This is a genomic window from Ramlibacter cellulosilyticus (genome assembly GCF_014297465.1).
Lineage (GTDB): Bacteria > Pseudomonadota > Gammaproteobacteria > Burkholderiales > Burkholderiaceae_C > Ramlibacter > Ramlibacter cellulosilyticus.
In genome coordinates this window covers 1-56,574 of record NZ_JACORT010000012.1, presented here as the reverse complement: position 1 = coordinate 56,574, position 56,574 = coordinate 1, and the positions used below count along the sequence as shown (strand labels likewise).

Annotated in this window: 49 protein-coding genes and 1 pseudogene; 24 read left to right on the top strand and 26 right to left on the bottom strand. The window is 69.4% G+C overall.

Annotation, left to right across the window (positions count from 1 at the left end; translation table 11 throughout):
• Positions 1-19: 19 nt before the first annotated feature.
• The 3 genes from H8N03_RS22435 (at position 20) to H8N03_RS22425 (ending at position 3,297) form a co-directional block, all read left to right on the top strand.
• Positions 20-1,132: a 5-methyltetrahydropteroyltriglutamate--homocysteine S-methyltransferase gene (locus H8N03_RS22435; protein ID WP_187078464.1), complete on the top strand. Its 1,113-nt coding sequence runs from the start codon at positions 20-22 to the stop codon at positions 1,130-1,132.
• Positions 1,133-1,193: 61 nt separating this feature from the next.
• Positions 1,194-2,246 (top strand): response regulator transcription factor, encoded by a 1,053-nt coding sequence (locus tag H8N03_RS22430; RefSeq protein ID WP_187078463.1) that lies wholly within the window; start codon positions 1,194-1,196, stop codon positions 2,244-2,246.
• Positions 2,247-2,301: 55 nt separating this feature from the next.
• A complete protein-coding gene (locus H8N03_RS22425) occupies positions 2,302-3,297 on the top strand; it encodes a Vgb family protein (protein ID WP_222623106.1) in 996 nt (331 codons plus the stop codon).
• Here the strand turns inward: H8N03_RS22425 and H8N03_RS22420 are convergent.
• The 13 genes from H8N03_RS22420 to H8N03_RS22360 all read right to left on the bottom strand — a co-directional run bounded on the left by H8N03_RS22420 (position 3,294) and on the right by H8N03_RS22360 (position 13,558).
• Positions 3,294-4,106, bottom strand: a complete 813-nt coding sequence (locus H8N03_RS22420) for a class I SAM-dependent methyltransferase (protein WP_187078462.1) — start codon at positions 4,104-4,106, stop codon at positions 3,294-3,296. The genes H8N03_RS22425 and H8N03_RS22420 overlap by 4 nt on opposite strands.
• A gap of 53 nt (positions 4,107-4,159) precedes the next feature.
• On the bottom strand, positions 4,160-4,423 hold the full coding sequence (locus H8N03_RS22415) for a hypothetical protein (RefSeq protein WP_187078461.1): 264 nt from the start codon (positions 4,421-4,423) through the stop codon (positions 4,160-4,162).
• Between the two features lie 20 nt (positions 4,424-4,443).
• Positions 4,444-4,932 (bottom strand): GFA family protein, encoded by a 489-nt coding sequence (locus H8N03_RS22410; protein ID WP_435531680.1) that lies wholly within the window; start codon positions 4,930-4,932, stop codon positions 4,444-4,446.
• A 106-nt stretch (positions 4,933-5,038) separates the two neighbouring features.
• A complete protein-coding gene (locus H8N03_RS22405) occupies positions 5,039-5,230 on the bottom strand; it encodes a hypothetical protein (protein WP_187078460.1) in 192 nt (63 codons plus the stop codon).
• Positions 5,227-5,628, bottom strand: coding sequence for a DUF1801 domain-containing protein (locus H8N03_RS22400; RefSeq protein WP_187078459.1), 402 nt, complete (start codon positions 5,626-5,628; stop codon positions 5,227-5,229). The genes H8N03_RS22405 and H8N03_RS22400 overlap by 4 nt, the downstream gene beginning before the upstream one ends.
• 6 nt (positions 5,629-5,634) lie before the next feature.
• Entirely contained in the window at positions 5,635-6,036 is a 402-nt protein-coding gene (locus tag H8N03_RS22395) for a cupin domain-containing protein (RefSeq protein ID WP_222623105.1), read from the bottom strand.
• Positions 6,033-6,935 carry an SDR family oxidoreductase gene (locus H8N03_RS22390; protein WP_187078458.1) on the bottom strand — a complete coding sequence of 301 codons (903 nt, stop codon included), beginning with the start codon at positions 6,933-6,935 and terminating at the stop codon, positions 6,033-6,035. Before H8N03_RS22390 ends, H8N03_RS22395 begins: the two co-directional genes overlap by 4 nt.
• Positions 6,936-6,996: 61 nt before the next feature.
• Positions 6,997-8,022 carry a hypothetical protein gene (locus H8N03_RS22385; RefSeq protein ID WP_187078457.1) on the bottom strand — a complete coding sequence of 342 codons (1,026 nt, stop codon included), beginning with the start codon at positions 8,020-8,022 and terminating at the stop codon, positions 6,997-6,999.
• 1 nt (position 8,023) lies between these two features.
• Complete coding sequence (locus H8N03_RS22380) at positions 8,024-8,260, bottom strand: RNA recognition motif domain-containing protein (protein ID WP_187078456.1); 237 nt, start codon at positions 8,258-8,260, stop codon at positions 8,024-8,026.
• Positions 8,261-8,273: 13 nt separating this feature from the next.
• Positions 8,274-9,053, bottom strand: a complete 780-nt coding sequence (gene fabI, locus H8N03_RS22375; protein ID WP_187078455.1) for an enoyl-ACP reductase FabI — start codon at positions 9,051-9,053, stop codon at positions 8,274-8,276.
• Positions 9,050-10,249, bottom strand: a complete 1,200-nt coding sequence (locus H8N03_RS22370) for an acetate/propionate family kinase (RefSeq protein ID WP_187078454.1) — start codon at positions 10,247-10,249, stop codon at positions 9,050-9,052. The genes fabI and H8N03_RS22370 overlap by 4 nt, the downstream gene beginning before the upstream one ends.
• Positions 10,250-10,259: 10 nt before the next feature.
• Positions 10,260-11,198: a phosphate acetyltransferase gene (locus H8N03_RS22365; protein ID WP_187078453.1), complete on the bottom strand. Its 939-nt coding sequence runs from the start codon at positions 11,196-11,198 to the stop codon at positions 10,260-10,262.
• Positions 11,195-13,558 (bottom strand): DUF3141 domain-containing protein, encoded by a 2,364-nt coding sequence (locus tag H8N03_RS22360; protein WP_187078452.1) that lies wholly within the window; start codon positions 13,556-13,558, stop codon positions 11,195-11,197. The genes H8N03_RS22365 and H8N03_RS22360 overlap by 4 nt, the downstream gene beginning before the upstream one ends.
• 303 nt (positions 13,559-13,861) lie before the next feature.
• On the opposite strand from H8N03_RS22360, the gene H8N03_RS22355 reads away from it, so the two are divergent.
• Positions 13,862-15,232 (top strand): coiled-coil domain-containing protein, encoded by a 1,371-nt coding sequence (locus H8N03_RS22355; protein WP_187078451.1) that lies wholly within the window; start codon positions 13,862-13,864, stop codon positions 15,230-15,232.
• Here the strand turns inward: H8N03_RS22355 and H8N03_RS22350 are convergent.
• Positions 15,168-17,846 (bottom strand): glycosyltransferase, encoded by a 2,679-nt coding sequence (locus H8N03_RS22350; protein ID WP_187078450.1) that lies wholly within the window; start codon positions 17,844-17,846, stop codon positions 15,168-15,170. The genes H8N03_RS22355 and H8N03_RS22350 overlap by 65 nt on opposite strands.
• Complete coding sequence (locus tag H8N03_RS22345; protein WP_187078449.1) at positions 17,843-19,240, bottom strand: PilZ domain-containing protein; 1,398 nt, start codon at positions 19,238-19,240, stop codon at positions 17,843-17,845. Before H8N03_RS22345 ends, H8N03_RS22350 begins: the two co-directional genes overlap by 4 nt.
• A 190-nt stretch (positions 19,241-19,430) precedes the next feature.
• On the opposite strand from H8N03_RS22345, the pseudogene H8N03_RS22340 reads away from it, so the two are divergent.
• Positions 19,431-20,783: pseudogene (locus H8N03_RS22340) on the top strand (UDP-glucose dehydrogenase family protein); the annotation flags it as partial.
• Positions 20,784-21,104: 321 nt separating this feature from the next.
• On the top strand, positions 21,105-21,575 hold the full coding sequence (locus H8N03_RS22335) for a FecR family protein (RefSeq protein ID WP_187078448.1): 471 nt from the start codon (positions 21,105-21,107) through the stop codon (positions 21,573-21,575).
• Here the strand turns inward: H8N03_RS22335 and H8N03_RS22330 are convergent.
• The 8 genes from H8N03_RS22330 to H8N03_RS22295 form a co-directional block, all read right to left on the bottom strand.
• On the bottom strand, positions 21,562-22,461 hold the full coding sequence (locus tag H8N03_RS22330; protein ID WP_187078447.1) for a DMT family transporter: 900 nt from the start codon (positions 22,459-22,461) through the stop codon (positions 21,562-21,564). The two genes, H8N03_RS22335 and H8N03_RS22330, sit on opposite strands and share 14 nt — an antisense overlap.
• 16 nt (positions 22,462-22,477) lie before the next feature.
• Positions 22,478-24,028, bottom strand: a complete 1,551-nt coding sequence (locus tag H8N03_RS22325) for a SpoVR family protein (protein ID WP_187078446.1) — start codon at positions 24,026-24,028, stop codon at positions 22,478-22,480.
• Positions 24,025-25,305, bottom strand: a complete 1,281-nt coding sequence (locus H8N03_RS22320; protein ID WP_187078445.1) for a YeaH/YhbH family protein — start codon at positions 25,303-25,305, stop codon at positions 24,025-24,027. The genes H8N03_RS22325 and H8N03_RS22320 overlap by 4 nt, the downstream gene beginning before the upstream one ends.
• Positions 25,306-25,388: 83 nt before the next feature.
• Positions 25,389-27,311 carry a PrkA family serine protein kinase gene (locus H8N03_RS22315; protein ID WP_187078444.1) on the bottom strand — a complete coding sequence of 641 codons (1,923 nt, stop codon included), beginning with the start codon at positions 27,309-27,311 and terminating at the stop codon, positions 25,389-25,391.
• A gap of 199 nt (positions 27,312-27,510) precedes the next feature.
• Positions 27,511-28,521 (bottom strand): SIS domain-containing protein, encoded by a 1,011-nt coding sequence (locus H8N03_RS22310; protein ID WP_187078592.1) that lies wholly within the window; start codon positions 28,519-28,521, stop codon positions 27,511-27,513.
• Positions 28,511-29,644, bottom strand: a complete 1,134-nt coding sequence (nagA, locus tag H8N03_RS22305) for an N-acetylglucosamine-6-phosphate deacetylase (RefSeq protein ID WP_187078443.1) — start codon at positions 29,642-29,644, stop codon at positions 28,511-28,513. The genes H8N03_RS22310 and nagA overlap by 11 nt, the downstream gene beginning before the upstream one ends.
• Positions 29,641-30,525: a glucosamine kinase nucleotide-binding domain-containing protein gene (locus H8N03_RS22300; protein WP_187078442.1), complete on the bottom strand. Its 885-nt coding sequence runs from the start codon at positions 30,523-30,525 to the stop codon at positions 29,641-29,643. Before H8N03_RS22300 ends, nagA begins: the two co-directional genes overlap by 4 nt.
• 491 nt (positions 30,526-31,016) lie before the next feature.
• Positions 31,017-31,892: an amidohydrolase family protein gene (locus H8N03_RS22295; RefSeq protein WP_187078441.1), complete on the bottom strand. Its 876-nt coding sequence runs from the start codon at positions 31,890-31,892 to the stop codon at positions 31,017-31,019.
• 105 nt (positions 31,893-31,997) lie between these two features.
• On the opposite strand from H8N03_RS22295, the gene H8N03_RS22290 reads away from it, so the two are divergent.
• The 18 genes from H8N03_RS22290 (at position 31,998) to H8N03_RS22205 (ending at position 52,479) form a co-directional block, all read left to right on the top strand.
• On the top strand, positions 31,998-32,774 hold the full coding sequence (locus H8N03_RS22290; protein WP_187078440.1) for a crotonase/enoyl-CoA hydratase family protein: 777 nt from the start codon (positions 31,998-32,000) through the stop codon (positions 32,772-32,774).
• A 24-nt stretch (positions 32,775-32,798) separates the two neighbouring features.
• On the top strand, positions 32,799-34,673 hold the full coding sequence (locus H8N03_RS22285) for a feruloyl-CoA synthase (protein WP_187078439.1): 1,875 nt from the start codon (positions 32,799-32,801) through the stop codon (positions 34,671-34,673).
• Positions 34,670-35,434, top strand: a complete 765-nt coding sequence (locus H8N03_RS22280) for an SDR family NAD(P)-dependent oxidoreductase (RefSeq protein WP_187078438.1) — start codon at positions 34,670-34,672, stop codon at positions 35,432-35,434. Before H8N03_RS22285 ends, H8N03_RS22280 begins: the two co-directional genes overlap by 4 nt.
• 45 nt (positions 35,435-35,479) lie before the next feature.
• Entirely contained in the window at positions 35,480-36,616 is a 1,137-nt protein-coding gene (locus H8N03_RS22275; protein ID WP_187078437.1) for an ABC transporter substrate-binding protein, read from the top strand.
• Between the two features lie 134 nt (positions 36,617-36,750).
• Positions 36,751-37,815, top strand: a complete 1,065-nt coding sequence (locus tag H8N03_RS22270; RefSeq protein WP_187078436.1) for a branched-chain amino acid ABC transporter permease — start codon at positions 36,751-36,753, stop codon at positions 37,813-37,815.
• Positions 37,815-39,575 carry a branched-chain amino acid ABC transporter ATP-binding protein/permease gene (locus tag H8N03_RS22265; protein ID WP_187078435.1) on the top strand — a complete coding sequence of 587 codons (1,761 nt, stop codon included), beginning with the start codon at positions 37,815-37,817 and terminating at the stop codon, positions 39,573-39,575. The genes H8N03_RS22270 and H8N03_RS22265 overlap by 1 nt, the downstream gene beginning before the upstream one ends.
• A gap of 2 nt (positions 39,576-39,577) precedes the next feature.
• A complete protein-coding gene (locus H8N03_RS22260) occupies positions 39,578-40,321 on the top strand; it encodes an ABC transporter ATP-binding protein (protein WP_187078434.1) in 744 nt (247 codons plus the stop codon).
• A 10-nt stretch (positions 40,322-40,331) separates the two neighbouring features.
• Entirely contained in the window at positions 40,332-41,957 is a 1,626-nt protein-coding gene (locus H8N03_RS22255; RefSeq protein WP_187078433.1) for a tannase/feruloyl esterase family alpha/beta hydrolase, read from the top strand.
• Positions 41,954-43,672: an acyl-CoA dehydrogenase family protein gene (locus tag H8N03_RS22250; protein WP_187078432.1), complete on the top strand. Its 1,719-nt coding sequence runs from the start codon at positions 41,954-41,956 to the stop codon at positions 43,670-43,672. Before H8N03_RS22255 ends, H8N03_RS22250 begins: the two co-directional genes overlap by 4 nt.
• Positions 43,673-43,676: 4 nt before the next feature.
• Positions 43,677-44,156 carry a MarR family winged helix-turn-helix transcriptional regulator gene (locus H8N03_RS22245; protein WP_187078431.1) on the top strand — a complete coding sequence of 160 codons (480 nt, stop codon included), beginning with the start codon at positions 43,677-43,679 and terminating at the stop codon, positions 44,154-44,156.
• A 112-nt stretch (positions 44,157-44,268) separates the two neighbouring features.
• Positions 44,269-44,592, top strand: coding sequence for a winged helix-turn-helix transcriptional regulator (locus tag H8N03_RS22240; protein WP_187078430.1), 324 nt, complete (start codon positions 44,269-44,271; stop codon positions 44,590-44,592).
• Positions 44,592-45,758, top strand: coding sequence for a fumarylacetoacetate hydrolase family protein (locus H8N03_RS22235; protein ID WP_187078429.1), 1,167 nt, complete (start codon positions 44,592-44,594; stop codon positions 45,756-45,758). Before H8N03_RS22240 ends, H8N03_RS22235 begins: the two co-directional genes overlap by 1 nt.
• Positions 45,759-45,781: 23 nt before the next feature.
• On the top strand, positions 45,782-46,132 hold the full coding sequence (locus H8N03_RS22230) for an FKBP-type peptidyl-prolyl cis-trans isomerase (RefSeq protein ID WP_187078428.1): 351 nt from the start codon (positions 45,782-45,784) through the stop codon (positions 46,130-46,132).
• 169 nt (positions 46,133-46,301) lie between these two features.
• Positions 46,302-46,853: a nucleotide exchange factor GrpE gene (gene grpE, locus H8N03_RS22225; RefSeq protein ID WP_187078427.1), complete on the top strand. Its 552-nt coding sequence runs from the start codon at positions 46,302-46,304 to the stop codon at positions 46,851-46,853.
• A gap of 169 nt (positions 46,854-47,022) precedes the next feature.
• Positions 47,023-48,966 carry a molecular chaperone DnaK gene (gene dnaK, locus H8N03_RS22220; RefSeq protein WP_187078426.1) on the top strand — a complete coding sequence of 648 codons (1,944 nt, stop codon included), beginning with the start codon at positions 47,023-47,025 and terminating at the stop codon, positions 48,964-48,966.
• A gap of 74 nt (positions 48,967-49,040) precedes the next feature.
• Positions 49,041-50,186, top strand: a complete 1,146-nt coding sequence (dnaJ, locus tag H8N03_RS22215) for a molecular chaperone DnaJ (protein WP_187078425.1) — start codon at positions 49,041-49,043, stop codon at positions 50,184-50,186.
• A gap of 457 nt (positions 50,187-50,643) precedes the next feature.
• Positions 50,644-51,192 (top strand): hypothetical protein, encoded by a 549-nt coding sequence (locus H8N03_RS22210; RefSeq protein ID WP_187078424.1) that lies wholly within the window; start codon positions 50,644-50,646, stop codon positions 51,190-51,192.
• Positions 51,193-51,312: 120 nt separating this feature from the next.
• Complete coding sequence (locus H8N03_RS22205; protein WP_187078423.1) at positions 51,313-52,479, top strand: filamentous hemagglutinin N-terminal domain-containing protein; 1,167 nt, start codon at positions 51,313-51,315, stop codon at positions 52,477-52,479.
• Between the two features lie 10 nt (positions 52,480-52,489).
• Here H8N03_RS22205 and H8N03_RS22200 read toward each other — a convergent pair whose 3' ends face one another.
• The 3 genes from H8N03_RS22200 to H8N03_RS22190 form a co-directional block, all read right to left on the bottom strand.
• Positions 52,490-53,599 (bottom strand): PA0069 family radical SAM protein, encoded by a 1,110-nt coding sequence (locus H8N03_RS22200; RefSeq protein WP_187078422.1) that lies wholly within the window; start codon positions 53,597-53,599, stop codon positions 52,490-52,492.
• Between the two features lie 38 nt (positions 53,600-53,637).
• Positions 53,638-54,615 (bottom strand): NAD(P)H-dependent flavin oxidoreductase, encoded by a 978-nt coding sequence (locus H8N03_RS22195; RefSeq protein WP_187078421.1) that lies wholly within the window; start codon positions 54,613-54,615, stop codon positions 53,638-53,640.
• Positions 54,616-54,713: 98 nt separating this feature from the next.
• The gene (locus H8N03_RS22190; RefSeq protein WP_187078420.1) at positions 54,714-56,504 is read right to left on the bottom strand and encodes an acyl-CoA dehydrogenase; all 1,791 of its coding nucleotides are present in this window, start codon (positions 56,502-56,504) and stop codon (positions 54,714-54,716) included.
• Positions 56,505-56,574 lie beyond the last annotated feature (70 nt).

Sequence of the window (56,574 nt, the reverse complement as noted above, 5' to 3'; positions counted from 1 at the left end):
TCCCGAGAGAGACACCACCATGATGAAACTCCCCGCCCGCTACGACCACGTCGGCAGCTTCCTGCGCCCGAAGTACCTGCTCGAGGCCCGCGCCCAGAAGGCCCGCGGCGACATCACGCCCGAGCAGCTGCGCAAGGTGGAAGACCAGGCCATCACCGAGATCGTGAAGTTCCAGGAGGACGTGGGCCTCCAGAGCATCACGGACGGCGAGTTCCGCCGCACCTACTTCCACATCGACTTCCTGGAGCAGCTGGGCGGCGTCAAGACGGACATCCCGGTCACGATCAAGAAGCCGGACGGCACCGAGGAACTGGCCCCGCCGGTGATCCGCGTCGTCGACAAGGTGCGCCACGCCAAGGACATCCAGAAAGCCGACTTCGAGTACCTGAAGTCGCAGGTCTCCGCCGGCCGCACGCCCAAGGTGACCATCCCCTCGCCCACCATGCTGCACTTCCGCGGCGGCCGCGCGGGCATCAGCAAGGATGCCTATCCCGAGCTGGACCCGGCCTTCTACGACGACGTGGCCAAGGCCTACGGCGACGAGCTGCGCTCGCTGTACGACGCGGGCTGCCGCTACGTGCAGATGGACGACACCAACCTCGCCTACCTGTGCGACGAGAAGATGCGCGAGGCCGCCCGCCAGCGCGGCGACGACCCCAACGAGCTGCCGCACCGCTACGCGAAGTTCATCAACAAGGTCGTGGCGCAGAAGCCCGAAGGCATGCTGCTGGCCATGCACCTGTGCCGCGGCAACTTCAAGAGCACGCACGCCGCCGCCGGCAACTACGAGCCGGTCGCCGAGGCGCTGCTGACCGAGATGAACATCGACGCGTTCTTCCTGGAGTACGACGACGAGCGTTCCGGCGACTTCCGCCCCCTGCGCTACCTCAAGCCCGGCAAGACCGTCGTGCTGGGCCTGGTCACCACCAAGTTCGACCAGCTGGAAAACAAGGACGCGCTCAAGCGCCGCATCGACGAGGCCGCCAAGTACGCGCCGATGGAGCAGCTGGCCCTGTCGCCCCAGTGCGGCTTCTCCAGCACCGTGCACGGCAACAACATCCACGTGGAGGCGCAGCGCAACAAGCTGCGCCTGGTGATCGACACCGCCCGCGAGGTCTGGGGCGACAAGTAAACGTCGCCGCTGCCGGGAAAGCGCCGCCTCCGCGGCGCTTTTTTTCGTCGAGAATCGCCGCATGGCAGCTGTGTTGTTGATCGAGGACGACGAAGCGCAACGCTTCGTCGCCCGGTTCGCCCTGAAGAAGGCCGGGCACGAGGTGCGCGAGGCGGGCGACGGCGTGGAAGGCCTGCGCGTCGCCCGCGAGGAACGGCCGGACGTGATCGTCTGCGACGTGATGATGCCGGCGGTCACCGGCTACGACGTGCTCGCGCAGCTGCGCGCGGACCCCGTCCTCGCCTCCGTTCCCGTAATCCTGCTGACCGCCATGTCCGACCGCAAGCACATGCGGCAGGGCATGACGGCGGGCGCCGACGACTACCTGACCAAGCCCTACCGCCCGGACGAGCTGTGCGAGGCCGTGCTGGCCGTGCTGGCGCGCCGGCAGGTGCAGGAGGAGGCGTTCCGCAGCTCGGTGTCGGGCATCGTCGAGAGCGCGCTCGAGCGGCAGAAGGAAACCCTCGGCCGCCACTACGAGAGCCAGCTGCAGCGCGAGATCAACAAGCGCTGGACGCAGGCGCACGGCGCCACCGACCTGCACTACGCGCGCGCCTTCCTGCTGCTGGCCGACCTGATCGGCGACACGCCCGCGGAAGGCGAGACGGCGCTCGCCGAACGCGTGAAGCAGGTGCAGCAGGCCGCGCGCGACACGCTGTACCTGTTCGGGGCCACGCAGGTGCTGCCCTACGGTCCCAAGCTGATGGCGGTGTTCGCGGGCGACGCCGAGACCATGACCACGCCGGTGGAAGTGCGGGTGCTGCGCGCCGCGGTGGCCCTGGCCAAGAGCGTCCCGCGCGAACGCAAGGTGCAGGTCGCGCTGCACGCCGGGCCGGTGGCCCTGGTAGCGATGACCGACGGCCTGCACGGCGACCAGGGTCACGCCCTGGTGCCGGGCGAGGCGGTGCACGCCGTCGGCGCGCTGGAGGAAGCGGCCGCGGAGCAAGGCTGGCGCATCGCCGCCAGCGCGAGCCTGGCGAAGGCGCTCGCCGACCAGGCCATGCTCGGCCGGCACGCGCGCACGCGCCGCGGCGACGACGGCGTCGAGGTCCTGGGCATCGCACCGGCCTCTTGAGCCCGCCCCGGGGCGGCGCGCACAATGGCGCGGCGCACGCGCGAGGAGGCTTGCCATGTCCCGGTTCCCGCTGTCCCGCCGTCCGGTGCTGGCCTGGCTCGCATCGGGCGCCCTGCTCCCTTCCGTTTCGCACGCGCAGGCGAGCGGGCCCATGCAGTCGTGGAAGCTCGCCACCTCGCGGCGCACCGGCATCCACGACGTCGCGCCGGCGCCCGACGGCGGCGTCTTCTTCTCGGCGCAGGCGAGCGGGCACCTGGGCTGGTTCGAGCCGTCCACCGGCCGGACGGAATTGATCCCCCTCGGCTCCGGTTCGTCGCCGCACGGCGTGATCCAGGGGCCGGACCATGCCGCGTGGCTGACCGATGGCGGACAGAACGCGATCGTCCGCGTCGGCTGGCCCGACCGCAAGGTGAGCGTGCATCGCCTGCCGGCGGGCACGCCCTGGGCCAACCTCAACACCTGTGCCTTCGACGGCGACGGTGACCTCTGGTTCACCGGCCAGGCCGGCTACGTCGGCAAGCTGGCGGTGAAGACCAGCCAGGTCAGCGTGAAGGAGGCGCCGCGCGGCCGCGGCCCCTACGGCATCTGCACCACGCCCGCGGGCGAGGTCTGGTGGTGTTCGCTGGCCGGCTCGTTCATCGCGCACATCGACCGCAAGACGGGCGACTCGCGCATCGTGGAGCCGCCGACGCGCGGCCAGGGCGCGCGCCGCGTTTGGAGCGACAGCCGCGGCCGCATCTGGGTGAGCGAGTGGAACAGCGGCCAAGTGTCGGTGCATGACCCCGCCGCGAACAGCTGGCGGGCATGGAAGGTCCCGGGCAGCAACCCGATGATCTACGCCGTGTACGTCGACGAGCGCGACCGCGTGTGGGTGAGCGACTTCGGCGGCAACGCGGTCTGGTCGTTCGACGCGGGCGGCGAGAAGTTCGAGCGCTTCCCGCTGCCGCGCGACAGCGGCAACGTCCGGCAGATCCTGGGCCGCAAGGGCGAGGTGTGGCTGCCGGAAAGCGGGACGGAGCACATCACCGTGATCCGCACCGCTGCGGCTTAACGCCGAACACTCACCACCAGCGCCTGGATCTTTCCATCGACTTCGCCGATGCCGAAGCGCGCGGCGATCGCCTGCGTGGCCGCCTGCGTCGCCGCCAGCAGCCCCGGCCCGCCGCGCGCCTCGATCTCGTTGCGCAGCGGCGTGCCCTGGCAGTAGGCCATCGCCGGCACCTCTGGCCCGCTCGCGCAGCTGCGCTCCGTGAGCGTGACGATGTCCGGCGCCGTCGTGAAGCCGCCCTCGCCCAGGTCGCGCGCGATCGCGTGCGGGTCGTGGTAGCCGTGCGGCGTGCGCGCCATGAAGCGCGGCGGATCCTGCGGGTACAGCGGCACGAGCGCCTCCGTCACCACGTCGGCGAATTCGTTGTGCGCGATGGCGTCCCAGGCGTTGAAGAGGAGCACGCCGCCGGGACGCAGCACACGCCGCATCTCGGCGAAGGCGCGACCGCGGTCCGGGAAGAACATCACGCCGAACTGGCAGGCGACCGCGTCGAAGCTGTCGTCGTCGAACGGCAGCTGCATCGCGTCGGCCACCTGCCACTCCACCGGACGCGCCGTGCCGCGCCGCTGCGCCTCCTGCAGCATGGGCGCGTTGAGGTCGGTGGCGACGATGCGCGTCGTGGACGGCAGCGACTCGGCGAGCCGGCGCGTGACGACGCCGGTGCCGGCCGCGACCTCCAGCACATCGGCCGGCCCGAGGGGCGCGAGCCGCTGCGCGAGGTCGCGCGCGTAGGGTTCGAAGATCAGCGGCACCAGCAGCTGCTCGTACAGCTGCGGGATGGAACCGGCGAACAGGCGATCGGACTCGGCCATGGCGGCCTCCCGGGAGTGCGTCCCGGCGCGATGATACGACCGCTGCCGCGGACCTACTGCATCACGAAGACCATGCCGAAGGCGCCGACGGACAGCGTCTTGTCGCCGGCCTGCGTATACGACGCGACGCCCAGCGAGTGGTAGTTCGACGCGAACGCCTTCAGCGCGCCGACCCCGAAGACGCGTGCGACCGGGCTGCGCTCGCCCACGGCCTCCTTGATGCGCTCGCGGTGGCGCTCCGGAGAGGGGTTGAGCGCCACGGCAAGCAGCAGCGCGGCAGCGAGGGTGGCGACGGTGATCAGGGGCGTGTTGCGCATTCGGTCTCCGGTGGGCTGCTTCACGCGCGTCCGAGCAGGACGTCGCGGCGCTGCAGGCTTTCCGCCGGCCAGTACTGCCGGCGGTCGTAATACTCGGGCACCGCCGGCACGCCGGCGGGCAGTTGCACCCAGGGCTGCTTCGAGGCGGTGAAGATGTGGATGTCGGGCGGCAGCGCGTCGGGGTCGTCCAGCGTGCCCACGCGCACGAAGTGCACGCGCGGGCCGGCGCCGGCATAGTTGCTCCACACGGCGATGTGGCAACGCGGGCAGCGCGCGATGCGCTGGCCCTTGCCGCTCTCGGAAGGCGTGTCGACGACGAGGGGCTCGCCGCCGAGCACGTCGACGCGGTCCGCCTCGATCATCGCGTTCAGCGCGAAGGACGCGCCCGACTCGCGCTGGCACCACCGGCAATGGCAGCAGTGCACGAACAGCGGCGCCGTGCGCATGCGGTAGCGCACGTGGCGGCAGTCGCAGCCGCCTTCGAGGGGGAAGCGCGCAGTGTCGGTCACGGCTCGACGGTTGGGTTGCAGCGATCATCCGGCAGATCGCGGGCAGGGACAAGCCGGACGCGGCGTCGGCGCCACGGACGATGTCTCGCGGACGCCAGGCGGCTCGCTAGCCGCCGGCGAGGTTGCGGAACACGTAGCGCAGCAGCGCCGGCCAGAAGTCGCCGCTGCCGTTCTCGCGCGTGAGCGCGCTCACGTCGGCGTAGCCCTTGTGCAGGATCATGCCGACCATGCCCGCGAGCAGCAGGATGGCGATCACCTGCAGCACGGTCTTGAAGCGTTCCTCGCCGCGCTGGTTCACCGCTTCTTCGCCCTGGTGCCGGCAACGTTCAGCGTCACCGCCGCCCGGACCAGGGCCTGGAAAGCCGCAGCGTCCACCTCTTCGCCTTCGCGGATGTCGATCGCGCGCCGCGTGTTTCCCTCCAGGCTGGCGTTGAACAAGTTCGCGGGGTCGGGCAGCGACGCGCCCTTGGCGAACGTGAGCTTCACCACCGCCTTGTACGTCTCGCCGGTGCAGAGGATCCCCTCGTGCGACCACACGGGCGTGCCGCGCCACTTCACTTCTTCCACGACGTCCGGGTCGGCAGCGCGGATCAGCTGGCGCATGCGGCGCAGGGTGTCGCCACGCCAGTCGGCGAGGTCCGCGATGCGCTGGTCGATGAAGGCGGAGCCCTCCAGGGTTTCGGTTGCTTGTTTCATCTGGGATCAGGAAGCCGGGAAGGATGCCGGCCAGGGACCTTCCACGAACACCGCTTCGCCCGGGCCTGGCCACGGCGGCATCGTCACCGCCACGGCGGCCACGCCTTCGGACGGCGACGCCCGGAACTGGAAATGCGTGCCGAGGGGAATCGTGACGCAGACGCCCGGCTCGAGCACCACCGTTTCCTCGCGCGCGCCCTGCCTGCGCCACATCTCGCCGCGGCCGGAGAGGACGAACCACACCTCCTCCACCGTCCGGTGCACGACAGCCCGTGCGACCTGGCCCGCGGCCAGCTCGAAATGCGCCATGCCGCCGCCCGCGAGGCCGAGGAGCACGCGCACGTCCGAGCCATCGGGCGCGACCCCCGTGCGCTCCGCCGGAAGCTGCTGCGTGGCGAACTCGCTCACCGCTGCGCCTTGTCCTTGGCGTTCTGCGCCTCGATGCGCTCGCGCGCGGCCTGCCAGTCGGCATCGCTCCAGTCGCGCAGCTCGTAGAAGTTGCCGCCGGTGGCGAGTGCGTTGCCGCCGTCCATCATGATGCTCTGGCCCGTGAGCCAGTCGCACTGCCCCGGCGCCATCAGGAAGGCCGCGAGGTTCTGCAACTCGTCCATCTTCCCCGCGCGCGCCATCGGGTTGCGCGCCTTGCTGCGCGCGCCGGGCTCCTCGCCGGGATTGAGCCGCTTGCTCATGCCCTCGGTGGGGATCTCGCCCGGGCCCACGGCATTCAGGCGGATCCCGTGCCGGGCCCACTCCACGGCGAGCGACTTCGTCATGACGTCGATACCCGCCTTGCTCATGGCCGAAGGCACCACGTACGGACTGCCGTTGTCGACCCAGGTCGTGATGATGCTCATCACGCTGCGGCAAGGCTGCTCCGGCTTCCACTGCCCGCTGCGCGCCTCCTCGATCCAGCGCTTGCCCACTGCCTGCGTCACGTAGAAGGTGCCGTGGAAGACGATGTTCGCGATCGCGTCGAAGGCGCGCGGCGAGAGGCTCTCGGTGGGCGCGATGAAGTTGCCTGCCGCGTTGTTCACCAGGCCAGTGAGCCCGCCGCTGTCCCACAGCGCCTGGACCATCTCCTCGACCGCCTGCGCGACGCGGATGTCGACGCCGAACGTGTCGACGCGCCGGCCCGGGAAGCGCTCGCGCCACTGGGCGGCCGTCTCGTCGCACACCTGCTTCCGGCGGCCGCAGATCGCGACGTCGCCGCCCAGGGCGAGGAAATGTTCGGCCATGGCCCGGCCGAGGCCGGTACCGCCGCCGGTGACCAGGATGCGCTGGCCCGCGAACAATTGCGCTGCGTACATGGCTGCTCCCGCGGGCTGCGCCCGGTGTCGTCGGCAATGTAGCAGCGGTGCGGGCAGCCCGCTACAGGAACCGCTCCGCCCGCGCCAGCAGGTCCTGCTCCGCGGGCATCTCCGCGCGCGGGCAGCGCACGAAGGCGATCACGGCCGCGGGCCGGTCGCCGATGCGCAGCTCGGCGAGCGTCAGCGCCTCGGGCGCGTCCGCCTGCCCGGGGTCGGCCTTCACGTTCATGCGGTTCATCCGCAGCTCGGTGCGCGTGAGCGCCACGTGGCGCTCCGGATGCGCGAAGACCTCCTCGATCTGCGCGATGTAGCCGTCGAGGGTCACCAGGCTGGACTTCACCTCGATGTAGTCCTTCACGGCCGCGTCCAGCTCCCGCTTCACGTCGGCGACCTGCTGCGCGATGGTGGCGGGATCGTCGACGATGCCCTGCATGCCGTCCTGCGCCAGCTTGAGGAAGCGCAGGCGGGTCGAGAGGTACGCCTTGTGCTGTTCCTTCTTCAGGCCCTGGCGGTCGATCTCGAGGATGCGCCCGAGGGCCACCTGCGCCAGGCGCAGCACCATGCGCTTGCCGACCTCCAGCCGGGCCTGCGCCTCGTCCGCGGCCAGCCCCACGAGGCGATGGCCGGTGAAGTCGACCGTGGTCTGCGCCACGTCTTCCATCAGCATGCCGCCCTGCAGCCGCGGCGCGAACACCGTCTTCTCCTCGCGCCGCATGCCCAGGAGCGCGAACGCCTCGTGCACGCCGGGCTGCGCCGCGAAGAAGCTGCGCAACTCCTTGCTGCGGCCGAGGAACGCGGGGACGTCCTCCGCCGTGGCGAAGAACGCGTTCAGGCGGCGGTCCTCGCCCCACCGCGCGCGGGCCAGCAGCAGCGGCTCCAGCGGCGCGCGGCCCACCTCGCGCAGGCAGGCGATGGTCGTGCGGATGCAGGGCTCCAGCTTCTCGCGATAGCGCCGCTGCGCCCGCACCCGGGGCTCCACGGTGTCGACCACCAGGTCGGTCATCTCCGCGACCAGCGCCTGGTCGGGCGCTGCATCCTCGCGGCCGAAGAGCGCCGCGACCAGGCGGTCGATCAGCGCGCCGGCCACGTCACCAGTCCATCGTGGGCACCCACGCGTTGAGCGGCTTGCCCTGGTACAGGCGGCCGCGGATGCGGTTGGCCAGCTGCTCCGCGTGCGAGCGCGTGGTCTCCAGCTCGATCACCGCCGTGGGGGCGCCGCTGTCGTGCACGAGCTGGATGGCCTCCACGGGGGCGAAGGGGGAGAGGGCATCGCGGATCCCCTCCTCGTCCACGTCGTCGGGCAGGTTGCCGATCACGATGCGCATGGCATTCCCCTCCTCAGCCCATGATGTTCACGCCGCCGTCGACGTACACGGTGCCGCCGGTGATGCGGCGCGCGTATGGCGTGGCGAGGTAGGCGCAGGCGAAGCCCACGTCCATGATGTCCACCAGCTCGCCCATGGGCGAGCGGCGCTGCGCCTCGTTGAGCAGCAGGTCGAAGTCCTTGAGGCCGGACGCCGCGCGCGTCTTCAGCGGCCCCGGCGACACGGGGTGGACGCGGATGCCCTTGGCCCCGAGCTCGTAGGCCAGGTAGCGGCACGACGCTTCCAGTGCCGCCTTCACCGGCCCCATCAGGTTGTAGTTGCTCACCACCTTCTGCGCGCCGTGGTAGCTCATGGCGATCATCGTGCCACCGTCGGCCATCAGCGGTGCCGCGAGCCGCGCCATCCGCACGAAGGAGTGGCAGGAGATGTCCATGGCCTTGCAGAACCCTTCGGAGCTGCTCTCCAGCAGCCCGCCCTGCAGGTCCTCCTTGGGCGCCCACGCGAGCGAGTGCACCAGGATGTCGAGCCTGCCCCACGCCTGCGTGACGCGCTCGAACACCGCCTCGAGCTCCCCGGGCTTCGCCAGGTCGAGCGGCAGCAGCAGCGGGGCCTCGAGCTGGCGCGCCAGCGGCTCCACGTAGGTCTTCGCCTTCTCGTTGAGGTAGGTGAGCGCCACGTCGGCGCCGAGCTGCCGGAACGCGGAGGCGCAGCCCCAGGCGATGGAATGCTCGTTGGCGACGCCGGCGACCAGCGCCTTCATGCCCTTCAACGGTGGGGTGGGGATGGGTTTCATCGAACGCTCCTGCCGGATCCGGCGACCAGCGCGCGCGCGTGCCGGGCGATCATCAGTTCCTCGTTGGTGGGGACGACCCAGGCCGACGCGCGGCTGCCGGCGACGCTGATGCGCGGGCCGCCCTTCGCGTTGGCGGCGGGGTCGAGCTCCACGCCCAGCCAGGCCGCATCCGCGCAGACGCGCTCGCGGATGAAGGCCGCGTGCTCGCCGATGCCGGCGGTGAACACGATCGCGTCCAGGCCGCCCAGCGCCGCGGCCAGCGAGCCGAGCTCGCGCCGGATGCGGTAGACGTACAGGTCGATCGCGGTGCGCGCCCGCGCGTCGTCGCTCGCGAGCAGCGCGCGCATGTCGCTGGAAATGCCGGACACGCCCAGCAGCCCCGACTGCTGGTACACCAGCTTCTCGATGGCGCGCACGTCCATGCCGCGCTGGTCCATCAGGTAGAGGATGACGCCCGGGTCCACCGCGCCGCAGCGCGTGCCCATGGGCAACCCGTCGACGGCCGTGAAGCCCATGGTGCTGGCGACGCTCCTGCCGCCCTGCAGCGCGCACATGCTGGCGCCGTTGCCCAGGTGCAGCACCACGGTGCGCCCCTGCGCCGCGCGCTCGTCCACGTCGGGCAGCACGCTCGCGAGGTATTCGTAGGACAGGCCGTGGAAGCCGTAGCGCCGCACGCCCTCTGCATGGAACTGCGCCGGCAGCGCGAACATCTGCGCGACCTCCGGGTTGCCGCGGTGGAAGGAGGTGTCGAAGCACGCCACCTGCGGCAGGTCGGGCAGGCGCTGCAGCACGATGTCGATGGCCGCCAGGTTGTGCGGCTGGTGCAGCGGCGCGAGCGGCACGAAGCGGCGCAGCTGCTGCACGACGGCGGGCGTCACGCGCACGGGGGCGTCGAAGTCCATGCCGCCGTGCACCACCCGGTGGCCGATGGCCGCCAGGTTGTCCCTGCCCAGGTGCCTGCGCACGTACGGCACCAGGTGGTCCAGGGCGCCGGCGTGGCCCATCTCCACGCCTTCCGCCCAGGTGGTTTCTTCCAGCAACTCGCCGTCCTTGTCCTTCGCGATGAAGCGCGGGCGGGTGTAGAGGCCTTCGACCTGGCCGCGCAAGGTCAGTTCGAGCGCGTCGCCGCGCAGCAGGAACAGCGAGTACTTGATGCTGGACGAGCCGGCGTTGAGGACCGCAATCGCGTCTGCCATGGCCCGCTCCTTACTGCACGGCCCTGGACAGCGCCTCGCGCCGCGCATGCGCGACCAGCGAAGCGACCGCGCAGGACGCGAGCCGCGTCATCACCGAATCGGCCCGGCTGGTCAAAATGATGGGCACCTTGGCCCCGAGCACGATGCCGGCGGCATCGGCATCCGCCAGGAAGCTGAGGCTCTTGGCGAGCATGTTGCCGGCCTCGAGGTCGGGGACGATCAGCACGTTGGCGCGCCCGGCCACGGGCGAATCGATCTTCTTGATCTTCGCCGCCTTGAGGTCGATGGCGTTGTCCAGGGCCAGCGGGCCGTCGAGGATGCCGCCGGTGATCTGGCCGCGGTCGGCCATCTTGCACAGCGCCGCCGCCTCGATGGTGGACTGCACCTTCGGGTTCACCGTCTCCATTGCGGAGAGGATCGCCACGCGCGCCTCCTCGCCGCCGAGGGCGTGGATCAGGTCGATCGCGTTCTGCACGATGTGCACCTTGTCTTCCAGGGTGGGCGCGATGTTGACGGCGGCGTCGGAGATGACGAGGGGCGTGTCGTGGTTCGGCACGTCCATCACGAAGCAGTGGCTGATGCGCCGTGACGTGCGCAGCCCGCCTTCGCGGGAGACGACCGCGGCCATGAGTTCGTCGGTGTGGAGGCTGCCTTTCATCAGGCATTCGGCACGGCCTTCGCGCACGAGGCGAACGGCTTCGTCGGCCGCCGCGTGGCTGTGGGGCGCGTCGACGATCTCGTACTTCGCGATGTCGAGGTCGCCCTGCTGCGCCGCGGCGCGGATCTTGCCGGCGGGACCCACGAGGATGGGCGCGATCAGGCCCATCTTCGCGGCGTCGACGGCACCCGTGAGGGACGCGACGTCGCAGGGGTGGGCCACGGCGGTCGCCACGGCCGGGAGCGTCCTGGCCCGCGCCAGCAGGCGCTCGTAGTTCAGGTGCGAGCTCATCGCGCGGCTCCCTGCCCATGGCGGCGCCCGGGCGGGCGGCGCCCGGGCGGGGCGCGGCGCGCGCCGCCGTTGCCGCCGACGGTGGTGCGGATGCGCTCCAGCATGGCGACCTGCTCCGGCAGCGGCTTGACGCCCTGCACGCGCTTGTCGGCGAGCAGCCGCTCCAGCAGCGACAGGAAGCGGTCGCGGTCCGACTTCTCGGGCAGCAGCTGCGGCAGCGTCTCGATGGCTTTCTCGGGCTCGTAGCGCACGATCAGCTCCTGCTCGCCGCGCACCCGGCGCGCCTCGTCCAGGGACATCGCCGGAAGCAGGCCCTTGTACTCGGTCATGAGCTCCTTCTTCAGCTCCAGGCGCTCCAGCGGCAGCGGCTCGCCCTTGCGCGCCAGCAGGTAGGCTGCGCGCGCGGTGGCTTCGGCGTAGCCGCCGTGGTCGATGGACGCCAGCGCCTCCTTCACCACGGGCAGCTGCCGCGGGTCCTGCGTCGCCTCGCGCGCTCCGACGCGCGCTTCGGGACGGTCCGCGAGGTAGATCGAGAACAGGTTGCCGTACAGCTGGAAGAACTGCGCCTCGCTGAACGCATCGCGCACGGCGCGCGTGTATTCGAGCGATGCGCTGGTCAGCTGCGACATCAGCTTCTCCGCCTGCCGCGAAGGATGCTCGGCGGGCAGCGCCTTGCGCTGCTGGCGCACCATGTCCGCCGCGGGCTTGAGCCACCACGCGGCGGGGTTCAGGTCCGAGACGGCCCAGCGCTGGAAGCGCAGGGGATGGAAGTTGCGCGCCAGCTTCGCCCCGAGCTCGCTGGAGACGGCCTGCACCAGGGGACGGGCGAACAGCTCGTAGGCGCGCTGGTTGAACTCCGAGAAGGCGGCCACGGCCTCGAAGGGCTTCTCGTCGGCGCGACGGAAGCGGTTGAGGTGGGGCGTCAGGTCCTCCAGCCGCCTTTCCTCGAAGTGCACCTCGTACGCGGGCTTGCCGTCGGCGCCCTTGCGCTCGGTGATGTGCATGCCGTACAGGCCGGGCGCGAGCGCCTCGATGGATTCCATCACCTCGACGATCTGCGCATGCTCCTTCTTCGCGACCTTGCCGGACACGAAGATGCCCAGGTGTCCGATGTCCTGGTGCAGCAGGCCGACGATCACCTGCCCGCGCGCCTTGATCTCCTCGGTGCTGCCGTACACGTCGGCCACCCAGTTGAAGGCCTGTTCCGGCGGCGTGATGTTGTCGCCCATCGAGGCGAACAGGATGACCGGCACCTTCATGCCGCGCAGGTCGAAGACGCCGCCGTCGCCCGACTGCACGCCGCCCTTCCACAGCTTGTTGCCGACGAACAGGTTGCGGGTGATCCACTCGATCTCCTCGCGGTTCATCAGGTAGAAGCCGCCCCACCACCGTTCGAACTCCAGGAAGCGCGGCGGCTCGGTGTCGACGTTGGCGAAGACGTGGTAGTACTTGTCCCAGTAGGTGTTGGCGAGGTTCAGGTTCTCGAAGTTCTGCACCAGCCAGGCGCCGTCGAACTTGCCCGCGCCGAGGTCGGACGTGAGCGACGCGAGCCAGGTACCGCCCAGCATCCCGCCCGCATAGCGCATCGGGTTGTCGCCCTCGCCCTCCTCCCAGGCACCGCCCCAGTACGACATGGGCGCGCCGTTGATGACGACCGGGCCGGTGTCGTCGGGGTTGGCGCTGGCCAGCATCATCGCGGCCCAGCCGCCCTGGCAGTTGCCCACGATGGCCGGCTTGGGCGAATCCGGGTGCAGCTCGCGCACGCGCCGCACGAAGAGCTTCTCGGCGTTGCAGACGTCCAGCAGGGTCTGGCCGGGTTCCGGATCGGGGAAGAAGATGACGAAGTAGACCGGGTGGCCTTCGCGCAAGGCGACGCCGACCTGCGAGTCGTCCTTGAAGCCGCCGATGCCGGGCCCGTGGCCGGCGCGCGGATCGATGATGACGTAGGGGCGCAGCTGGTCGTCCACTTCCACGCCCTTGGGCGGCACGATGCGCACCAGCGCGTAGTTGACCGGCTGCGGCAGCCCGCGGCCGTCCATCACCATCTCGTACTGGAAGTGCAGCACCGGCGGCAGGCCGGCGCGCGTCTGCTCGACGAAGTTGTTGCCGCGCTCGCGCAGCGTGTCCCAGAACAGGACGGAGCGCTGCGCGAAATCGACGGCGTACTGGGTGGCGCCGGCGACCGCATCCCAGGGAGAAGGCGGGGCGCCGGACGCAGCGGCCGTGCCGTAGGCGTCGATCGCCTTGCGCGCGCTCTCGTGGAAGTGCTCGTGGGCGACGGCCAGGCGCTTCTGCAGCAGCTGGCCCACCTTGGCGGACAGTTCGCCGCTGCGCGACAGGTGTTGGGTGGGGTCGTTCATGGTGCTCCCGGTGCGACGCGATGCCCGGCGGCGGTCCATCCTCCGCGGGCTGGAGGCATGTTCGGGATTTGTGGCCGGGCGGGCCATCGGACCAAGGTCCCATGACGGCAGCCGGGCGCGCGAAACGCGCCGTGCTCGGCCGGAACACGTCACGCCCGCGCCCTCCCGACGGGCGAAACGGCCCCGCGCGGCAGCGCACTCGCCTAGAATTTTGCGCAGAGGAGCCGAGAGGGCAGGAGGTGCGCCGCACCCTTGCCCCTCGGCTCTTTCTTTGCGCCAGCACAAGGACAGGAAGGACCGGAATTGAAGCAAGGATCAGGGCCCACGGCCGTCGCGCGCGCGGCGTTCGCATTGGCGTGTGCGGCGGCACTCGCCGCGCACGCGCAGCAAAGGCCTGCACCCGCGACACCGCAGGCGCAGGCGCAGGCGCCGCAGGCCGCGCCGCCGGTGCGGCTGCGCCTCGCGGGCAGCCTGTGCAACAGCATGACGAGCCAGGCGCTCACCAGCCAGCTGGTGCCGCCGCTCTCGTCCACCGCTTCACCGGGGAACTCCGTCAACGGCGCCATGCTGGAGCGCATGGAGCAGCAGCGCGATGGCTATTTCGGCCGGCTGGACACGCTGGTCCCCTTCAACGGGCTCTACGCGGTGGGGCAGGCGGACCAGTCCTTCGCCACCGACTACGGGTCCCGCTACACCTACGGCCTGGAGTGGGAGCTTTACAAGGACGGCCGCTTCGAGAGCAAGCGGCAGCTCGAACGGCTGCGGCTGGAAGGCAAGACGCAGTACCTGCAGCTGCTGCGCGACACGAGCCAGCGCCAGGTGCAGGAGCAGCTGCTCGCGGTGGAGCAGATGCGCAACCGGCTCCTCGCGGTGCTGTACGAACGCGAGGCGAATGCGGTGCGGCCGGTGCTCGAGCGCCGCCGGCAGGAGCTCGCCGCCGGCCGGGCGACCCGCGCGGACGTCGCCGAAATGGAGTTCAAGGCGGAGCGCGCGCAACTGCGCATGCGGCACTACGCGGGCTCGCGCGACGTGCTGGTCTACCCGCAGGCGCAGGAGCTGATCAACCGCATCGAGGATGTCCAGCTGCAGCCGAACCCGGAGCTCGCCGACCGCGCCTTCGAGCGCTCGCCCGATGCGCAGTTGCTTGCCGTGCAGGGCGAACGCGCGGGCATCCTGCCGCGGCGCGAGGACGACCTGTCCGTGCGGCTGTACCTGGAACGCAGCAAGGACTTCGACCGCGGTCCGTACAACGCCGCCGGCGTGCGCGTGCGCATCCCCCTCGACGGCGACCGCGGGCTGCAGCAGGCGGCGCAGGCTTCGCGCGACCTCTACGCGGAGCAGCGCGAATCGGTGCGCGCCGCCTTGTCCCAGAAGCTCGCCCTGCTCTCCGAACGCCTGCGCCTGAAGCAGAACGACATGCGGCTGCTGCAGGCCGAGAACCGCATGGTGCGCCAGAAGCTGGAGCTGGCCTGCTATCGCATGGACCACCCCGTTGCCTCGCTGCCCGTCGACGCCGACCGCGACGTGGAGGAACTGACGCTGCGCCTGTGGGAGCTGCAGCGCGAGATCCTCACCGCGCGGCTGGACGTGCTGGAGGTGCTGACCGAGATCAGCGCGATCGTGAAGCCGCGCGAACCGGGGGAGCTGTACTCGCTGTCGTCCCAGCCGCGTTGAGGACCACGTTGCCCGGCCCGTCGGGCGGTGCCCAGCGGGCGTCGTCCGGCGTGGTGAACACCGGGCCCCAGTGGTGCGCCGGCGGGATGGCGAAGCGCACGTTGCTCACGGTGTTGTGGTGGCTGAAGCCGCCGTGGAAGTTGACGTCGACCTCGGTGGCGATGTCGCGCAGCTGGTTGAACGCGGAGCTCCACTGCAGCGCGATGTGGCGGATGCCCCGCACCTCGCAACCCTCCACCGTGCCGCGGTAGCTGCGCGCGATGCGCAGGTAGCCGCTGCCGCCGTCGCCCTTGTTCCAGGCGCCGTCCAGCACGCAGCCGCGCACCGCGAAACCGTGGCTCTGCTCGATGGAGAGCGGATGGCGGCCCGCATTGCGGACGGCCACGCGTTCCACCAGCACGTCCTGCGTCCACATCAGCGAGATGGCGTCCACGGCCGCGTCGGGCACGGCGTTCTCGTAGACGTGGCGCAGCGCGGCGATGTCGTGCCCCGGTGCGAGCTGCTCCACGGCGAAGTCCGCGAGGCGCACGCCGCGCACGGGCCGCACCTGCAGGACCTCCGTGCGCCGTGCGTCGAAACGCACGCCCGTCGGCGCGGCGAGCCGCACCCCCTCGCCTTCCGTGCTGGCCACCTGTACCAGCGCCTGGCGCAGGTACGGGTACTCGCGGTTCCAGGTGCGGCTGCCGATCTGCCGCAGGAAGCGGTCGTCGTTCGGCTCCTTGAGCCAGACGAGGGAGCCGGGCTCGAAGGCCGCGGCGCCCGGCACGCGCAGCAGGGTGTCGTCCGGCCCCAGCGGCTGCGCGAGGTAGCCCACGCGCTTGCCGGGCTGGCCTTCGACGCGGAGCACCGCTTCCTCCGGCGCCCGCACGTGCGACACGATCCGCGTGCGGTCCGCGCCGGCCCCGAGCAGCGTGACGCCGTCGCGGCGGATCACGAGCGGGTGCTCGAAATCGAGCCGGCCCGCCGGCAGGCGGATCGTCACGGGCCCCGCAGGCTGGCGGTCGATCAGCGCCTGCAGCGCCGCGGCATCGTCACGCCCGTCGTCCGCGCGCACCCCGTCCAGCCGCACCTCCGCCGAAGGCGCCGCCTCCCGCGCGAACAGCTCCGCGCCGGGAAAGCGCAGCGCGCTGTGCACCAGCAGGATGGCGAGCGCAAAGGCCAGGTAGGCCATCGTCATCGTGCCCGTGGGCGCCAGCCGGCGCAGCATGCCGCCGCGCGGTGCGGCCGACTGCGACGCCCTGCCCTTGCTCCAGTTCTGGTCGGCCAGGTGATGCCATGCCTTGATCTTCACCACCGATCCCACCCACTGCGTGTACAGCATGATCGGCACGGTGCGCAGGCTCACGGCGTGGCCATGCAGCGCGATCACCAGCAGCTGCACCGTACGCACCAGCGTCGCCCAGGCGACGTACAGCGGCAGGTACAGCAGCGACTTGGTCGCGGCCAGGACGACGGCGCCGCTGATCCCCACGAGCGAAGTCCACATCGACAGGCGCTGGTCCAGCAGCACGAACCAGATGAACCAGCCCGTGCGCCAGGGCCCGAGGGCCAGCGCGCGCGGGTTGTTGCGCATGGTGTTGCCGAACCAGCGGTAGGGCAGCGACAGGCTGGCGCGCAGGAAGCCCTGCTCGCGGCTTTCCAGCGAGACGCAGGTCACGTCCGGCAGGTAGAGCATGTTCCAGCCGTTCTTCAGCACGTGGAACCAGGAGCTCTTGTCGTCCCCCATCAGGAAGCGGAAGCGCCCGTACAGCCAGTGGTCGATCGTGTCGTTCTCGATCTGCTGCAGGAAGTCCTCGGCCACCACGATGGAGGTGCGGAACACCGAGAAGCGGCCCGTGAGGGTGAGCACCTTGTGCGACAGGCTGTGCGACTGGAACAGCACGTGCCGTTGGCCGAACTTCAGCGCGAACCAGTCGCGGTACCACGCGTCCTGGCCCGGGATGTAGGCCATCTCGTTGGTGGTGGCCGCGCCGAGGTCGCGGTAGGCCATGAAGAAGGGCAGCACCTTGGCGAGCGCGTCGGGCTCCAGCCAGGAGTCGCCGTCCAGGAGGACGGTGATGCTGTCCGGCTCGTCGTTGTACCTGCGGGCCACGGCGCGCAGCGCGTGGCCGAGCGCGATGCGCTTGCCCTGGCTCTGGCGCTGGAAGACGAGCTCGACGCGATCCCGCGCCGGGTGCGCCTCCCATGCGGCGGCGATGACGGACTCGTCGCGGTCGCTCCCGACCGAGGCGACCACCGTCGCCCTGCAGGGCAGGCCGGCGATGTTGGTCATGAGCGCCTGCATCGCCTCCATGCTCACCCAGGGCTCCTCCAGGTACGAGGGCAGCACGACGAAGATGCGCGAGGGCCAGTGGCGCCCTGCCGCCGCCCGGCGCGCGGCGGCGCGCAGCCGCGGGTAGTGCCACAGCGCGTAGTACGCGGCACGGGCGTAATGCAGCACCTGCCAGCCGTAGCGCCAGACGGCCAGCACGCCGATGGCGAACAGCACGTCCTCGTGCAGCGGGTGCACGCCCTGGCGCGCCCAGGTGAGGAACAGGAAGGCGCCGCCGCCGTACAGCGCCAGGGGCAGCAAGGCGGACCGCAGCGCCTGCAGCCGGGGGGACGCACGCGTCATGACCAGGGCAGCGAGGGATTGCGGATCCAGACGTTGACGCGCGCGTTCGCGGGCAGGCGCACGCCCTTGTCCGCGAAGTCGATCTTGACCAGCGTCTCGTTGAGGCCGCCCTCCTGCGTCGCGGCCGCCGAGGCGGATGCGGCGGCCAGGCCGATGGCGGACACGGTGGCGCTGTACTTGCGGTCCTCGTAGGGCACGTAGATCGTGGCGGGCATGCCCAGCTTCAGCTTGAGCGCGTCGTCGTTCGGCACGCGCAGCAGCACGCTCGGCGTGACGTCCGCTTCCAGCAGCACCACGGGGTCCTGCGCGGAGACGAACTCGCCGGCCTGGCGGTCCACCTGGAACACCTTGCCGCGCACCGGCGCCTTCACGACGCGCTCCACTTCCTGCCGCGCGAGCAGCACCTTCTTCGCTGCGAGCTCCAGTTTCAGCTTGTTCACCACGTCGGAGGAGTCGATGCTCTGCGTGCGCGTCGCGCCCTCGGCGACCTGGCGCAGGTAGTCCTGGCGCAGGCCCTGCACGCGGTCGGCGACGACCAGCATGTCGCGCTCGGTGATCACGCCCTGCTGCAGCAGGCCGCGGGCCGTGGCGAGCTCCTGCTCGCGCTGCGCGTAGTCGCGGCGGATGGCCTGCAGCAGCCCCGCCTCGGCCTGGCGGCGGGCACCGGAGAGGCGGGCTTGCTCGGCGGAGAGCGCCGCGACCTGCTGCTCCAGCGCATCGATCTCGTTGCGCAGCTGCGGGTTCTCGACCGCGAACAGCGGCATGTTGGCCTCGACGCGGGAGCCGGGCTGCACCAGCAGGCGCGCGACCTGGCCTTCGTGGTTGGCCGTCACGCGGGCGATGCTGCCGGAGACGAAACCGGTGCCCTCGAGCTGGTACGTCATGTTGTACCAGACGATGCCCGCGGCCGCGGCGATCACGCCCAGGCCGAGCAATGCCGCACCGAAGGCGCGCGCGCGGCTCGGACGCGGCAGGACCTGCTGGGCGCCCTGCAGCGTCAGCGGTGCGCCCACGGGCGTCTCGGCCGCCGGCAACGCGGCCACGGCGACAATGTCGTCGACGTCGCCGAGCTTGCCGTCGAGCGAGAGCTCGATGTAGTGCCGCAGGATGCGGCGGTTGCGCGGCGACAGGTCCTTGAACTCGAAGCCCGCGACGCCTTCGTGCTCGCCGCGGTAGACGAGCTGCACGGGAATGAGCAGCGTCGACTCGAGCATGGGAAAGCTCAGGCGCGCCTGCACCAGCTCTCCCTCCTGCGGCACGCGCTCGAGGTCGCCGAGGCCGACGCCGGTGGTGGACCAGTCGCGTGCGGCGTGGCTCTTTCCGTCGATCTCGACGAACAGGGGAATGGCGACGCGCATGGCCTTGCGCGGCAGGTTCGCTTCTCGCGACATCATGGTGTGAACCCTCTCGTGACAACAGCGCAGCCATCGTCACGATCGACACAACTGGAGAGCCAGCGTAAACCGCCCGAAAAATCGTAGGAGGGTGCCTACGATTGAACAAGGCCCGCGCGCCAGCACCGCGATCGACGAAGGTCCTTACCCTGTGCCGCACACCGCACAAGAGCGGAGGGAGCTGCACCAGATGAATGTCACGATCGTCGGCACGGGCTACGTGGGCCTGGTCACGGGCGCCTGCCTCGCCGAACTCGGCAACAACGTGTTCTGCCTGGACGTGGACCAGGCGAAGATCAACCTGCTCAACGCCGGCGGCATGCCGATCCACGAGCCGGGCCTCGAGGAGATCATCCAGCGCAACGTGGAGGAAGGGCGCCTCGTCTTCTCCTCGGACGCGAAGGCGAGCGTCGCTTTCGCCGACGTGCAGTTCATCGCGGTGGGCACGCCTCCCGACGAGGACGGGAGCGCCGACCTGAAGTACGTGCTGGCGGCGGCGCGCGCGATCGGCCGCCACATGGACGGCTTCAAGGTGATCGTCGACAAGTCCACGGTGCCGGTCGGCACCGCGGCGAAAGTCGCGGCCGCCGTGCGCGAGGAACTGGGGAAGCGCGGCGTGGAGATCCCCTTCGCGGTCGCGAGCAACCCCGAGTTCCTCAAGGAAGGCGCGGCGATCGAGGACTTCATGCGGCCGGACCGCATCGTTCTCGGCGTCGACGAGGACGCGAACGGCCAACGTGCGCTGGCGCTGCTGCGCGAGCTGTATCGCCCGTTCAACCGCAACCACGAACGCACGCGCGTCATGGACGTGCGCAGCGCGGAGTTCACCAAGTACGCCGCGAACGCGATGCTCGCCACGCGCATCAGTTTCATGAACGAGCTGGCGAACCTCGCGGATCGCGTGGGCGCCGACATCGAGCTGGTGCGGCAGGGCATCGGCTCCGACCCGCGGATCGGCTACAGCTTCCTCTATGCCGGCACCGGCTACGGCGGCAGCTGCTTCCCCAAGGACGTCGATGCCCTGTGCCGCACCGCGCAGGAGAACGGCCTGCCGCTGAAGGTGCTCGATGCCGTGCAGCGCGTGAACCACGAACAGAAGCAGGTGCTCCTGGACAAGGTGTGGGCGCAGTTCGGCCGCAACCTGAAGGGCCGCACGTTCGCCGTGTGGGGCCTCGCGTTCAAGCCGGGCACCGACGACATGCGCGAGGCGCCGAGCCGCCTGCTGATCGGCGCGCTGCTGCGCGCGGGCGCCAAGGTGCGCGCGCACGACCCGGTGGCGCAGGAGCAGGCGGCGCGCGCGCTGGCGGGAGACCTGGAAGACCATCCCGAGCTGCTGCGCAACATCACCTTCGTCGGCAAGCCGCTGGACGCGGCCCGCGACGCCGATGCGCTGGTCCTGGTCACGGAGTGGAAGACGTACAAGAGCCCCAACCTGCGGGCGCTGAAGGACACCATGCGCTGCCCGCTGGTGCTGGACGGCCGCAACATCTACGAGCCGTGGGTGATGGCGCAGGCGGGCTTCACCTACCTGGGCATCGGGCGCAACAACCTCTCCCTGCTGGAGCCGGAACTGCGCGTGCAGCCGGAAGCCATCGCCGTGGCGGACGCCGAGCCGGTGGACGAGGAGCCGCTGGAAGTGCTCGCCGAGCTGGCGGCCCAGGCCGCGGAGGAAACGCAGAAGCTGCACGCCCCGGCCCGCCCGGCGGCGGCCGGCGATGCCGCCGAAGCGGCGGCCTGAGGCCCCCTCGCCCCAGCCCGGCAGTGCAGAACTTCCGGGCTGGCGGACCTGCGGAGGCAAGATCCCGTTGCCGACCGCGCCGGCTGGTGCTACCGTGCGGCCTGAGGCTCATCACCGGAGATGCCCATGAAGAAGGTCCCCACCCTCCTCGCCCTGCTGGCAGCTTTCGCGGCTGCGCCCGCGTTCGCCCAGGCGATCGGCACGGTCTCCAGTGTCAACGGCGTGGCCACGGTCGTCACCGGCGGCACCGCCACCGCGGTGACCAAGGGCATGCCGCTGCTGCACGGCTCGCGCATCCTGACCACGAGCTCGTCGTCCACCACCGTGCAGATGAACGACGGCTGCACGCTGACCGTGCCGCCGGGCCATGCGGTCACCATCCTGTCCACCCTCACCTGCAAGCAGCTGCAGGCGGCGCTGCAGCCCTTGACGCCCAGCGGGCCGTCGACGGCGGTCATGGGCCAGGGCCAGGGCGGGAACCCGCCGATCGGTCTCGGCGTGAATGCGCCGGTGGCGGTCTGGGCCGCGGCGATGGGCCTGGCGACGGCCTACGACGCCACCCGCGACAACGGCAATCCGCCGATCAGCGGTCGCTGAGCGGCTTCGTTTCCTGCCGCTTCGCCAGCGCGAGATAGAGCGCGCAGGCGGAGCACGCCATCGCACCGAGCTGCCAGGGCCCCAGCGGCTCCGCGTGCACGATCGCGCCGGTGACCATCGCGACGATGGGCACCATCACCGACGACAACCCCGCGACGCTCGCCGGCAGCAGGCCGACGATGGCGAACCACGCCGCATTGCCGATCGCCATCGGCACGATGGTGATGTACGTGATGACGATGATGGTCTGCAGCGAGACGGCATGGCCCTGCCCTCGCCCCAGCCACAGCGCGCCGATCGCCAGCGGGAGCGCCGCGATCAGCAACTGCCAGCCGGTGAGCACGAGCGCCGGCACCGGGACGTTCGCGCGCTTCAGGACCACGGTGCCGACCGCCCAGCCCAGGCCGGCCAGCAGCCCGAGGAGGAAACCCGCGGGCGCGGTGGCGTAGGCCGTGCGGGCGGGGATCGCGAGCAACGCCACGCCGAGGGCAGCCAGTGCCATCGCCAGCAGCATCCGCGGCGACGGCCTCTCGCCGAACGCGATCCACACGACCAGCACGGTCCACAAGGGCATCGTGAACCCGAGGATCGCCGCCTGGCCGGAAGGGATCAGGATCGCCGCATAGGTGCTGGCGAGGTTCCACACCACGAGGTAGATGAGCGCGGCCGCCGTCACGGCGGGCCAGTGGCGGCGCGGGATGGTGGCCGGCATGCCGCGCGCGCGAGCGAAGGCGAGGAGGAGCGCGCCGGCGACCGTGAGGCTGACGGCACGGAAGGTCCAGACGGAGACTTCCTGGACGGCGAGCGGGAACAGGGCCCAGTTGGTGCCCCAGACCAGCGTCAGGACGAGGACGAGCGGGAGGGCTTTGGCGGCGGGCGTCTTCATGCGCCCGCGCATTGTGTCAGTGATGCTGCGGCGGCGTCACTTCCCAGTGCTGCATCACGCGGTCGTGGGCGTCCACGCTTTCCAGCCGCACGCGGAAGCCCCAGAGGCGCGCGACGTGCTTCACCACTTCCTCGGCGCTGTTGTCCAGCGGCCGGTCGTTGTGGCGGATGTGGCGCAGCGTCAGCGAGCGGTCGCCGCGCGCGTTGACGTTCCACACCTGGATGTTCGGCTCGCGCCAGCCGAGGTCGTGCTGGCGGGAGAGCGACTCGCGCAGGCGCCGGTAGCCGTTCTCGTCGTGGATGGCCGCGACCTCCAGCTCCGACTGCGCCGCGTCGTCCAGCACGGCGAACAGCCGCAGGTCGCGCATCAGCTTGGGCGACAGGTACTGGCCGATGAAGCTCTCGTCCTTGAAGTGGCGCATCGCGTAGTCGAGCGACTTGATCCAGTCGCTGCCCGCGATGTCCGGGAACCACTCGCGGTCCTCGTCGGTCGGGTTCTGGCAGATGCGCTTGATGTCCGAGAACATCGCGAAGCCCAGGGCGTAGGGGTTGATGCCGCTGTACGCCGGGTGCGTCACCGGCGGCTGGAACACCACGTTGGTGTGCGAGCTGAGGATCTCCATCATGTAGCCGTCCGAGAGCAGGCCCTCGTCGTACATGGTGTTGAGCAGCGTGTAGTGCCAGAACGTGGCCCAGCCCTCGTTCATGACTTGCGTCTGGCGCTGGGGATAGAAGTACTGCGCGACCTTGCGCACGATGCGCACGATCTCGCGCTGCCACGGCTCCAGCAGCGGGGCGTTCTTCTCGATGAAGTACAGGATGTTCTCCTGCGGCTCCTCGGGGAAGCGCTTGGCCTCCTTCTTCGCCTGCTTGCCCGCCTTGGTGGGCAGCGTGCGCCACATGTCGTTGACCTGCTGCTGGAGATAGGCCTCGCGGTCCTTGCGGCGATTCTCCTCCTCCACCATCGAGATCTTCTGCGGGCGGCGATAGCGGTCGACGCCGTAGTTCATGAGGGCGTGGCAGGCGTCCAGCGTCTGCTCCACCGCGTCGATGCCGTGGCGCTCCTCGCATTCGGCGACGTAGCTCTTGGCATAGACCAGGTAGTCGATGATGGAGCTCGCGTCCGTCCACATGCGGAACAGGTAGTTGCCCTTGAAGAAGGAGTTGTGCCCGAAGCAGGCATGCGCCATCACCAGCGCCTGCATGGGCATCGTGTTCTCCTCCATGAGGTAGGCGATGCAGGGATCGGAGTTGATCACGATCTCGTACGCCAGCCCCATGTGGCCGCGGCGGTAGCTCTTCTCGTTCTGGATGAAGTGCTTGCCGTAGGACCAGTGGCGGTAGTTCACCGGCATGCCCACCGAGGCGTACGCGTCGAGCATCTGCTCGGACGAGATCAGCTCCAGCTGGCTGGGATACGTGTCCAGCCCGAAGCGCTCGGCGGTGCGGCGGATCGCGTGGAAGTAGGTGTCGATCAGCTCGAAGTTCCAGTCCGAGGGACTGGGCAGGCGCTTGCTCTCGTCCTTGCGCTTCGCGTCGGAAGGCGTCAGGAGTGCTTCTTCCATCATGTGGCCCCTGCGGGTTGCTTCTTGAACAGGTCCCGGAACACCGGGAAGATCTGGGACGGGGTGCAGATCTTCTGCATCGCGAAGTGCGGGTTGGCGTCACGCACGCGCGTGTACTCCTCCCACAGGTTCTGGTCCTCGTCGGCCACCTGCACGTAGGCGTAGTAGCGCACCAGCGGCAGGATCTTGTTGTCCAGGAGCTCGCGGCACTTGGACGAGTCCTGCTGCCAGTTGTCGCCGTCGGAGGCCTGTGCGCCGTAGATGTTCCACTCGCTGCCCATGTAGCGGGCGCGGATGATCTCGTTCATCAGCGTGAGCGCGCTGGAGACCACCGTGCCGCCGCTTTCCGTGGCGTGGAAGAACTCGTCTTCGGTGACCTCGGCGGCCTGCGTGTGGTGGCGGATGAACACCACCTCGGTCTTCTCGTAGTGCCGCGTGAGGAACAGGTACAGCAGGATGAAGAAGCGCTTGGCCAGGTCCTTGCGCGATTCGTCCATGGAGCCGGAGACGTCCATCAGGCAGAACATCACCGCCTTGCTGGTGGGCTTGGGCTCGCGCACGCGGTTGCGGTAGCGCAGGTCGAAGGGGTCCAGGAAGGGAACCTTCTTCAGGCGCTCGCGCAGTTCCACCACGCGCTTCTTCAGCATCTCGACTTCCGGCGGCGCGGCGTCGGGCCGGCGCTCGAGGTCTTCGAGCTGCTCCTCGGCGCGCTTCAGTTCCAGGCGCGCGTCGCCGCCCATCGCGATGCGCCGGGCGAGGCCCACGCGCATCGAGCGCACCACGTGCAGGCTGGTCGGGTTGCCTTCGCTCACGAAGCCGGCGCGGCGCAACTTCCATTCGGGGACGTCGGCGAGCAGCTGCGTGCGGATCATGCGGGGCAGCGCGAGGTCGTCGAAGAAGTAGTTCATGAACTCTTCGCGACTGATGCGGAAGACGAAGTCGTCTTCGCCCTGCCCGTCCGGGGAGGCACCGCTGCCGCCGGAACCACCGCCGCCGCCGCCTTGCGGGCGCTGGATGCGGTCGCCCCGGATGTATTCCTGGTTGCCCGGGTGCACGAGCTCGCGGCTGCCGCCGGGCGCGTGGCCGAAGGTAGGCTCCGTGACATCGCGCTTGGGCAGCGTGATGTCGGCGCCTTCCTCGATGTCGCGGATGCTGCGGTCCCCGACCGCCTTGCGCACCGCTTCCTTGATCTGGTCGCGATAGCGGCGCAGGAACCGCTCCCGGTTGCCGACCGACTTGTTCTTGCCCGACAGGCGGCGGTCGATGACCTGGTGGAGCATGGACCGCTCGCCTCCGCTCGAATTGCTCACTGGGCGGCCCTTCCTCTGTTCAAGTCACGTGGCCTGTTGAAGCTTTCACCGGATCACGAACTCTTGCGGACGCGGAGATACCACTCGCACAGCAGGCGCACCTGCCGCTTCGTGTAGCCCTTGTCGACCATGCGGTCGACGAAGTCCTCGTGCTTCTTCGCCTCGTCCGCGGAGGCCTTGGCGTTGAAGCTGATGACCGGCAGCAGTTCCTCCGTGTTCGAGAACATCTTCTTCTCGATCACGGTGCGCAGCTTCTCGTAGCTGGTCCACACCGGGTTCTTGCCGGCGTTGTTCGCACGCGCGCGCAGCACGAAGTTGACGATCTCGTTGCGGAAGTCCTTCGGGTTGGACAGGCCCGCCGGCTTCTCGATCTTCTCGAGCTCCGCGTTCAGCGCGGCGCGATCGAAGATCTCGCCCGTGTCCGTATCGCGGAATTCCTGGTCCTGGATCCAGAAGTCGGCGTACGTGACGTAGCGGTCGAAGATGTTCTGGCCGTATTCCGAATAGGACTCGAGGTACGCGGTCTGGATCTCCTTGCCGATGAACTCCGCATAGCGGGTGGCCAGGTGTTCCTTGATGTACGCGAGGTACTTCTGCTCGGTCTCGGCCGGGAACTGCTCGCGCTCGATCTGCTGTTCGAGCACGTACATCAGGTGCACCGGGTTCGCGGCGACCTCGTTGCTGTCGAAGTTGAACACCTTCGACAGGATCTTGAAGGCGAAGCGGGTGGAGATGCCCGTCATGCCCTCGTCGACGCCGGCGTAGTCACGGTACTCCTGGTAGCTCTTGGCCTTGGGGTCCGTGTCCTTGAGGTTCTCTCCGTCGTAAATGAGCATCTTGGAGAAGATGCTCGAGTTCTCCGGCTCCTTCAGGCGCGTGAGCACCGAGAACTGCGCCATCATCTTGAGCGTGCCGGGCGCGCAGATCGCTTCGGCGAGCGAGGAGTTGGAGATCAGCTTCTCGTAGATCTTCACTTCCTCGGTCACGCGCAGGCAGTACGGCACCTTGACCACGTAGATGCGGTCCAGGAAGGCTTCGTTGTTCTTGTTGTTCTTGAAGGCCTTCCACTCGCTCTCGTTCGAGTGGGCCATCACGATGCCGTCGAACGGGATCGCGCCGAAGCCTTCGGTGCCCTTGAAGTTGCCTTCCTGCGTGGCCGTCAGCAGCGGGTGCAGCACCTTGATGGGCGCCTTGAACATCTCGACGAATTCCAGCAGGCCCTGGTTCGCGAGGCACAGGCCGCCGGAGTAGCTGTAGGCGTCCGGGTCGTCCTGCGCGAAGCTTTCGAGCTTGCGGATGTCGACCTTGCCGACCAGCGAGCTGATGTCCTGGTTGTTCTCGTCGCCCGGCTCCGTCTTGGCGATGCCGATCTGCTTGAGGATGGACGGGTAGCGCTTGACGACCCTGAACTTGCGGATGTCGCCGCCGAATTCCTCGAGGCGCTTCACGGCCCACGGCGACAGGATCTTCTGCGTGTAGCGGCGCGGGATGTTGAACTGCTGTTCGAGCAGCGGGCCGTCTTCGTCGTTGCTGAAGAGGCCCAGCGGGGACTCGTTCATCGGCGAGCCCTTGAGCGCGTAGAAGGGGATGTGCTCCATCAGCTGCTTCAGGCGCTCGGCGATCGACGACTTGCCGCCGCCCACCGGCCCCAGCAGATACAGGATCTGCTTCTTCTCTTCCAGGCCCTGCGCCGCGTGCCGGAAGTGCGAGACGACCTGTTCGATCGGCTCCTCGAGACCGTAGAAATCCTTGAACGCCGGATAGACGCGAATGACCTTGTTGCCGAAGATGCGGGAGAGGCGCTGGTCGTGGCGCGTGTCGACCATCTCCGGTTCGCCGATCGCGGCGAGCATGCGCTCGGCAGCCGTGGCGTACGTCAGCGGCTCCTTCTTGCACAGCTCGAGGTATTCCTCGATCGACATCTCTTCCTCGCGCTTTTGTTCGTATCGCGTGAGGAAATTGCGGACGACGTCCATGAAGCCTCCTTCGTTACGCACTGGAACCGATCTCGCGCAGTGCGGCTGTCACTGTACTCCGCGAGCGGCGTTCTGACTCAACGCGGCATGTAGTCCAAACGCCGACTTCACTGTAGGTGAACGGTAGATAAAAACAAGGGCCGCGCGTTCCTTGCGCGAGCGACAGCAGCGTGTAAACGACAGTGGGGATTTCCCCGTGTCAGCTCGTGCGCGTCACCTTCTTCAGGTGGCGCGGGCTGTCAGGATCGTTGCCGCGCAGCCGCGCGAGTGCTTCGACCATCGGGTAGAAACTCTGGATCGCGCACACGGGGTCGAGTTCTTCGACGGGCGCTTCCACGAGCGGCAGCGTGGCGTCGGGCACGCCCGCGGGCGCGGCGAGCAGCACGCGTGCACCACGCTTGCGCATCGTGGACGCGAGTTCCACCAGGCCCGCCTGCGCCGGGCCGCGCGGCGCGAACACGAGCAAGGGATAACCCTCCTCGATCAGCGCCATCGGCCCGTGCTGGATCTCCGCTCCCGAGAAGGCCTCGGCCTGGATGCCGCAGGTCTCCTTGAACTTGAGCGCCGCTTCGAGTGCCACGGGCAGTCCGAGGCCGCGACCGACGACGAACAGCCGGTCAGCTTGCGACAAGGTTTGCAACGCGCTCGACCAGTCGGTGTGGACTGCGCGCTGCATCGCGCGCGGAAGATCTTCCAGTGCGGCCGCGAGTGCGGCATCATCCTGCCAGGACGCCACCAGCCGCGCGCCCGCGACCAGCTGCGCGATGAAACTCTTGGTGGCCGCCACGCTGCGCTCCTCACCGGCGTGCAGGGGGAAGAGCCACTCCGCCGCCTGCGCGAGCGGCGAGGCGGCATCGTTCACGAAGGCGCACGTCAGCGCCCCGCAATCCCGGAAATACCTTGTAGGACTGACCAGGTCCGGGCTCTGCCCCGATTGCGAGAACGCGAGCGAGGCCAGGCCCTCGCAGCGGATCTTCGACTGGTACAGCGTGACCAGCGACATCGGCATCGAGGCGACCAGGCGGCCAAGCCGCGCCATCACCAGGTACGCCGCGTAATGCGCGGCGTGGTCGGAGCTGCCGCGCGCGATCGTCAGCAGCGACGCTGGCGGCTGCGCACGCAGCCTTTCACCGAACGCGCGCCAGCGTTCCGTGTCGGCGGCGAGCTGCCGGCCGACGGCTTCGGGCGCCTCGCGGGCTTCATCGAGCATGCGCGACATCGAGCGAACCTCCTTCGACGAAGACCTCCTGCACGCGCAGATCCCTGTCCATCACCACCACGTCCGCCCATGCGCCGGCCTGCAGCCGGCCGCGGTCGGCGATCTGCAGGAAGTCGGCGGGGAAGGTGGACACGCGGCGCGCGGCGTCGTCCAGCGGCACGCCGACCACGTCGACCAGGTTGCGCAGGGCGCGGTCCATGGTGAGCGTGGAACCGGCGAGCGTGCCGTCCGCGAGGCGCACGCCGCCGAGGCACTTGGTGACGGCCTGGCGTCCGAGGCGGTACTCGCCATCGGGCATGCCGGTGGCCGCCGTGGAGTCGGTGACGCAGTAGAGACAAGGGATGCTGCGCAAGGCGGCGCGGATGGCGCCGGGGTGCACGTGCAGCAGGTCGGGAATGATCTCGGCGTAGCGCGCATGCGCCAGCGCCGCGCCCACCATGCCCGGCATGCGGTGGTGCAGCGGTGTCATGGCGTTGAACAGGTGGGTGAAGCCGCGCGCGCCGCGTTCGAGCGCCTGCACGCCGTCTTCGTAGGTGCCGAGCGTGTGCCCGATCTGCACGCGGTAACCTGCCGCGACGAGTCCGGGGATCGCGTCCAGGTTGCCCGGCACTTCGGGAGCCAGCGTAAGGAGGCGCACGGGCGCGAGGGCGTCGAGCTCCTTCAGTTCGGCGAGCGACACGGGCCGCGCGAAGTCGGGTTGCGCGCCGAGCTTCCCCTTGTTGATGTACGGGCCTTCCAGGTGCACGCCGAGGATGCGCGCCGCGCCGGGCGCGGCGGATGCGGCGAGTTCGCCGATCGCCGCGAGCGCCATGCGTAGGTCTTCGACGGGCGCGGTCATCGTCGTCGCGAGCAGCGCGGTGGTGCCGTGCTCCGCATGGCGGCGCGTCACCTGCAAGGCGGCGTCGCCGCCTTCCATGATGTCGCGCCCGGCCCCGCCGTGGACGTGCAGGTCGACGAAACCGGGCAGCAGCAGGGGGGACCAGCCATCGCGAACGGCCTCGGGTGCGACCGGCGTGCCGGTGATGGCCTCGATGCGGCCGTCCGCGGCCATGCGAAGGGCGCCATCCACGAGGCCAGCGGGGGTGAGGATGCGTCCTTCCAGCTTGCGCGTCACAGGGCGGCTTCCGTCTCTTTCCGGAGGGCGCGGGCCAGCATCAGGGCGCCTTCGGCGGGGCCGGCCTGGGCGGGCACGATGCGGCTGCGCACGAAGGGGCGCATGCGCGGGGCGAGGCGTTCGCCGATGCTGCCCGCCACCGCCAGCGGCAGGCGGCCGCGCGGATCGATGGCGAGCGCCAGTTCTTCCAGCGCGGACGTGGCCTGCGCGAGCAGGCGGCTCGCGACGGGGTCGCTCTCCTCGCACTCGAACACGGCGCGGGCGAGCTGGGCGAACTCGAACTGGCCGGCGCTGCCGCACCATTCCTGCAGCGTCTCGCGCTCGTCGCCGCAATGCATCCAGACGCGGCGCGCGAGCGGGCTCGTGTTGGCGCGGCCGTCGAAGGCGGCCAGGCCGTGGCGCACGGCCTGCAGGCCGAGCCAGCCGCCGCTGCCTTCGTCATCCACGCGGAACCCCCATCCGCCGACTGTAGCGCGGGAGCCGTCGGCGCGGAGGGCTTCGGCGATGCTGCCGGTGCCGGCGATGAGGATGGCGCCGGGCTGGCCGCCGTGGGCGCCCATCAGCATGGTGAAGGAATCGGTTTCGGCATCCAGCGCGGCAAAGCCGGGGTCCCGGGCCAGGAAGGCGTCGCGCCACGGCGCATGGCTCACGCCGGAGAGCCCGGCCGCGAGCACGCAGCGATCCCAGGCCGGAACGTCGCGACCGGCGGACGTGAACGCCTGACGCACGGCCGCCAGCACGTTGTCCCAGGCCTGCGGGACGCCTTGCTGCAGCGCCGAGGGACCGGCGGATCCGGTGCCCACGACGCCGCCGCGCACGGAATGGACGAGCGCACGGGTGCCACTGCCACCGCCATCGACGCCGATGAGGTAGTCCACCATCAGTGAGGGCCCCTCCCTCCGCTGGCTTTCAGCTGGTCCATGGGGATTAGAACCCGCCGGTGTCGCGGAGTTGCAGCCGGCGGGTGCGCGCGCGGCGCATCCGCGCGTAGGCTGCGGCGCACCGCCGTGTTACTGCTAAGCCAGGTCCAAGGTGCCTCCCATGCTCTTCCATTTCGAGTTCATCTCGCCCTATGGCGGCAATCCGCTGCCGCCGGCGCGGGCGATGGACTGGGTCGACGACGAGCCGCTCTGGGGGTCGGATCGGCTGGCGGATGTGGAGGAGTGGCTGCCGAGCGGGGGTGGTGAGCGGGGATCGGTGGGGTTCGCGTTGCTCACCGCCTGCGGCTGGCGCCGCACCACCCTACAACGCGCAGACCGGTCCCGCCTTGTAGGGTGGCGACGCGAAGCGTCGGACGGTGAGCGCCAGCGAACCCCACCGATCCGGTCGTGCACGGCGGGCGAGGCTCCGGAAGAAGTCCTCGCCCATGGCATCAAGCCTTCGGCTGGTCGAGTCCGAGCAGCCGGACCGCGTTGCCCTTCAGGATGCCGGGCATCACTTCCGGCTTGAAGCCGGCTTCCTCGAAGTCCTTCATCCAGCGATCGGGCGTGATCAGCGGGTAGTCGCTGCCGAACAGGATGCGGTCCTTCAGCAGCGTGTTCGCGTACTGCACCAGCTGCTTCGGGAAGTACTTCGGGCTCCAGCCGGAGAGGTCGATCCACACGTTCGGCTTGTGCGTCGCCACCGACAGCGCCTCGTCCTGCCAGGGGAAGCTGGGATGCGCCATGACGATCTGCATGTCGGGGAAGTCGATCGCCACGTCGTCGAGGTGCATGGGGTTGCTGTACTCGAGGCGCAGGCCGCCGCCGCAACGCATGCCCGAGCCGATGCCGCTGTGGCCCGTGTGGAAGATCGTCGGCATCTTGTAGTGGTTGATCACCTCGTAGATCGGCCAGGCCATCTTGTCGTACGGGTGGTAGCCCTGCACCGTCGGGTGGAACTTGAAGCCCCTGACGCCTTCTTCCTTGATCAGCCGTTCGGCCTCGCGCGCGCCCATCTTGCCCTTGTGCGGGTCGATGCTCGCGAAGGCCACCATCATGTCGCTGTTGTCGCGCGCGGCCTGCGCGATCTCCTCGTTGGGGATGCGGCGGCGGCCCAGCTTCGATTCGCTGTCCACCGTGAACATCACGAGGCCGATCCTGCGTTCGCGGTAGTACGCGATCGTCTCGGCGATCGAGGGACGGCGGTTGCTGCGGAAGTACTTGTCGGCCGCGCGGTCGTACTCCTCGCCGTAGTTGTCGAAGGGGTTCCAGCAGCTGACTTCGGCGTGCGTGTGCACGTCGATGGCGATGAGGTTGGCGTGGTCCATCTGTGTCTCCGGATTCGTGCCGATCCTAGGGTAAGCCCTAGGGCGGAAAGCATTGAGTTGGTTATTGTTTATAACAAATAATCCGCCCACTCCGCAAACGTCCCCATGAGCCCCAACCAAGACATCCAGCTCGAGATCGACGGTGAAGTCGCCATCGTGCGCCTGAACCGCCCGGGCAAGCGCAATGCCCTTTCGGACGGGCTGATCCTCGCCGTCCGCAACACCTTCGAGACCCTGCCCAAGACCGTCCGCGCCGCCGTGCTCGACGGCACGGGCGACCACTTCTGCGCCGGCCTCGACCTCTCCGAACTGAAGGAGCGCGACGCGGGCGCCGGCCTGCACCACTCGCGCATGTGGCACGCGGCCCTGGAAGAAGTGCAGTACGGCCCCGTGCCGGTCATTGCCGCGCTGCACGGCGCGGTGGTCGGCGGCGGCCTCGAGCTCGCGGCCGCGTGCCACATCCGCGTGGCGGACGCGACGACGTTCTACGCGCTGCCCGAAGGCTCGCGCGGCATCTTCGTGGGCGGCGGCGGCGCGGTGCGCATCCCGCGCCTGATCGGCGCCGCGCGCATGACCGACATGATGCTGACCGGCCGCGTCTACAACGCCGAGGACGGCGAGCGCGCCGGCTTCGCGCAGTACCTCGTGCCGCAGGGCCAGGCGACGGCCAAGGCCGTGGAGCTCGCCAAGCGCGTCGCCCAGAACGCGCCGCTCACCAACTACGCCCTGATGCACGCCCTGCCGCGCATCGCCGAACAGCCCGCCGACCAGGGCTTCCTGACCGAAGCTCTGATGGCCGCCATCGCGCAGAGCGCGCCGGAAGCCAAGCAGCGCGTGCGCGACTTCCTCGAAGGCCGCGCCGCCAAGGTCGGCAAGAGCTGACGCGGCCCCGGAGGAGACGAGTCCATGAAGAGTGGCGACATCCGCTACCGCCCCCTGAAGTTCGGCGTGACGCGCGGCGTGCTGCAAGGCCAGGCCGGCGGCACGCAGTACCTGCGCGCCGAGCCGCCGCTGGAACCGTACGCGAACCGCATGACCGACCGCCTGGTGCACTGGGCGGAAACCGCGCCGGACCGCGTCTTCATGGCGCGGCGCGAGCGCCTCGCCGACGGCAGCCGCGGCGAGTGGCTGCAGGTCACCTATCGCCAGGCGCTGGAGCACGCGCGCAGCATCGGGCAGGCGCTGCTCGATCGCGGCCTGTCCGCCGAGCGTCCCGTGGCGATCCTGTGCGAGAACAGCCTGGAGCATGCGCTGATCGCGCTCGGCTGCCTCTACGCCGGCATCCCCTACTCCCCCGTGTCCTCGGCCTATTCCACCGTGAGCCAGGACTACGACAAGCTGCGCCACGTGCTGCAGACGCTGACGCCCGGCCTCGTGTTCACCACGGATGCCAGGGCGTACGGCAAGGCGATCCTGGCGGCGGTGCCGGACGACGTCGAGGTCGTGCTCGCCGAAGGCGAGATCGAGGGCCGCCAGACCACGCGCTGGCAGGAGTTGCTCGCGACGCCGCCCACCGCCAAGGTCGACGCGGCGATGGCGGCAACGGGCCCGGACACGATCACGAAGTTCCTCTTCACCTCCGGCTCCACCAAGCTGCCGAAAGCCGTGATCAACACGCACGGCATGTGGTGCGCCAACCAGCAGCAGATGCGGCAGTCGATGCCCGTGCTGGCCGAGGAGCCTCCGGTGCTGGTGGACTGGCTGCCCTGGAACCACACCTTCGGCGGCAACCACAACATCGGCCTCACGATCTACAACGGCGGCACCTACTACATCGACGACGGCAAGCCGACGCCGGCGCTGATCCACGAGACCCTGCGCAACCTGCGCGAGATCGCGCCCACCGTCTACTTCAACGTGCCCACCGGCTTCGAGATGGTGGCGCACGCGATGAAGGCCGACCCGGTGCTGCGCAGGAAGCTGCTGTCGCGCGTGCGCATGTTCTTCTACGCCGGCGCCGCGCTCGCGCAGCCGGTGTGGGACCTGCTGCACGAGGTGCAGGAAGCGGAGATCGGCGAACGCATCGTGATGGGCACCGGCCTGGGCATGACCGAATCCTCGCCCTTCGCCGTGTTCATCACCAGCCCCGAGGTGAAGTCCGGCTACCTGGGCCTGCCCACGCCCGGCATGGAGCTCAAGCTCGTGCCGACCGAGGGCAAGACCGAGATCCGCTACAAGGGCCCCAACGTCACGCCGGGCTACTGGCGCAACGCGGAAGCGAGCGCGGAGTCCTTCGACGAGGAAGGCTTCTTCTGCACCGGCGACGCCGTGCTCTGGATCGACGAGAACGACATCCACAAGGGACTGAAGTTCGACGGCCGCATCGCCGAGGACTTCAAGCTCGCCACCGGCACCTTCGTGAGCGTGGGCCCGCTGCGCGCGAAGATCATCGCGGCCGGCGCACCCTACATCTGGGACGCCGTGATCACCGGCCTCAACCGCAACGAGGTCGGCGCCCTGATCTTTCCCACGCCCAAGATCCGCCAGCTCGCGCCGCACCTGGGCGCCGACGCGCCGCTGCGCGAGGTGCTGGAGAGCGCCGCGGTGCAGGACCACTTCCAGGACGTCGTGAACGCCCTCTCGAAGCAGGCCACCGGCAGCGCCAACCGCGTCGCGCGGCTGCACCTGATGGACGAGCCGCCTTCCATCGACAAGGGCGAGGTCACGGACAAGGGCTCCATCAACCAGCGGTCGGTGCTCAAGCACCGCGACGCGCTGGTGCAGGCCTTCCACGACGACCGCCTGCCCTTCACCCTGAAACCGCAGAAGGAGAAAGCATGAAGATCCAGGGACAGGCCGCGCTGGTCACCGGCGGCGCCTCCGGCCTGGGCGAAGCCACCGCGCGCGAACTCGCGCGCCTGGGCGCCAAGGTCGCCGTGCTGGACGTGAACCTGGCGCAAGCGGAGAAGGTCGCTGCCGAGATCGGCGGCGTCGCCTGCCAGTGCGACATCACCAATGCGGAGAGCATGGCCGCGGCCATCGCGAAGGCGGCGGAGAAGCACGGCCCCGCCCGCATCCTGATGAACATCGCCGGCATCGGCACCGCCAAGCGCGTGGTGCAGAAGGACGGCAGCGCCGCGCCGCTGGAGGATTTCGCGCGCGTGGTGAACATCAACCTGGTCGGCACCTACAACGCCTCGCGCCTGTTCGCGGCCGAATGCGCGAAGCTGGAACCGCTGGACGACAACGAGCGCGGCGTCATGGTGTTCACCGCCTCGGTCGCCGCCTTCGACGGCCAGGTGGGCCAGCAGGCCTACAGCGCGTCCAAGGGCGGCCTCGTCGGCATGACGCTGCCGATGGCGCGCGACCTCGCGCAGCACGGCATCCGCGTGTGCACCATCGCGCCAGGCCTCTTCGCCACGCCGCTGATGAAGCAGCTGCCGGAGCCGGTGCAGGAGTCGCTCGCGAAGTCCATCCCCTTCCCGCAACGCCTGGGCAAACCCGAAGAGTTCGCCGGGCTCGCAGCGCATATCGTCACCAACTCCCACCTCAACGGTGAGGTGATCCGCCTGGACGGCGCCCTGCGCATGGCGCCGCGCTGACCACTTTTCCTCCTTCCTTACTGCAACCCACGGAGACAAGAAGCAATGAAAATCGCACGTAGCCTGATCGCCGCTGCCGTGGCGCTGTCGGCCGCCACCGCCGCCCTCGCCGACATCAACGTCGGCGTGGTGCTGTCGCTGACGGGCCCCGGCTCCGGCCTCGGCATCCCGATGCAGAAGCAGCTGCAGATGTTCCCCAAGGAGATCGCCGGCCAGAAGATCAACCTGATCGTCCTGGACGACGCCTCCGACCCCGGCAAGGGCGTGAGCAACACGCGCCGCCTGATCACGGAAGACAAGGTCGACGTGATCCTCGGCTCCACGCTGACCCCGGTCGCCGCCGCCATGGCGCCGGTCGCCGCCGAAGGCAAGACGCTGCAGATCGCCGCGTCCCCCGTCGGCGTGCCGCCCGGCCAGGACGAGTGGCTGTTCCGCCTGCCGCAGGGCAACGACGTCATGGCCCACGCCATGGTCAACCACATGAAGAAGCAGAACGTGAAGACGATCGGCTTCATCGGCTACACCGACGCGTACGGCGAGCTGTGGCTCAAGGCCCTGGAAGCCGAAACCGCCAAGAACGGCATGAAGATCGTGGTGGCCGAGCGCTTCGCGCGCACCGACACCAGCGTCACGCCGCAGGCCCTGAAGGTGACGGCGGCCAACCCGGACGCGATCGTCGTCGTGGCCACCGGCTCCGGCGCCGCCATGCCCGAGAAGGCGATCGTCGAGCGCGGCTACAAGGGCAAGATCTACCAGACGCACGCGGCCGCGACGCCGGACCTGGTGCGCATCGGCGGCAAGGACGTGGAAGGCACCTTCGTGGTTTCCGGCCCCGCCATCGTCGCCGAGCAGCTGCCCGACAGCCATCCTTCCAAGAAGGCTTCCATCGACTTCGTGACCAAGTACGAGAAGGCCAACGGCGCGGGTTCCCGCAACCAGTTCGCCGGCCACTCCTACGACTTCGAGATCGTCATGGAGAAGATCGTGCCGGTCGCGCTGAAGAAGGCCAAGCCGGGCACGCAGGAGTTCCGCAACGCCCTGCGCGACGCCACCGAGAACATGGGCCGCACCATCTTCTCGCACGGCGTGATGAACTGGACCAAGGACAACCACTGGGGCTACACGAACGAGACGGGCGTGATGCTGGTGGTGAAGGACGGGAAGTTCGTCGTCGCGCCGTGATCGTTTGCTGCGCCTGAAGGCGCAGCAAACAGGGACTAGGGGCTAGAGACTAGGGGCTAGGGAAACAGCCTCTTTCTTCCGCACACCCTCCCCTAGTCCCCAGCCCCTAGCCTCCAGCCCCTCCCAGAAAAACAATGGATCTCTCCATCGCCGGCATCCTGGCACTCGACGGCCTCACGAACGGCGCGGTGTATGCGCTGCTCGCGCTCGCCACCGTGCTGGTGTTCGCCGTCACCCGCGTCATCTTCATCCCGCAGGGCGAGTTCGTCGCGTTCGGCGCACTCACGCTGGCCCTGCTGATCGCTCCCAAGCTGCCGGACACGCCCTGGTACAAGCAGGTGCCGGGCACCGTGTGGTTCCTGCTCGCGCTGGCCGTGCTGGCCGCGCTGTCCGATCTCGCCAACGGCATGCGCCACAAGCATGGCGCCGCGCGCATCGCCAGGACGATGGGCAGGACGCTCGCCGTGCCGGTGATCGTGTCCCTCGTCACTTTCTGGGCCGCGCCGCGCGGGCTGCCCGTCGCCGCCTACGCGCTGCTGACGCTCGCGCTCGTCACGCCCTTCGGCAACCTGATCTACCGCCTCGCCTACGAATCGCTCGCGGACGCGTCGGTGCTGGTGCTGCTGATCGTCTCCGTCGGCGTGCACTTCGCGCTCGTGGGCCTGGGCCTGTTCTTCTTCGGCGCCGAAGGGTTCCGCAACCCGAGCTTCTGGGACCAGCGCTTCTCCGCCGGCCCCGTCAACGTGCCCGGCCAGACCATCATCATCTTCGTGGCGTCGATCGCGCTGATCGTGCTGCTGTACCTGTACTTCGAGCGCACGCTGAGCGGCAAGGCCTTGCGCGCCACCGCGGTCAATCGCGCCGGCGCCCGCCTCATGGGCATCTCGTCGAGCGGCGCCGGCCGCCTCGCCTTCACGATGGCCGCCCTGATCGGAGCGCTGTCCGGCCTGCTGATCGGCCCGACCACCACCGTCTTCTACGACAGCGGCTTCCTCATCGGCCTCAAGGGGTTCGTGGCGGCGGTGTTCGCCGGCCTTTCGAGCTATCCGCTCGCCCTCGTGGGCGCGCTGGCCGTGGGCCTGCTGGAAAGCTTCGGCTCCTTCTGGGCCAGCGCGTTCAAGGAAGTGATCGTCTTCTCCGCGATCCTGCCGGTGCTCCTCTGGCGCTCCTACGCCGACCCGCACGGGGAAGAACACTGATGCGCCGCTTCGCCTTCCCGCTCTTCGCGCTGGTGATGCTGGTGCTGCCGGCGCTGCCCGTGCCGGACTTCTGGATCACCCAGAGCAACTACATCGGCCTCTACGCGCTCGTGGCGCTCGGCCTGGTGCTGCTGACCGGCGTGGCCGGCCTCACCTCCTTCGGCCAGGCCGCCTTCGTCGGCGTCGGTGCCTACACCGCCGCCTTCATGACCGTGAAGCTCGCCGGCTCGCCCTGGGTCGCGCTGCTGCTGGGCGTCGGCATCGCCGTGATCGCGGCGCTGGTCCTCGGCGCGATCACGCTGCGCATGTCCGGCCACTACCTGCCGCTCGCCACCATCGCCTGGGGCCTCGCCCTCTACTACACGATGGGCAACATGGACTGGCTGGGCAAGTACGACGGCATCCTGGGCGTCCCCACGCTCAAGATGTTCGGCATGGACCTCGGCACCGGCCGCGGCCTGCACGTGCTGATCTGGGCGATCGCACTGCTCGCCGCCTGGGGCTGCGCCAACCTGCTCGACTCGCGGCCGGGCCGCGCGATCCGGTCGCTCCGCAGCGGCGCCACGATGGCCGAGGCCATGGGCATCTCCACCTTCCGCTACAAGCTGGTGGTGTTCGTGCTCGCCGCGGTGCTGGCATCCGTCTCCGGCTGGCTGTTCGCGTTCTTCCAGCGCGCGATCAACCCCTCGCCCTTCTCCATCGGCAAGGGCATCGAGTACCTGTTCATGGCGGTGCTCGGCGGCGTGTCGCACGTCTGGGGCGCCTTCCTGGGCGCCGCCGTCGTGAAGCTGCTGGAAGACCAGTTGCAGGTGCTCCTGCCGAAGCTGATCGGCACCAGCGGCAACTTCGAGACCATCGTGTTCGGCATCGTGCTGGTCGTGGTCCTGAAGTACGCACCGGACGGCCTCTGGACCTTCGTGCAGAAGCGCCTGCCCCGCGCGGACCGCAAGCGCGACTGGGAAGGCGCGCCCGCCCTGCCCGCGCGCGACAAGCCGGCCCGCGGCGAGGCGCTGCTGCAGGTGGACACCGTGCGCAAGCAGTTCGGCGGCCTGACGGCGGTGAACGACGTGAGCTTCGAGATCCACGCCGGCGACATCGTCGGCCTGATCGGCCCCAACGGCGCCGGCAAGTCCACCACCTTCAACCTGATCACGGGCGTGCTCTCGCTCACCGGCGGCCAGGTGCGCTGGCGCGGGGAACCCATCGGCGGCCTGCCCTCGCGCGAGATCGCGCGCCGCGGCATCTCGCGCACCTTCCAGCACGTGAAGATGATTCCCGAGATGACCGTGCTGGAGAACGTGGCGCTTGGCGGCTACATGCGCGGCTCGAACGGCACCACGCGCGCCATGCTGCGCCTGGACCGCGAGGAAGAGCGTCGCCTGTTCGCGGAGGCCGAACGCCAGCTCGCGCGCATCGGCATGGCCGACCGCATGCACGAACTCGCGGGCAACCTCGCGCTGGGCCCGCAGCGGCTGATGGAGATCGCGCGCGCCCTGTGCACGGACCCCGCGCTGCTGCTGCTCGACGAGCCCGCGGCCGGCCTGCGCCACAAGGAAAAGAAGGCGCTGGCCGACGTGCTGCGCCAGCTCAAGGGCGAAGGCATGAGCCTGCTGCTCGTGGAACACGACATGGAATTCGTCATGGGCCTCACCGACCGCATCGTGGTGATGGAGTTCGGCACCAAGCTGATGGAAGGCACGCCGGCCGAAGTGCAGGCGAGCCCGCAAGTCCGCGCGGCGTACCTGGGAACGGAGCACTGAGCATGGCCGACACTCCCCTGCTCCAGGTCTCCGCGCTGCACGCCGGTTACGGCCGCGCCGAGGTGCTCGCCGGCCTCGACTTCGAACTCGCCAAGGGCAAGGTCGTCACGGTCATCGGCCCCAACGGCGCCGGCAAGTCCACCACGCTCAACGCGCTGATGGGCCTGCTGCCCGCCCGCGGCCGCATCGTGTTCGACGGCCAGGACATCGCCGAGACCACGCTCGAAGAGCGCGTGATGATGGGCCTGGCGCTCGTGCCGGAAAAGCGGGAGCTGTTCGGCACCATGCCCGTGGAGGACAACCTGGTCCTCGGCGGCTTCCGGCCCATGAAGCTGCGCATGCCGAACTGGAAGTCGGGCCTGGACCGCGTGTACGAGCTGTTCCCGCGCCTGAAGGAGCGCCGCACGCAGCTGGCCGGCACGCTCTCCGGCGGCGAGCGCCAGATGCTGGCGGTGGGACGCGCGCTCATGTCGCAACCCAAGCTGCTGATGCTGGACGAACCGAGCCTCGGCCTCGCGCCGCTGGTGGTGCGCGAGATCTTCTCCATCATCGAGCGGCTGCGCGAGCAAGGCGTCTCGATCCTGCTGGTGGAACAGAACGCCCGCGCGGCGCTGCAGGTCGCCGACTACGGCTACGTGCTGGAGACCGGCGAGATCAGCATGCAGGGCCCCGCCAGCCAGCTCGCGGACGACCCGCGGGTGATCGAAACCTACCTCGGCGCCGCGCGCGCGTCCGCCGCCTCCTGACGGAATCCCCATGAAGTCCCTTCCGCACGGCAAGCTGGCCATCGCCGGCACCTCCTTGTTCCTGGCCGCCTGCGGTGCGCCCGGCCCGCAGGCGCCCACCGCCGCTTCCGCCTGCAACACCGCCGCGCAGCAGTTCGCCGTGCCCGGCGTGCGCATCACCGAAGCGGAAGCCGTCGCGGCCGACACCGTGCGGCCCGCGGGCCAGGCCACCGGCCCCCTGCTCGCCGCGCACTGCCGCCTCCAGGGCCGCATGAACGAACGCGTGGGCGTGGACGGCAAGCCGTACCACATCGGCTTCGAGCTGCGCCTGCCCGCGAACTGGAACGGCCGCTTCCTGTACCAGGGCGGCGGCGGCAACGACGGCATCATCCGTCCCGCCGTGGGCCCGCAGGCCGCGCCCGGCTATGCGCTGAACCGCGGCTTCGCGGTCGTCACGACGGACGCGGGCCACCAGGGCCCGACGGCCGACTTCGGCTTCGATCCCGTCGCGCGCGTGGACAACGCGTACAACGCGCACGACCGCGTGGCGGTCACCGCGAAGGACCTGATCCGCCGCTGGTACGGCAAGCCCGCGGACCGCTCCTATTTCATCGGCTGCTCCGGCGGCGGCCGGCAGGCGATGATGTTCACGCAGCGCTTCCCGTCGTATTTCGACGGGGTGATCGCGATGGCGCCCGCGATGCGCGTCTCCAGGGGCGCCACCATCGCCGCAGCATGGGACACGCAGGCGCTGGCGGCCATCGCGCCGGCGGGCGCGGAAGGCAAGCCGGTGCTCGCCAACGCCCTCACCGATGCGGACCTCGGCCTCGTGCGCAACGCGATCCTGCAGTCCTGCGACGCGCAGGACGGGCTGGCCGACGGGCTCGTCTCGCATCCCGCTGCCTGCAAGTTCGACGTGAAGTCGCTCCAGTGCACCGGCGCGAAGAACGCCACCTGCCTGTCGCAGCCGCAGGTCAACGCGCTCCAGAAGATGTTCGCGGGTCCCGTGGACTCCGCGGGCCGCAAGCTCTATTTCAGCTGGCCGTGGGATCCCGGGATGGGCCATGCCGCGAACGACTGGCGCAACTGGAAGCTGGGCACGTCGCAGACGGCCGTTGCGAACTCGCGCCACGTGTTCCTGATGCAGGACGCGCTGCAAGGCTACTTCGTCACGCCGCCGGACCGCTCGCTGTCGATCTTCGCCTTCGACTTCGACCGCGACCCGGCGCGCATGGACGCGCACGACTGGATGTTCGACACCGACAAGGACGTCGACCTCGCCGGCTTCCGCGCGCGCAACGGCAAGCTGCTGTTCGCGCACGGCATGGCTGACCCGATCTTCTCGCCGCACGAGGCGATCGACTACTACGAGCGCCTGCGCGCCAGGCATGGCGCCGCGACGGCGGACTTCTCGCGCCTGTTCCTCATCCCGGGCATGGGCCACTGCTCCGGCGGCGCGGCCACCGACAGCTGGGACGGCCTCGGTGCCCTGGTCGACTGGGTGGAGAAGGGGCAGGCCCCGCAGAGGATCGTGGCCACCGGCACCTCGGTGTTCCCGGGCCGGTCGCGGCCGCTGTGCCCGTATCCGCAGTACGCGCACTACAACGGCAGCGGCAACCCCGAGGACGCGGCGAACTTCAGCTGCCGGAATCCATGAACGACTACCGCCCCCCCGTCGACGAGCAGCGCTTCCTGCTGCTGGACGTGCTGCGCACCGGCGAGATCCTGCCCACGCTGCCGGCCTTCACGGAAGCCGACGCGGACCTCCTCACCCAGGTGCTGGAGGAAGCAGGCAAGTTCGTCGGCAAGGTCGTCTCGCCGCTGCAGGCAGTGGGCGACGCGCCCGGCTGCCGCTTCGAGGACGGCCGGGTCACCACGCCCCCGGGCTTCGCCGACGCGTACCGCGCGTTCTGGCAGGCAGGCTGGCCCTCGCTGGCCTGCGCGCCGGAGGACGGCGGCCAGGGGCTGCCCTGGGTGCTGGAAGGCGTGCTGTACGAGATGCTCAGCGCCGCCAACCACGGCTGGACCATGGCGCCGGGGCTGCTGCACGGCGCCTACGAATGCCTGAAGCACCACGGCAGCGAGGAGCTGAAGGCGCGCTACCTGCCGAAGGTCGCAAGCGGCGAATGGCTCGCCACCATGTGCCTCACCGAACCGCACGCCGGCAGCGACCTCGGGCTCGCCCGCACGCAGGCCGTGCCGCAGGCGGATGGCAGCTTCCGGCTGCGCGGCACCAAGATCTTCATCTCCGGCGGCGAGCACGACCTCACGGACAACATCGTGCACCTGGTGCTCGCGCGCGAGCCGGGCGCGCCCGCGGGGCCGAAGGGCCTGTCGCTGTTCCTGGCACCCAAGTTCCTCGAGGACGGCACGCGCAACCCCATCGCCTGCGAACGCATCGAGGAGAAGATGGGCCTGCACGGCAGCCCCACGTGCGTCCTGCGCTTCGACGAAGCCGTTGCGTGGCGCGTCGGCGAGCCGGGCCGCGGCCTCAACGCGATGTTCGTGATGATGAACGCGGCACGGCTGCACGTGGCGCTGCAGGGCATCGGCCTGCTGGACGCCGCCTGGCAGAAGGCGAACGCGTACGCGCAGGAGCGCAGGCAGATGCGCGCCCCGGGCGCGCTGCGCGGCACGGGCGCCGCCGATCCCATCGTCCGCCATCCGGCAGTGCGCCGCATCCTGGACACCGAGCGCGCCTGGGCCGACGGCCTGCGCGTGCTCGCGTACCGCACCGGCATCGAGCTCGATCTCGCCCGGCACCACCCCGACGCGCAGCGCCGCGCCACCGCGCAGCAGTGGTGCAGCCTCGTCACGCCCGTGCTCAAGGCGGTGTGCACCGAGCAGGGCTTCGCCGGCGCGAGCCGCTGCCTGCAGGTCTTCGGCGGCCACGGCTACGTGAAGGAATGGGGCATCGAGCAGATCGTGCGCGACGCCCGCGTGACCATGATCTACGAAGGCACGAACGAGATCCAGGCGATCGACCTGCTGGCGCGCAAGGTGCTGCCGGACGGCGGCCAGGGCCTGCTGGCCGTGCTCGACACCCTCGCACGCGACCTGGACGCGCAGCGCGACGCCGCGCTGCTCGCCCGCTTCGACGCCCTGCGCGCCATCACGCGCGAACTCGCCGCCGCCTCCGCGCACGACGACACGCTGCCTTACGAAGCGGCCGACGACTACCTGCGTGCCGTGGGCCTCGCCCTCCTCGGCTGGGCGTGGTCCGCGATCGAACGCACGCCCGGCGCGGAGACCGCGCGCTGGACCGCGCCCGCCCGCGCCGCGCAGCTGCGCGTGCTGCCCGAATTCGAACTGCGCCTGGACATCCTCCGCACGCAGTGCGCCACCACCACCCCCCGCCGCTCCGCCGCCTGAAGCCATGCCGAGGCCTGCAGTTCCCGCCCGCACCCCGCTCCCGCGCGCCGTCGAGGAAGTCGACACCCGCTTCCTCGAGACCCTCCTCGGCTACAACGCCCGCCGCGCGGCACTCGCCGTCATCGACGTCTTCGTGCAGCGCATGGAGCCTTACGGGCTCAAGCCCGTGGACTTCTCGGTGCTCTCGCTCGTGCGCCACAACCCGGGCATCACCTCGCGCCAGCTGTGCACGACGCTGGGCATCCTGCCGCCCAACCTCGTCGGCATGATCAACACGCTCGAGAAGCGCGAACTGGTCGAACGGCTGCCGCACCCCCGCGACGGCCGCGCCATGGGCCTGCACCTCACCACCGGCGGACAGAAGCTCATGCGCGACGCGGAAAAGACCGCGGCGGAGCTGGAGGCCGACTTCGCCTCGCGCCTCACGCCGGCGGAGCTGCGCACCCTGATCGGCCTGCTGCAGAAGGTCTACCGCGAGCCCTGACGGGCGGCGGGCGCCGCGTTGCGCCATTGTCACGCTGCTATTGTTTCAGTAGCGAGGGCTGCGTACACTGCCCCTCCCGCCCCGCGAACCGGGGGCGGCAGAACACCTCGCCATGAGTCCCAAGGAGAACGTCGCCACCAACCAGCTGCTCGCGCTGCTGGAGGCACGCTATGCCATGCGCGTGCTCTGGGCCTTGCGCGACGGCCACCCGCAGACTTTCCGCCTCCTGCAGGACAGCGTGGGCGGCATCACCCCGAACACGCTCAACACGCGCATCAAGGAGCTGCGGGAAGCCGGCCTGTTGCAGCACAACGGCGACGGCTACAGTGTCACCGCGAGCGGCACCGACCTTCTGAAACGCCTGGCCGACCTGCAGCCCTTCGCCGCCAAGTGGGTGGCCGCCCAGGCGAAAAAGAAACAACAGCAAGCGAGCTGATGCAAGACTTCCTCAACGCGACGCTGCCCGCGGATGCGCAGCAGGCCACGCTCGTGGGCCGTGCCTGGGTGCAAGGCCAGGGCGCCGTCCTGGTCAAGGTCGAGGGGGACAGCCTCGTCGACCTCTCGCGCCTGGCCCCCACCAGCAGCGCCCTGATGGAACTGCCGGATCCGGCCGCGGCCGTGCGGGCGCACCAGGGCCCGGCGCTGGGCTCCTTGCAGGAGGCGATCCGCAACAGCAGCGAGGACAAGCGCGTCGAGGACGCGCCCTGGCTGCTCGCGCCCTGCGACCTGCAGGCAGTGAAGGCCTCGGGCGTCACCTTCGTCGCGTCGATGCTGGAGCGCGTGATCGAGGAGCAGGCGCGGGGCAACCCGGCACTGGCCGAGTCCGTGCGCAAGGAAGTGGTCGCCGTCATCGGTGAGGACCTCTCCAAGGTGCGGCCTGGCTCGCCGGAAGCGGCGCAGCTCAAGCAGGTGCTCGTCGGGAAGAACCTCTGGTCGCAGTACCTCGAGGTCGGCATCGGCCCCGACGCGGAGATCTTCACGAAGTCGCAGCCCATGAGTGCCGTCGGCACCGGCTCCGAAATCGGCATCCATCCGCGCAGCGCATGGAACAACCCCGAGCCGGAGATCGTGCTGGTGGTCAACAGCCGCGGCGAGACGGTCGGCGCCACGCTCGGCAACGACGTCAACCTGCGCGACTTCGAGGGCCGCAGCGCCTTGCTGCTCGGCAAGGCGAAGGACAACAACGCGAGCTGCGCGATCGGTCCGTTCATCCGCCTCTTCGACGCGCAGTTCGGCATCGCCGACGTGCGGCAGGTCGACCTGGCCATGCAGGTGCACGGTCCGGAAGGCTTCCGCATGGAAGGCTCCAGCAGCCTGAAGATGATCAGCCGCGACCCGCTGGAACTGGTCGAGCACGCGATCGGCCCCAACCACCAGTACCCGGACGGGCTCGTGCTCTTCCTCGGCACGATGTTCGCGCCGACGCAGGACCGCTTCGGTCCGGGCCAGGGCTTCACGCATGCGGTCGGGGACGTCGTCGCCATTTCCACGGCGCGCCTCGGTACACTCGTCAACCGCGTCAACACGAGTGACCGGATCGCCCCCTGGCGTTATGGCGCAGGCGCGCTCATGCGCGACCTCGCCCGCCGCGGCCTGCTTTGAACCCCCTCCCGAAAGACAAGAACATGATCACCACCCCCAGCGGCCTGCAGTACGAAGACGAAGTCGTGGGCAGCGGCCCGGAAGCGCAATCCGGCAAGGACGTGCGCGTGCACTACACCGGCTGGCTGTACCAGAACGGCGTGCAGGGGGCGAAGTTCGACTCGAGCCGCGACCGCAACGATCCCTTCGAGTTCTCGCTCGGCGCGGGCATGGTGATCCGCGGCTGGGACGAAGGCGTGGCTGGCATGAAGGTGGGCGGCAAGCGCACCCTGATCATCCCGCCGCAACTGGGCTACGGCGCGCGCGGCGCGGGCGGGGTGATTCCGCCGAATGCGACGCTGAAGTTCGACGTCGAGTTGCTCGAGACGCGCTGAACGGCGGCAGGCGCTGGGGTGCGCTTCGCGCAACCCGGCCTACGGTGCTGCGTTCCGCACCAGGAGAACCGGGCCGTGGCCCGGTATTTTTCCAATCCCCCGCCTTGAAAAGGGCTTCCCCGCCCCAAGCTCCTGCGGCGACCGAGAGAACTCCAAAGCGATTTGCCCCATGTCCAACGACATCCCCACCGACAACGAACTGCCCCAGGACGCCGCCAGCGGCGCTGACGTTGCCGCCAACGACGGCAGCCAGCCGTCCGGCCAGGACTGGCAGGCCCAGGTGGCCCAGCTCTCCGCCAAGAACGCGGAGCTGGCCGACCAGTACGTCCGCGCCCAGGCCGAGATGCAGAACGTGCGCCGCCGCTCCGAGGAGGAGATCGCCAAGGCCCGCAAGTTCGCCGTCGAGAGCTTTGCCGAGAGCCTGCTGCCCGTCGCCGACAGCCTCGAGGCCGGCCTGCACCACCAGGACCAGACCGCCGAGCAGATCCGCGCCGGCGCCGAGGCGACCTTGCGCCAGCTGAAGTCGGCCCTCGAGCGCAACAAGGTGCTGGAGATCAACCCCGCGGCCGGCACGAAGTTCGACCCGCACCAGCACCAGGCCATCTCCATGGTCCCTGCCGACCAGGAAGCCAACACGGTCGTGACGGTGCTGCAGAAGGGCTACCTGATCGCCGACCGCATCCTACGCCCCGCCCTGGTGACGGTCGCCGCGCCGAAATGAAGCCCCCCAGGTCCCTGCGCGCCCGGCCCCCCGAGGGGCCGCAAATGGCCTCGAGGCGGCTGGGCGGCAATTTGAGCCCCGGCCCAGCCTTGAATCAATAACAGTTATCCACAACTAGCCAACAGACTGATTCACACCCTCCACGGGCGAACAGATTAGGAGAAAGAAAATGGCAAAGATCATCGGCATCGACCTGGGCACGACCAACTCGTGCGTTGCCATCATGGAAGGCAACAACGTCAAGGTCATCGAGAACTCGGAAGGCGCGCGCACCACGCCTTCGATCGTGGCCTACCAGGAAGACGGCGAGATCCTGGTCGGCGCCTCGGCCAAGCGCCAGGCCGTGACCAACCCCAAGCACACCTTCTACGCGGTGAAGCGCCTGATCGGCCGCAAGTTCACCGAGAAGGAAGTGCAGAAGGACATCGACCTGATGCCCTACAAGATCGTGGCCGCCGACAACGGCGACGCGTGGGTCGAGGAGCGCGGCAAGAAGCTGGCGCCCCCGCAGGTCAGCGCCGAAGTGCTGCGCAAGATGAAGAAGACCGCCGAGGACTACCTCGGTGAAGAGGTCACGGAAGCCGTCATCACGGTGCCCGCGTACTTCAACGACTCGCAGCGCCAGGCCACCAAGGACGCCGGCCGCATCGCGGGCCTGGACGTCAAGCGCATCATCAACGAGCCCACCGCCGCGGCCCTGGCCTTCGGCCTGGACAAGCACGGCAAGGGCGACCGCAAGATCGCCGTGTACGACCTGGGCGGCGGCACGTTCGACATCTCGATCATCGAGATCGCCGACGTCGAGGGCGAGAAGCAGTTCGAAGTGCTCTCCACGAACGGCGACACGTTCCTGGGCGGCGAGGACTTCGACCAGCGCATCATCGACTACATCGTCACCGAGTTCAAGAAGGAGCAAGGCGTCGACCTGAAGAACGACGTGCTCGCGCTGCAGCGCCTGAAGGAAGCGGCGGAGAAGGCGAAGATCGAGCTGTCCAACAGCACGCAGACCGACATCAACCTGCCGTACGTGACGGCGGATGCGAGCGGTCCCAAGCACCTGAACATCAAGCTCACGCGCGCCAAGCTCGAAGCGCTGGTCGACGAACTGGTCGCCCGCACGATCGAACCGTGCAAGATCGCGATCAAGGACGCCGGCGTGTCGGTCAACGACATCCAGGACGTGATCCTGGTCGGCGGCATGACCCGCATGCCCAAGGTGCAGGAGAAGGTCAAGGAGTTCTTCGGCAAGGAGCCGCGCAAGGACGTGAACCCCGACGAGGCCGTGGCCGTCGGCGCCGCCATCCAGGGCCAGGTGCTCTCGGGCGAGCGCAAGGACGTGCTGCTGCTGGACGTCACGCCGCTGTCGCTGGGCATCGAGACCCTGGGCGGCGTGATGACGAAGATGATCAAGAAGAACACGACCATCCCGACCAAGTTCGCGCAGACCTTCTCGACGGCCGACGACAACCAGCCGGCCGTGACGATCAAGGTCTACCAGGGCGAGCGCGAGATGGCCACCGGCAACAAGCTGCTGGGCGAGTTCAACCTCGAGGGCATCCCGCCGGCCCCGCGCGGCCTGCCCCAGATCGAGGTGACCTTCGACATCGACGCCAACGGCATCCTGCACGTGTCCGCCAAGGACAAGGGCACGGGCAAGGAGAACAAGATCACCATCAAGGCGAACTCGGGCCTCAGCGAAGCCGAGATCGAGAAGATGGTGAAGGACGCGGAGATCAACGCCGCCGAGGACAAAAAGAAGCTGGAGGTCGTGCAGGCGCGCAACCAGGGCGAGGCGATGGTGCACAGCGTGCGCAAGTCGCTGGCCGAATACGGCGACAAGATCGACGCGGGCGAGAAGGCCAAGATCGAAGCCGCGGCCAAGGAACTCGAGGAAGTCCTGAAGTCCGAGGACAAGGACCAGATCGAGGCCAAGACCAACGCGCTGATGACGGCCAGCCAGAAGCTCGGCGAGCAGATGTACAAGGCGCAGGAAGCCGCCGGCGGCGCGGGTGCGCAGGCCGAAGCCGGTGCCGGTGCGCAGCAGGCCTCCTCCGGTCCCGCCAACGACGACAACGTCGTGGATGCGGAAGTGAAGGAAGTGAAGAAGGGCTGATCCTCGCCCGCACGAACCGCCGCGTTCGACGGGACACCGTCAGCGCGGCGTTTTCGCTGTAGCAGTCAAGAAACATGGCCACGAAACGCGATTACTACGAAATCCTCGGCGTGCCGAAGAACGCCTCCGAGGAGGAGATCAAGAAGGCTTATCGCAAGCTGGCGATGAAGTACCACCCGGACCGCAACCAGGGGGACACCGCCAAGGACGCGGAAGCGCGCTTCAAGGAGGCCAAGGAAGCCTACGAGATGCTCTCCGATGCGGAGAAGCGCTCGGCATACGACCAGTTCGGCCATGCGGGCGTCGATCCCAACATGCGCGGCGGCCCGGGCGCCGAGGGCTTCGGCGGCTTTGCCGAGGCCTTCGGGGACATCTTCGGCGACATCTTCGGCCAGCAGCGCGGTGCCGGCGGCGCGCGCGGCGGCCGGCAGGTCTATCGCGGCAGCGACCTCTCGTACGCGATGGAGATCACGCTGGAAGAGGCGGCCAAGGGCAAGGACGCGCAGATCCGCATCCCGTCCTGGGACGAGTGCGACACCTGCCACGGCACGGGCGCCAAGCCCGGCACGCAGGCCAAGACCTGCAGCACCTGCCACGGGGCCGGCGTCGTGCAGATGCGCCAGGGCTTCTTCAGCGTGCAGCAGACGTGCCCGCACTGCCGCGGCACCGGCAAGATCATTCCCGAACCGTGCCAGACCTGCCACGGCCAGGGCAAGGTGAAGCGCCAGAAGACGCTGGAAGTGAAGATCCCGGCCGGCATCGACGACGGCATGCGCATCCGCAGCGCCGGCAACGGCGAGCCGGGCACCAATGGCGGCCCGCCGGGCGACCTGTTCATCGAGATCCGGCTGAAGAAGCATGCGATCTTCGAGCGCGACGGCGACGACCTGCACTGCGTCGTGCCCGTGAGCATCGCGCGCGCCGCACTCGGCGGCGAGATCGAGGTGCCCACGCTGGAGGGCAAGGCCATGATCGACATCCCCGAAGGCACCCAGGCCGGCAAGCAGTTCCGCCTGCGCGGCAAGGGCATCAAGGGCGTTCGATCCACCTACCCCGGCGACCTGTATTGCCACATCGCCGTGGAGACGCCGGTGAAGCTCACCGAACACCAGCGCAAGCTGCTGAAGGAGCTGGACGAGTCGCTGAAGAAGGGCGGCGCCAAGCACTCGCCGAACGAGGAGTCCTGGGCGGACAAGCTGAAAGGGTTCTTCAGTGCGTAAGCACGTAGAACCCGCAGCGCAGCGGCGCAGGGTAACAATTGCCCGAAGGGCTTGTTAGCCGGAGCCACAAGCTGAAAGAGTTCTTCAGCGCGTAAGCACGTAGAACCCGCAGCGCAGCGGCGCAGGGTAACAATTGCCCGAAGGGCTTGTTAGCCGGAGCCACAAGCTGAAAGGGTTCTTCAGCGCGTAAGCACGTAGAACCCGCAGCGCAGCGGCGCAGGGTAACAATTGCCCGAAGGGCTTGTTAGCCGGAGCCACAAGCTGAAAGGGTTCTTCAGCGCGTGACCGGGTTTGCTGGGGTGCGCTTCGCGCAACCCAGCCTACGGAGGCGCCGTGACCCCGGTAGGCTGGGTTGCGCGAAGCGCACCCCAGCAGAGTGTGGTGGCCGCAGGACACCCGGGCGCCCGGGAGGGTCGCGAAAGGTGCCAAGCGGGGGCCCCGCGTCCACAATCCGCCCATGGCCCTGCGCCTCTTCCGCACCACCGGGTACTCCACCCTGCTCATGCCGGGCGAGGCGCGCGTGCGGCCGCACCCGGCGCGGCTGGTGCTGTGGGCCAGCCTGTGGCTGGCGCTGGCGAGCAACGTGGGCGTCTGGCGCCTGCTCCTGCAGCGCAGCGACGACTGGCGCAACGCGGTCGCCTCCGTGCTGCTGATCGGCGGCGCGAGCGGTGCCGTCCTGAGCCTCCTGGGCTGGCGCCGCACGATCAAGCCCGCCCTCACGCTGGCACTGATCGCCGGCTTCCTGGTCGCCGACGGCCTCTGGAGCCGCCAGCTGCCCATCGCGGCGCTCTGGCAAGGCCCGCCGCGCACCTGGATGCCGGACTGGGCGAGCTTCCTGCGCTGGCAGGGGCTGGCGCTCGGCCTGGTGCTCGCCGTCATTCCCATCGTGGCCGTCTGGAACGCGCAGGTGCGCCGCCTCTCCGGGCCGGCGCAGCTGCGGTCCAACCTGTGGGGCGCCGCACTCGCCGGCGCCCTCTTCTTCGCGGGCGCACTGCTCGCGCACTGAGCACTCCCGCACGCGACAGGCGCGTTCCTACACGGCGCGCGCCCGTGCTCCTACCGGCTCAGCCTCTGGCGCACCCTAACTTCTCGCTCCAGCGCGGCGCACGCGCGAAGAGAGAAGAACATGCCAGGGAGAACGCAGCCACGCAGGCGCGCCGCAGCCACGCTCGCGGCCGTCGCCACCATCTGGAGCGCAGCCGCCGCGGCGCAGCCCTCGGGCGCCACGGCCGTCTTCGGCAGCGTGCAGGTGCAGCAGGCGGGCGCCTCCATGCTCGTCACCACGCGCAACGGCGCGGGCACGAACCGGTCGGTGATCGACTGGCGCAGCTTCTCCGTGCCCGGCGGCAGCACCACGCACTTCCAGCAGCCGGGGGCCGACAGCCTGTCGATCAACCGCGTCACCGGCGGGCGGCCCTCCGACATCTACGGCACCCTCAGCTCCAACGGGCGACTCGTGCTGGTGAATCCCGCGGGCATCGCCGTGGGCAAGGGCGCCGTGGTCGACACCGCCGGCTTCACGGCCTCGACGCTCGCCTTGGGTGACGACGACGCCGTCGCCGGGCGCCTGCGCTTCTCCGCCGGCCGCGGCAAGGGCGACGTGGACGTGCGCGGGCGCATCCTCGCGCGGTCCGGCGACGTGGTGCTGCTCGGCACCGACGTGAAGGTCGACAAGGAAGCGCTCGTCCAGGCGCCCAACGGCAGCATCCTGCTCGCAGCCGGCCAGCGGGTGTCGATCACCGGCCGCGGGCTGGAAGGCATCTTGCTGGAGGTGACCGGCAAGGAAGATCGCGTCACCAACCTCGGACGCCTCGAAGGCGACGCCGTCGGCCTGTTCGCCACGCACTTGCGGCACACCGGCGCCATCCAGGCGCGCCACGTGGTCCTGGAAGGCGACAAGGTCCGCCTCGAACGGGGAGGCAAGGACAGGGACAAGGACGGCAAGGGTGGAAACGGCAAGCCGGGCAAGGGCCACCAGCCGGGCAACGCAGGCGGCGAGGAAGGCAGCGCGCCGCCTCCCGGCATGGAAGGCAGCATCGAAACGCCGCCCGAGACGAGCGCAGGCAGCGGCACCACGCCGCCGGCGGGCGGCGGCCCCGACGACCGCCAGTCCCGTCAACTGCCGGCGCAGGCGCTGCCGCCCGTGCTGGCGGCCCTCGCCACCGGCATTCCGGCCAGCACGCTGAACGGCGCGGAAGTCGCGGCGACCCTGGACGCGCCCGCCGGCGCCGACCCGTCCGGGCGCCCCGGCAAACGCGTGCAGCCCGATCCGCAGCTGCAATGCGTGCGCTGAACGCGCGAGGCTAGAACAGGGTGCCCTGCCCCGCCGGTGCCGGCGGGCGGAACAGGTCGGTTCGGAAGTCGATCTTCTTGGCGTTGAAGCCCAGGCGCCGGGCCGTCTTGTCGAAGCGCTGCCGGATCAACTGAGCCCAGGTGCCGGAGCCCTTCATGCGCGTGGCGAAGTCGCTGTCGTAGTCCTTGCCGCCGCGCATTTCCTGGATGCGGTGCATCACGCGCTGCGCGCGCTGCGGATAGTGCACCTCGAGCCACTGCCGGAAGAGCGGCGCCACTTCCCAGGGCAGGCGGATGACATGGTAGAAGGCCTCGCGCGCGCCCGCGTCCCAGGCGGCCTCCAGCACCTGCTCCATGTCGTCGTTGAGGAAAGGGATCTGCGGTGCCAGGCTCACGCCGCAAGGCACGCCGGCCTCCGCCAGCGTGCGCAGCACGCGCAGGCGCCGGTGCGGCGCGGCGGCGCGCGGCTCCAGCTTGCGGGCGAGGTCGGCATCGAGCGTGGTGATGGTGACGTACACCGCGGCCAGGCCCTTGCGCGCCATGGGGACGATGAGGTCCAGGTCGCGCTCGACGCCGCTCGACTTGGTGACGAGCCCGAAAGGGTGGTTCGTCTCGTGCATCACCTCGATCACGCCGCGCGTGAGGCGCAGCTCGCGCTCGACGGGCTGGTAGCAGTCCGTCGCGGTGCCGATGGCGATCATTTCCGGCCGGTACGACCTGCGCGCCATCTCGGCGCGCAGCAGGTCCACCGTGTTGCGCTTCGCGATGATCTTCGTCTCGAAGTCGAGGCCGGGCGACAGGTTCAGGTAGCTGTGCGTCGGGCGCGCGTAGCAGTAGATGCAGCCGTGCTCGCAGCCGCGGTACGGGTTGATCGACTTGTCGAAGTAGATGTCCGGGGAGTCGTTGCTGGCGATGATGCTCTTGGCCGTTTCCCAGGTGACTTCCGTCCGGGGACCGGCCGCATCGTCTTCGGCATGGTCCCAGCCGTCGTCGAAGACTTCGCGCGCGTCCTTCTCGAAGCGGTGCGGGAACCAGGTGGACGTGCCCCGCCCCTTGAGCGCGGCCAGCGGCACCCGCACTTCCGTGGCGGTGGTGTCCGTGCTCCGGTCGATACTGTCCATCCATCCAGTATGCCACTGGATGGCGCGCGGTGGAAGCCTTACACCGTCGCCAGCGCCGGCAGGCCCAGGCGCTCGCGCGCCTGCGCGTACTCCCGCTTGAGCCGCGCCACGAGGTCGGCGACGTGCACCACCTCCTTCACGGCGGAGATGCCCTGGCCCGAGCCCCAGATGTCCTTCCAGGCCTTCTTGCTGCCTTCGCCGCCGCCGAAGCTCATCTTGCTGGGATCGCTCTCGGGCAGCCGGTCGGGGTCCAGGCCCGCGTTGCGGATGCTGGTCTTCAGGTAGTTGCCGTGCACGCCGGTGAACAGGCTGGAGTACACGATGTCGTCCGAACTGCCTTCGACGATGGCCTGCTTGTAGCCTTCGCTCGCGCGCGCTTCGTGCGTGGCGATGAAGGCGGAGCCGATGTACGCGAAGTCGGCGCCGAGCGCCTCCGTGGCGAGGATGGCGCCGCCGTTGGCGATGGCGCCGGACAGCGCGATCGGGCCGTCGAACCACTCGCGGATTTCCTGCACCAGGGCAAACGGGCTCTTGATGCCCGCATGGCCGCCCGCGCCGGCCGCGACGGCGATCAGGCCGTCGGCGCCCTTCTCGATCGCCTTGCGCGCGAAGGTGTTGTTGATGATGTCGTGCAGCACGACCCCGCCGTAGGAGTGGATCGCCTCGTTGACGTCCACGCGCGCACCGAGCGAGGTGATGACCACCGGCACCTTGCGCTTCACGACGACTTCCATGTCGTGCTCGAGGCGGTCGTTGCTCTTGTGCACGATCTGGTTGATCGCATACGGCGCCGCGGGGCGGTCCGGATGGGCGCGGTTGTACGCCGCCAGCGTCTCCTCGATCTCGTGCAGCCACTCGTCCAGCTGCGAGGCCGGCCTCGCGTTGAGCGCCGGCATGGAGCCGACGACGCCTGCCTTGCACTGCTCGATCACCATCTTCGGATTGCTGACGATGAACATCGGCGAGGCGATGACGGGCAGCGGGAGGTTGCGCAGGACGGGCGGCAGTCGGGACATCAGTGCTCCTCGGTGGGTTCGCTTCGCGACCACCAGCGTGGGTGGCTTCGGCGAAACGGACGTAGGCCGGGTTCGGCGAAGCCGACCCCGGCGATGAATCAGAACGCTTCCAGCGGCAGCGCGGTCACGCTCTCGGCGCCTTCGACGATCGCATCGCGCACGCCCGGCGCCTTCGCCAGGATGTGCTCCGCATAGAAGCGCGCGGTGGCGATCTTCGCCTGCAGGAACTCCGCGTCCTGTCCCTTGGGCAACAGGTCCTCGGCGACGAGCAGCGAACGCGCGAGCTGCCAGCCGGCCATGAGGTTGCCCGCGAGCATCAGGTAAGGCACCGAGCCGGCGAACACCGCATTGGGCGAAGCCTTGCCCTGCTGCACGACGAAGCCGACGACGTCGAGGAAGGCCTTGCGGGCGGCGGCGAGGCGCTTGGCCACGGCACGCGCCGCGACGCTGTCGCGCTTGTTCAGCTCGCCCTCGGTCTTCTCGATCTGCGCCGCGATGGCCTGCGCCACCTGGCCGCCGTCGCGCGCGGTCTTGCGGCCCACGAGGTCGTTGGCCTGGATCGCCGTCGTGCCTTCGTAGATGGTCAGGATCTTGGCGTCGCGGTAGTACTGCGCGGCCCCCGTCTCCTCGATGAAGCCCATGCCACCGTGCACCTGGACGCCCAGCGAGGTGACTTCGAGGCTCATCTCGGTGCTGTAGCCCTTCACCAGCGGCACGAGGAACTCGTAGAAGGCCTGGTTCTGCTTGCGCACGGCCGCATCCGGGTGATGGTGCGCGGCGTCGTAGGCGGAAGCCGCGACGCTGGCCATCGCACGGCAGCCTTCGGTGGAAGCGCGCATGGTCATGAGCATGCGGCGCACGTCGGGGTGGTGGATGATGGCCGCGGGGCCGTTTACGGAGCCGTCGACGGGGCGCGACTGCACGCGGTCCTTCGCGTACTCCACGGCCTTCTGGTAGGCGCGCTCGGCCACCGCGATGCCCTGCACGCCGACGGCGTAGCGGGCGGCGTTCATCATGATGAACATGTACTCGAGGCCGCGGTTCTCCTCGCCGACGATGAAGCCGGTGGCGCCGCCATGGTCGCCATATTGCAGGACCGCCGTCGGGGACGCCTTGATGCCCAGCTTGTGCTCGATGCTCACGCAGTGCACGTCGTTGCGCGCGCCGAGCGAGCCGTCCGCGTTCACCAGGAACTTCGGCACGACGAACAGGCTGATGCCCTTGACGCCTTCGGGCGCACCGGGGATGCGGGCCAGCACCAGGTGGACGATGTTGTCCGCCATGTCGTGCTCGCCGTAGGTGATGAAGATCTTGGTGCCGAAGACCTTGTACGTGCCGTCAGGCTGCGGCTCCGCGCGGCTGCGCACCAGCGCGAGGTCGCTGCCGGCCTGCGGCTCGGTGAGGTTCATCGTGCCGGTCCACTCGCCCGTGACCAGCTTCTCCAGGTACACCGACTTCAGGTCGCCGGAGCCGGCGGTGAGCAGCGCCTCGATGGCGCCGTCGGTGAGCAGCGGGCACAGCGCGAAGCTCAGGTTCGCGGAGTTGAGCATCTCGATGCACGCCGCGCCTATCGTCTTCGGCAGGCCCTGGCCGCCGAAGTCCGCGGGGTGCTGCAGCCCCTGCCAGCCGCCTTCGGCGAACTGCTTGTAGGCCTGCACGAAACCGGCGGTGGTGGTGACCTGGCCGTCCTTCCAGCTCGAGGGGTTCCTGTCGCCTTCCACGTTGAGCGGCGCGACCACGCCCTCGTTGAACTTCGCGCACTCCTCCAGCACGGCCTGCGCGGTCTCCAGTCCGGCGTCCTCGAAGCCAGGCATCTGCGCGATCTGCGCGATGTTGGCGAGGTGCTCGATGTCGAACAGCATGTCCTTGACGGGGGCGCGGTAGCTCATTTGTCTCTCCTGGGAGTTGCTCCTTCCCCCTCTGGGGGAAGGTTGGGATGGGGGCCCGCCAGTGTCCGCG

Excerpts from the sequence above, each read along its gene's own strand:
- H8N03_RS22320 (WP_187078445.1), bottom strand. The coding sequence starts at position 25,305 with ATGCTCCACCAGGTCATCGACCGCCGCCTGTCGGGCAAGAACAAGTCG.
- H8N03_RS22430 (WP_187078463.1), top strand. The coding sequence starts at position 1,194 with ATGGCAGCTGTGTTGTTGATCGAGGACGACGAAGCGCAACGCTTCGTC.
- H8N03_RS22435 (WP_187078464.1), top strand. The coding sequence starts at position 20 with ATGATGAAACTCCCCGCCCGCTACGACCACGTCGGCAGCTTCCTGCGC.
- H8N03_RS22335 (WP_187078448.1), top strand. The coding sequence starts at position 21,105 with ATGAAGAAGGTCCCCACCCTCCTCGCCCTGCTGGCAGCTTTCGCGGCT.
- H8N03_RS22245 (WP_187078431.1), top strand. The coding sequence starts at position 43,677 with ATGCCGAGGCCTGCAGTTCCCGCCCGCACCCCGCTCCCGCGCGCCGTC.
- H8N03_RS22400 (WP_187078459.1), bottom strand. The coding sequence starts at position 5,628 with ATGAAACAAGCAACCGAAACCCTGGAGGGCTCCGCCTTCATCGACCAG.
- H8N03_RS22425 (WP_222623106.1), top strand. The coding sequence starts at position 2,302 with ATGTCCCGGTTCCCGCTGTCCCGCCGTCCGGTGCTGGCCTGGCTCGCA.
- H8N03_RS22240 (WP_187078430.1), top strand. The coding sequence starts at position 44,269 with ATGAGTCCCAAGGAGAACGTCGCCACCAACCAGCTGCTCGCGCTGCTG.
- H8N03_RS22390 (WP_187078458.1), bottom strand. The coding sequence starts at position 6,935 with ATGTACGCAGCGCAATTGTTCGCGGGCCAGCGCATCCTGGTCACCGGC.
- H8N03_RS22250 (WP_187078432.1), top strand. The coding sequence starts at position 41,954 with ATGAACGACTACCGCCCCCCCGTCGACGAGCAGCGCTTCCTGCTGCTG.
- H8N03_RS22205 (WP_187078423.1), top strand. The coding sequence starts at position 51,313 with ATGCCAGGGAGAACGCAGCCACGCAGGCGCGCCGCAGCCACGCTCGCG.
- H8N03_RS22265 (WP_187078435.1), top strand. The coding sequence starts at position 37,815 with ATGCGCCGCTTCGCCTTCCCGCTCTTCGCGCTGGTGATGCTGGTGCTG.
- H8N03_RS22315 (WP_187078444.1), bottom strand. The coding sequence starts at position 27,311 with ATGGACGTCGTCCGCAATTTCCTCACGCGATACGAACAAAAGCGCGAG.
- H8N03_RS22330 (WP_187078447.1), bottom strand. The coding sequence starts at position 22,461 with ATGAAGACGCCCGCCGCCAAAGCCCTCCCGCTCGTCCTCGTCCTGACG.
- H8N03_RS22365 (WP_187078453.1), bottom strand. The coding sequence starts at position 11,198 with ATGAGCTCGCACCTGAACTACGAGCGCCTGCTGGCGCGGGCCAGGACG.
- H8N03_RS22255 (WP_187078433.1), top strand. The coding sequence starts at position 40,332 with ATGAAGTCCCTTCCGCACGGCAAGCTGGCCATCGCCGGCACCTCCTTG.
- grpE (WP_187078427.1), top strand. The coding sequence starts at position 46,302 with ATGTCCAACGACATCCCCACCGACAACGAACTGCCCCAGGACGCCGCC.
- fabI (WP_187078455.1), bottom strand. The coding sequence starts at position 9,053 with ATGAAACCCATCCCCACCCCACCGTTGAAGGGCATGAAGGCGCTGGTC.
- H8N03_RS22210 (WP_187078424.1), top strand. The coding sequence starts at position 50,644 with ATGGCCCTGCGCCTCTTCCGCACCACCGGGTACTCCACCCTGCTCATG.
- H8N03_RS22230 (WP_187078428.1), top strand. The coding sequence starts at position 45,782 with ATGATCACCACCCCCAGCGGCCTGCAGTACGAAGACGAAGTCGTGGGC.
- dnaK (WP_187078426.1), top strand. The coding sequence starts at position 47,023 with ATGGCAAAGATCATCGGCATCGACCTGGGCACGACCAACTCGTGCGTT.
- H8N03_RS22300 (WP_187078442.1), bottom strand. The coding sequence starts at position 30,525 with ATGGTGGACTACCTCATCGGCGTCGATGGCGGTGGCAGTGGCACCCGT.
- H8N03_RS22280 (WP_187078438.1), top strand. The coding sequence starts at position 34,670 with ATGAAGATCCAGGGACAGGCCGCGCTGGTCACCGGCGGCGCCTCCGGC.
- H8N03_RS22350 (WP_187078450.1), bottom strand. The coding sequence starts at position 17,846 with ATGACGCGTGCGTCCCCCCGGCTGCAGGCGCTGCGGTCCGCCTTGCTG.
- H8N03_RS22260 (WP_187078434.1), top strand. The coding sequence starts at position 39,578 with ATGGCCGACACTCCCCTGCTCCAGGTCTCCGCGCTGCACGCCGGTTAC.
- H8N03_RS22200 (WP_187078422.1), bottom strand. The coding sequence starts at position 53,599 with ATGGACAGTATCGACCGGAGCACGGACACCACCGCCACGGAAGTGCGG.
- H8N03_RS22285 (WP_187078439.1), top strand. The coding sequence starts at position 32,799 with ATGAAGAGTGGCGACATCCGCTACCGCCCCCTGAAGTTCGGCGTGACG.
- H8N03_RS22295 (WP_187078441.1), bottom strand. The coding sequence starts at position 31,892 with ATGGACCACGCCAACCTCATCGCCATCGACGTGCACACGCACGCCGAA.
- H8N03_RS22310 (WP_187078592.1), bottom strand. The coding sequence starts at position 28,521 with ATGCTCGATGAAGCCCGCGAGGCGCCCGAAGCCGTCGGCCGGCAGCTC.
- H8N03_RS22195 (WP_187078421.1), bottom strand. The coding sequence starts at position 54,615 with ATGTCCCGACTGCCGCCCGTCCTGCGCAACCTCCCGCTGCCCGTCATC.
- H8N03_RS22415 (WP_187078461.1), bottom strand. The coding sequence starts at position 4,423 with ATGCGCAACACGCCCCTGATCACCGTCGCCACCCTCGCTGCCGCGCTG.
- H8N03_RS22290 (WP_187078440.1), top strand. The coding sequence starts at position 31,998 with ATGAGCCCCAACCAAGACATCCAGCTCGAGATCGACGGTGAAGTCGCC.
- H8N03_RS22275 (WP_187078437.1), top strand. The coding sequence starts at position 35,480 with ATGAAAATCGCACGTAGCCTGATCGCCGCTGCCGTGGCGCTGTCGGCC.
- H8N03_RS22380 (WP_187078456.1), bottom strand. The coding sequence starts at position 8,260 with ATGCGCATCGTGATCGGCAACCTGCCCGACGACGTGGACGAGGAGGGG.
- H8N03_RS22270 (WP_187078436.1), top strand. The coding sequence starts at position 36,751 with ATGGATCTCTCCATCGCCGGCATCCTGGCACTCGACGGCCTCACGAAC.
- H8N03_RS22325 (WP_187078446.1), bottom strand. The coding sequence starts at position 24,028 with ATGATGGAAGAAGCACTCCTGACGCCTTCCGACGCGAAGCGCAAGGAC.
- H8N03_RS22360 (WP_187078452.1), bottom strand. The coding sequence starts at position 13,558 with ATGAACGACCCCACCCAACACCTGTCGCGCAGCGGCGAACTGTCCGCC.
- dnaJ (WP_187078425.1), top strand. The coding sequence starts at position 49,041 with ATGGCCACGAAACGCGATTACTACGAAATCCTCGGCGTGCCGAAGAAC.
- H8N03_RS22190 (WP_187078420.1), bottom strand. The coding sequence starts at position 56,504 with ATGAGCTACCGCGCCCCCGTCAAGGACATGCTGTTCGACATCGAGCAC.
- H8N03_RS22235 (WP_187078429.1), top strand. The coding sequence starts at position 44,592 with ATGCAAGACTTCCTCAACGCGACGCTGCCCGCGGATGCGCAGCAGGCC.
- H8N03_RS22345 (WP_187078449.1), bottom strand. The coding sequence starts at position 19,240 with ATGATGTCGCGAGAAGCGAACCTGCCGCGCAAGGCCATGCGCGTCGCC.
- H8N03_RS22420 (WP_187078462.1), bottom strand. The coding sequence starts at position 4,106 with ATGGCCGAGTCCGATCGCCTGTTCGCCGGTTCCATCCCGCAGCTGTAC.
- H8N03_RS22370 (WP_187078454.1), bottom strand. The coding sequence starts at position 10,249 with ATGGCAGACGCGATTGCGGTCCTCAACGCCGGCTCGTCCAGCATCAAG.